Raw genomic sequence first — 49,537 nt, 5'->3', positions numbered from 1 at the left:
CCCGCAATAACCGCCGCCCAATCATCGGGATGCAGTTCATGGCCACCGCCTTCGATGCGGACAAGCTTCGCGCCGGCAACGGCTTCCGCGAGAGCGGCGCCATGCTCGATCGGAAAGATCGGGTCCGCCGTGCCATGGATGACGAGGAGCGGAACCGTCAAATCGTGCAGGTCGCCTTTGCTGCCCTCAGCGCCCCGATCCTCAGCGCCCCGATCTTCAGCGCCCCGATCTTCAGCGCCCCGATCTTCAGCGCCCCGATCTTCAGCGCCCCGATCTTCAGCGCCCCGATCTTCAGCGCCCAGATCTTCAGCGCCCTTGAGCAGGAAATGATTGGTCGCGCTCAACAGGCCGCCGGACCGGTCGTAATCCTGTTCGACGAAACGCCTCGTCCGCTCCTCGTCGAATGGATGCGCGGTGCCGGCGATGACCTGCGCGTCCTTGACGATGAAGTCGACCACCTGGTTACGGTCGGACCAGTCGACGTCAGCCCCTTCGGCCGAATGTTTCTTATAGGCCTCGCTCGTTCCGGGCAGATGCGACGTATCGATCCTGGCCGGCGAGGTGCTGATCGCGGTGAGCGAGAGGACGCGCGACGGATATTTCAGCGCCACAAGCTGCGCGATCATGCCGCCCATCGACATCCCGGCCACATGCGCTTTGCTTATGCCATGGTGATCGAGCACGCGAATGGCATCGTCCACCATGTCGTCGAATGTGTAAGGTGGCTCGCCCGGCGCATATTTGGTCGAGCGGCCGGTGTCGCGATTGTCGTAACGGATCACGAACAGACCCTCGTCGGCCAGTTTCCGGCAAAACGCCTCCGGCCACCAGAGCATCGACGCCATGGCGCCCATGATCAGCAGCAGCGGCGGATGCGCCGGATCGCCAAATGTCTGCGATGCGATGTCGGGTTCCACAGTGTTCGTCATGGTCGCGATCTCCTCCCTGACCAATTGCATTTTGCAATCAGTTGCACAATAATAAGACTGATACGATAATACAACCAGTTTTCCCCTGGAGAATCGCATGCACACCGACCACCGGTCCGGATGCCCGATCAACCTGTCGCTCGAAGTGTTTGGCGACAGGTGGAGCTTGATCATCCTTCGCGACATGATTTTCGGCGGCAAACGTCATTTTCGCGAATTGCTCAACGGTTCGATCGAGGGCATCGCCTCCAACATCCTCGCCGACCGGCTGAAGCGCCTGATGGAACTGGGCATGCTGACCAAGGCCGACGATCCCTCCCACAAGCAGAAAGCGATCTATAGCCTGACCGAAATGGCGATAAGCCTGGTGCCGATCCTGGCGCATCTCGGTGCCTGGGGCCGCGTCTGGCTGCCGGTCAGCGAGGAGCTCTCGATCCGCGCCGAGCTGCTCGAAAAGGGCGGCCCGCCAATGTGGAACAAATTCATGGACGATTTGCGCCACGAGCATCTGGGCACGCCTTCCCTGGCGTCAGGCCCCACGGTCCGCGCGGTCTTGCAGGCCGGATACGAAGCGGTTGTCGCCCGCAAGGCGTCGGAGGCGAGGCACGAACCGGCCGTCTAACCAACTTATTTTCCCAATTGCAGGCCGGCTCTGCTATCAAGGGGGTCGAAATTATAATTAACGGGATTGGAAAAGCCCTTGGTTGAGAATTCTAAGGATACGGCCCGCGCGCGGGCCGATTTGCGTTTCAAGAAGCAGGAAGAGGCAGCCACCGTCCGTCAGAAAGCGATGGCGGAATATGTTGCGGAGAGCGATGCCCGCCAGGCCAAGACCAACAAGCTGAGGGCGCTGCGCCTCGCCAAGGAAGCGGAAGACCTTGCCAATGCTCCGGCTGCCCCGGTTAAGAAGCCGGCTCGCGCCAAGAAAAAGTAGCCGGCCGGCCTGGATCTTCGACAACAGCCTTCATTCGCCGCTTCACGCCAATGCAATGAAGCGCTTTAGGCGCAACACGCTTTAAGCAATTTCAACCGGAGCGGGGATTTTGCATCGCCCGCTCCCGGTCGATGATTGACGCGCTTCAACAGGAGAATGCCATGACCGCACTGACGCTCGCCACCGCCATCAAGATCATCGATGCCGCCTTCGCCAAAGGCGCCGAACTCAAGCTCAAGCCGCTCGGCGTTTCGGTCCTCGATGCCGGCGCCCATCTGGTCGCCTTCCAGCGCCAGGACGGCGCCTCGTTCCTGCGTCCGCAAATGTCGGCTGGCAAAGCCTATGGCGCGCTCGCCATCGGCATGGGCTCGCGCCGTGTCGAAGCCTTCGCCAAGGAACGCCCGCATCTGGTCGCCGGCATCTCGGATGTCTCCGGCGGACGCGTCCTGCCTGTCGTCGGCGGCGTGCTGATTCGTGACAAATCGGGCGCCATCGTCGGCGCTGTCGGCATTTCCGGCGACACGTCGGACAATGACGAGGCAGCGGCTATCGCCGGCATCGAAGCCGCCGGCTTCACCGCCGACCCGGGCTGAGTCTTTAACAAAGCGACCAAGGATGCGTTTGCAGCCTTAGTTCATGTTGATGTCGCGGCTGGCTGACCGCATCGACACCGAGAAGCCGGCCAGCACGTCGATCAGCGCGATGACCGTCAGCGTAAAGAAGACGGAGTGCGCCGCACCTTTCACCAGCAGGAACTCAACCAGGAACGCCACGAAGACGAAGGTCGACAACAAATGGTCCATGATCGAGGCGTTCGTCGTGCGTGTCGCTTTCACCATTTCGATGAAGAAGAAGATCAATCCGATCAGCACCATCAGGTCGCCAAGGGTCATCGAGAAGACGCCGCCCGACATCATGCGAACCGAGAACATTTCGATCGCCCACGGATCGTCGCCACCGCCGAATATTCCCAGAAGCCCGAGATTGTAGAGAACGAAGGGCACGATCAGCAGCGGGATGGCACCGAACATAAGGCGTCTCCGGTTGGACTGCCTTCTGTAGTAGGCGCCCGGCATCCGCCGTCAAGAATTTTCGCATGCGGCCGCGAACACGGACAAAGACGGTGCGAAATAACCATGTCAGCCGGAAGCGGCTACGGCTGCTGGAGACAGCGCCGCGGTGGACATTTGTCTGCGCCCAACGCAAAAAGACCGGCCATTGGCCGGTCCTTTGATAGTCGCAAAAACCGTGGAAAGCGCTTCTCAGCCTTCCTTGGGTGTCAGCACCTGGCGGCCGCGATACATGCCGGTCTTCAGGTCGATATGGTGCGGCCGGCGCATTTCGCCGGAATTCTTGTCCTCGACGTAGGTCGGGGCCTTGAGGGCGTCGGCCGAGCGGCGCATGCCGCGCTTGGACGGAGAGGTTTTTCGTTTCGGAACGGCCATGGATATGCTCCACTAGATGGTCAAAACGCCCCGGCCGCCCTCGTGAAAGGGCCGCGTCAGGGGCCGGAATCTGAGAAAGTGGGGTGCCTATACACGCCTGGTGCCGTTTTGGCCAGCACCGAAGCGAATTTTTTTGCCGCTTACTGGAGGCAGCTGACATAGGCGCCGGACCGGCCCGCGCGCCGCTCGATCAGCGAGGCCAACCGTCTCAGCCCCGGGCCGGGTTTCGCCGGATTGCGGGCGATCGGGTTCGGCAAGGTGACGGCAAGCAGCGCCGCCTGTCGCCGCGACAATTGTTTTGCCGAAACGCCGAAATGATGCTGGGCGGCCGCCTCGATGCCATAGATGCCCGGCCCCCATTCGGCGATGTTGAGGTAGATCTCCATGATGCGCCGCTTCGACATAACCGCGTCGAAATAGAGGGCCAGCGGCAGTTCGACGACCTTGCGCACCGAACCCAGCGGCCGCGACCAGAGATAGAGGTTCTTCACCGTCTGCATGGTGATGGTCGAGGCGCCACGCGTCATCTCGCCCGACAGCGCATCGTCGACGACGCCCCTCAATTCGCCAAGATCGATGCCGCGGTGGAAACAGAACTGCCCGTCTTCCGACATGATGACCGAATTCGCCAGAACCGGCGCCACGTCGTCGATCGAAACCCAGCGCCGGTCATAGCCGGAAAACGTCGCCAGATCCTTCAGCATCAGCGTCGACACCGGATGCACGAACCAAGGCAGATAGAGGAAGGTCAGCACCGCCGGGATCAGCGCCAGCACAAGGACCACGGCAATGCCGCGCCGGGCCCAGCGTTTGAGACCGATGCGGTTGCCGCGTTTCGGTCTACCCGCCATGTCCAACCCTTCGGTTTCGAGATCGACGATCGGTTCCGCCAAGCCGTCCAACCCCCGCTACTCCCTGCCCCGGCATAATGGCGCTTGGCTTCTTGCGCAACGTCTGAGTGTCGGCTACCGGTCCCGGCCATGACGAAAGACGATCAAATGCCGTTCGAGACAGCACTTATCGCACGCGCTGGTCCGCTCGAGGCGCTGCTCAGGCAGCTTCTCGACGAACGCCCGCTTTCGGGCGAGATCGCGCGGCCTGGACAGTTGATGGCGGCGATGCGCCACGGCGTGTTGAACGGCGGCAAGCGCCTGCGGCCCTTCCTGGTCCTGGAGAGTGCCGCGCTGTTTTCCGCCGACGGTGAGGCAGCACTGCGCGTGGCGGCCGCGCTCGAATGCGTGCATTGTTATTCGTTGATCCATGACGATCTGCCGGCCATGGACGATGACGATTTGCGCCGCGGCCAGCCGACCGTGCACAAGGCCTTCGACGATGCGACCGCCATCCTCGCCGGCGACGGCTTGCTGACGCTTGCCTTCGACGTCATTGCCGATGAGGCGACAGCGCTGCCGGCGGAGCGCAGGGCAGCTCTGGTGCTGGCGCTGGCCCGTGCCGCAGGGGCCGGCGGCATGGTTGGCGGCCAGACGCTCGACCTCGAAGCCGAGCGGATCAGGCCGGACGAGACCGGCATCATCCGGCTGCAGGCGATGAAGACCGGCGCACTGATCCGCTTCGCCTGCGAGGCGGGCGCGATCATTGCCGGCGCGCCACCGGCCGACCGCGAAAGATTGGCCGAGTTCGGTTCGGCGATCGGACTGGCCTTTCAGCTTGCCGATGACCTGCTCGACCTGACGGCGGACGCCAGCCAGATGGGCAAGGCCACCGGCAAGGACGCGGCCGCCGGCAAGGCGACGCTGGTGGCGCTGCACGGCGCCGACTGGGCACGGGACCAGCTCAACGGGCTGGTCGACCAGGCGCATGCGCTGCTCGATCCCTATGGCGAAGACGCCGCACTTCTAAAGCAGGCGGCCAAATTCGTGGCGAACCGCAACAACTGATGCTGCTCCCGCTAGAGCCGCCAACTTATTGCAGTTGCTCGGAAATCCACCCAATAATAGTCAGCCAAACGCCCACGCGCTGAATTGACCTCCCTCGAAGGCGAACATAGATTCCGCGTCATCCGATCGGCGGGGGGCGCCTTCCGGAATTGGGCTAGCCAAAGCCGCGCGTCCGACGCACGGTTCTGGCGAAGCTTTGCCAGGGCGTTCGCTCAGGACGGATCGGCCCTGCACTCAGCCGCTATAACTGAAATCTTTGCTGGATGCGACGGGCACAATCCGGCGGAGTAAGGACGCTGGTGTCGACTTCGAGATCGTAGTCGATACCCTTATGCACGCGGTCATACTGCCAGCGCGCCAGTCCCGCCAAGCGGTCGGCACGCTGGATTTCGCGGGCCTCGAGAACATCGAGCGGAGCGAAAATACCTACCAGGTGAAGATCGAATTTCGACAACAGCTGTAGATACTCCGGCATCTCGCCGTCGCACAGCACATCGTCGACGATGAGGTTGTTGCCTTGTTCAGCCATCGCGGCGATGGCGTGCCGCATGCCGCGCAAGGTTCGCGCACCGATTGGGCCTGTCTTGACGGCGACAACCGGCGGCCTGCCTTCTTCGCCAACCGCTTCATAGGCGAAACCGGCGGCATGATCCTGTAGCGCTTCGGGCAGCATCTCGATGAACACGTCCTTCTGGACATGCAGGAAGGGCTCGACAGTCATCGTCTGCAACGCTTTGGCTATCGAGCTTTTGCCGGCGCTGCCGGCGCCGTTGAGAAGGACGATCCTGGCGGTCATGTTTTCCAGCGCTTTTCAGATCCGGCGAGGACGCCGGAACCCTAACGGTTTCGCACGACAATGCAGGCGCCGCCCACGCTTTGCAGTTTCTGGCAGATATTGTCGGCCTTGGCTTTGGTGTCGGCGCCGATCCGCACCGCATAGATGCCGCGTCTGCCGATCGGGGTCCGCACCCGGCTGACCACCGGATTGCTGCCACCGAGCAAGGCCGGAAACCGGCGCTTCACGCTGCTCCATTGGCTGAGCGCGGTGGCACGGCGGAAATTGCCGGCCACCTGCACACCCCACGGCTTGACGTTGATCCTTGCCATGGCCACGGTTCTGGACATGATCACCGGCAGCTTGCGGCAGGCGACCGCGAAGTTCGCCTTCTTGTCGAGCGGCCGGACGATGCCGGCATAGCCGGTGTCGGTGAACCTGTCGGCCGGCTCGCCCATGACGTCCAGAACATAGCTTTCGGTTTCCATCGGCAGGAAGCCGCCGGATTTCAGCCAGCGCGACACCCGGGTTTCGCCGGCATTGTAGGCGGCGGCGGCGAGACCCAGATTGCCGAAGCCGGTTTTCAATTCGGCGAGATATTTCGCCGAGGCCGGGATGGCCTGGTCGATATCGAAGGAATTGGCGAGACCGCGCATCTTGGCGGTACCCGGCATGAACTGGGCGATGCCTTCGGCGCCGACCGGGCTGACCGCGTTGGGATCGAAACGGCTTTCCTTCCAGATCAGCCTGGCAAAGAAATCCTTGGACAGGCCGTTCTGGTTTGCATGGGCCTCGATCAGGTTGCAGACCCGGTCGATCAGGCGCTGTTTGGTGGGGCGCGGCGGATCGGCGTGGGCGGCTGTCGCCAAGCCCAGCCCAGCAAGCAAGACCAGCGTCGCCCGGGGGAAGTGCACCACCTACTCCGCCGCGGCCTTGCCGTGTTGCCCGAACCGGTTCTCGATGTAGTCGGCGACCATCTTTTCGAAGTCGGCGGCTATTGACGGCCCGCGCAGCGTCGCCGCCTTCTTGCCATCGACGAACACCGGCGCCGTCGGCGTCTCACCCGTGCCGGGCAGCGAAATGCCGATATCGGCATGCTTGGATTCGCCGGGGCCGTTGACGATGCAGCCCATGACCGCAACCTTGAGGTTCTCGACGCCGGGATATTTTTCCCGCCACACCGGCATGTTCTTCCTGAGATCGGCCTGGATGTTCTGGGCGAGTTCCTGGAACACGGTCGAAGTCGTGCGGCCGCAGCCGGGACAGGCGGCGACGATCGGCACGAATTGCCGGAAGCCCATGGTCTGCAGCAGTTCCTGCGACACCTGCACTTCGCGCGTGCGGTCGCCATTCGGTTCCGGCGTCAGCGAGATGCGGATTGTGTCGCCAATGCCCTGCTGCAGCAGGATGCCCATCGCGGCGGACGAGGCGACGATGCCTTTCGAGCCCATGCCGGCCTCGGTCAGGCCGAGATGCAGCGCATGGTTTGAGCGGGTCGCAAGCTCGGTATAGACGGCGATCAGGTCCTGCACGCCGCTGACCTTGGCCGACAGGATGATCTTGTCGCGGCCAAGGCCAATCTCCTCCGCCATTTCGGCCGAGAGAATGGCCGACTGCACGATCGCCTCGCGCGTCACTTCCTGCGCGGTCAGCGGAAAGCCCTGGGCCTGGTTGTCGTCCATCAGCCGGGTCAACAGTTCCTGGTCGAGCGAGCCCCAGTTGACGCCGATGCGCACCGGCTTGTCGTATTTGATCGCCATCTCGACGATCGCCGCAAACTGCCGGTCCTTCTTGTCCTTGAAGCCGACATTGCCGGGGTTGATGCGGTATTTCGCCAACGCTTCCGCACAGGCCGGATGGTCGGCGAGCAGCTTGTGGCCGATATAGTGGAAATCGCCGACCAGCGGCACGTTGATGCCCAGGCGGGCAAGCCGGTCGCGAATAAAAGGCACCGCGGCGGCGCTCTCGTCCCGGTCGACGGTGATGCGCACGATCTCGGAGCCGGCGCGATGCAGCGCGGCAACCTGAGCGACCGTCTGGTCGACATCGGCGGTATCGGTGTTGGTCATCGACTGCACGACGACAGGGGCACCTCCGCCGACCATCACGCCGCCGACATCGACGCCGACCGACGTGCGGCGCGCAAAGGGAGAGGAAAAATATCCGGTCATGCCGGGTGCCTTTTATTTCTGGAGCGACGTGCGTCCACTTGGACGCACAAAGTACGCTCCAACACTTTTAATCTGCGCATCGTGCTTTCCGAAAACCGGACCCGGTTTTCGGGCCGATGCGCTAAGGTCCGGGCATGAGGTGGAGGAGCAAAGATGGCTTGTCAATGGCGACAGGCAGGCAGACCTAGCAAATCCATAACAGGAAGATGGCGGCAAACACCTTCGATGTCGCCAATGACAGGGAGCCATGATGTTCAGAGGCTAAAACAAAACACTCCCGGCGGCACGCAGCCATCGGAAAGATGGTCGTGCGCCGAAAGCGGCGCAGCTATTCCTGAAAAAGCGTCAGTGCGTCGTCGGCTTCGCCCTCAGTTTTTCAATCTCGTCCTTGATTGCCAACTTGCGCCGCTTGAGATTCACGATTTCGAGGTCGTCAACCGATGGATGGTTCATCGCATCGTCGATTTCGCGCTCGATGTCGCCGTGTTTCCGCTGCAACTCATCAAGATGGGATGCAAGAGACATGATTGGTTCTCCCTTTCATGGTTTCCTCGATTGCAGCCGTCAAGGCGCGTCCACCGCAGGCTCGCATCTGTGACGGCACAATGACAGTCTGCCACCATCACGCGCCGATGTCGAATGCTGCGTGGTAGCATTCCACGACAATGTGAAATGTGGTAAGGGCTGCGCGCCGGTGGCAAAATATGCCGCCCCCGCCCAAATCAAGCCCATTTTGGGCGTTGCAGACGTGCAGACGGTAGATAATGTCCGAACAGGAACAGGCTGATATCCGCCTCGAATATTCACGGCTGAAGCAGGAGCACGCCGATTTCGACGCCGCCATCAACGCGATGATCGCCATGAGCTGCGACCCGCTGCAGATCCAGCGCATGAAGAAGAAGAAGCTCTTCCTGAAGGACAGGCTGATGGCGCTGGAAGACCGGATCATTCCCGACATCATTGCGTGAGCGAACGCCGCCGGCTTTCAGCAAAGCTGCATATGCAATAGCCCCTGCACCCCGGAGGAGCAAAAACTCAACCCGGGATCGACAGGCTGGCCGCACGCCCGCGCAGCAAGGCAATGAGCTCGCCGGTCTTTGCTTCGGATGTATCTATCGGCACCACCAGGCACATCGTCGCCTCCACCTTGCCGGGCGCCGAGAAGACCGGTGCGGCCAGGCATTTCGTGTAGGCATCGACCAGCCCTGACGTGACGCAATGGCCGGTCGCCTTGGCGGTAGCGATGTCGGCTATGAAATCGTCGAGCCGCAATCTGCGGCCGTCCGGCAGGAGGAGGTCGTCTTCGGACACCATGTCTTCGATCGCTGCCCTTTCGAAACCGGCCAGCAGCAGGCGGCCGGAGGCGGTCCAGGGAAGCGGGATCTGCAAGCCGGTGGCCGAGCTGATCCGGAACGGCCTGGTGCCCGGACTGGAATGGACGATGGTATAGCGGCCGCTTTGCAGCATGCACAATTCAGAGGTCTCGCCGGTCTCGCGCGACAGATTGTCGACTTCCTGGCGGCCTCTCCTGAGCAGGTCGTTGCCCCTGACATAGTCCATTCCGTAGAGGTAGAGCTTCTTGCCGAAATAGACCCGGTTGCCGTCGCCGGCCATTTCCAGCAGGCCCGCATCGACGAGTTCGCGCACCAGCGTGTAGGTCGTCGAACGGGGCGCATTCACGCCCTTGGCGAGGTCGCCGATGCCGACCGCGCGCTGGGTCGTGTGCAGGAACTCAAGGATATGGAGCACCCGGTTGAGACCCTTCTCGCGAGAGCCCGAAGTCCTGTCCTCGTCGGGACCGATGTCCAGCCGAGCCGCCAAGGCATTGCCGTCTTGCATTGTTGATTCCCGATGTTAGTATCTGTCTTGTACAGGATACATGTGTCTTTTGTAAGAGACAAATTGCATTGACGCATGTGCCGGCAAAGGGGAACACAACACGAAAAAGGAGGTCGCCGTGAACGATACATCCAAGAGGCGTGATTTTCTGAAACTGGGCATGGCGGGGCTGGCAACGGCCGGCGTGATGAGCGCAGCCACAGCGGTCGATGTCCAGAAGGCCGCGGCTCAGGCCACATCCGACAGCCTGCTGCGCACCGTTCTCGATCGCGGCAAGCTGATCGTCGGCACCGGCAGCACCAACGCTCCCTGGCACTTCGAAAACGATGCCGGCGAACTCGTCGGTATGGACATCACCATGGGGCGCATTCTTGCCAAGGGTCTCTTCGACGATCCGACCAAGGTGGAATTCGTCATGCAGGACCCGGCACAGCGCATTCCCAACGTTACCACCAACAAGGTCGACATCACCATCCAGTTCATGACCATGACCGCCCAGCGCTCGCAGCTCATCAACTTCTCCAGACCCTATTATGTTGAAGGTGTGGCGTTGCTGACCCTGCCGACCGCAGAGAACAAGACCTTCGACAAGCTGCTTGCCGGTGGTTCGGCAACACGGATTTCCATCCTGCAGAACGTCGATGCCGAGCAAAATGTGCACATCGTCCTGCCGGAGTCGCAGGTGATGCAGATCGACACCCAGGCAAACGTGCTGCAGGCGCTGGAGTCGAAGCGTGTCGACGCGGCCGCGGTCGATCTGTCGACGGTGCGCTGGCTCGCCTCGCGCAATCCGGACAAATATTTCGATGCCGGCAAGAGCTGGTTCTCGATGCTCTACGGTGCGGCGCTGCGGCAAGGCGATCCCGACTGGCTGGCCTTCGTCAACACAAGCTTCGCGACGGCAATGTTCGGCCACGAGACGGCGCTCTATGACGCCGCCTTCAAGGATTACTTCGGGTTGGAGCCGCCGGCGCGCCATCCCGGCTTTCCGGTCATCTGATAACAGCTGGCGGAAGGGCGGACAATCGGCGCCTTTCCGTCTCTTTCTCCTCGATGGCCCTTGGCACTGAGGCGGACGCATGGGCTATGCCCTCAATTTCAACCTGATCTGGCGGCATTTCGACAAGCTCTGGGGCGGGCTGCTGCTCAGCCTCGAACTCGCCGTGATCTCGATCGCCATCGGCATCGTCATCGGGCTCGTTCTGGCGGTCTGGTACGTTTCGGCCGGGCGCGTGGTGCGAACCGTCATCGCCGCCTATGTCGAGTTCATCCGCAACGTGCCGCTGATCCTGCTTGTCTATCTGGTCTTCTACGGCCTGCCGACCGTGGTCGACATCGCCTACTCGGCGCAGACCTCGTTCATCGCCACGCTGTCGCTCTATAGCGGCGCCTATCTCGTCGAGGTGTTTCGCTCGGGGCTGGAAGCCGTTCCGAGCGGCCAGATCGACGCCGGCAAGGCGATCGGCCTGACGCCCTGGCAAAGGCTTGTCCATGTTCGGCTGCCGACCATGCTTCGCATCACGCTGCCGGCGCTCTCCAATACCTTCCTGTCGCTGTTCAAGGACACCTCGGTCGCCTCGGTCATCTCGGTGCCCGAACTCACCTACGGCGCCCAATGGATCAATTTCAACACCTTCCGTATCGTCGAGGTCTACCTCGTGGTGACGGCCATGTATCTGGTGACGGGATATGTGCTGCTTTTCGCGCTTCGGCTTGTCGAGCGCCGGTTCAGGGCGGCACGCTAGATGCTCGGCCAGATTCTCTACGCCTTGCCCTTCCTCGCCCAGGGTTTCGCCCTGACGCTCTGGGTGTCGCTGCTGGTCGTGGTGCTGTCGCTCATCGCCGGGGTATTGATGGGCGTCGGGCTTATCTACGGTCCGGCTCCGCTGCGCTGGGCGGTGCGCATCTTCAGCGACACCATCCGCGGCATTCCGATCCTGGTGCTCATCTTCTTCGTCTATTACGGCCTGCCCGCCGTCGGCGTCCATTTGCAGTCCTTCTGGGCGGCCGTGCTGGCGCTCACCCTGTTCAAGACGGCTCAGGTCGTGGAGTATCTCAGGGGCGCGGTCGCTTCCATCCCGAAAGGGCAGTCCGAAGCGGCGATGGCGATCGGCCTGACGTTTCGCCAGCGCCTGGCCTATGTCATCTTCCCCCAGGCGTTCAGGCGCTTCCTGCCGCCATGGATCAATGGCGTCACCGATGCGGTGAAGGGCAGCGCCCTGGTCTCGCTGCTCGGCATCACCGACCTGATGCAGGCCATCAACCAGGTCATCGGCCGCACCTATGAGGCAATGCCGCTCTACATCCTCGGCGCGCTCGTCTACTTCGCGGTCAACTACGCCCTTTCGCTCGCCAGCCGGCGGCTGGAACGGCGTTTCTCCTTCATCCGGGAATAGCAAGATGTCCGCAAACGCCAATGCCCCGCTGCTCGATGTACGCGATGTCTCCAAGGCCTTCGGAACCGTCGAGGTGCTGCGTGCCGTCAGCCTCGAGGTGAAGCGCGGCGAGGTGGTGTCGGTCATCGGGCCGTCCGGCAGCGGCAAGACCACGCTGCTGCGCTGCGTCAACTTCCTTGAAAGCTATGACAGCGGTTCCATCCGCATCGACGGCAAGGAGGTCGGCTACCGCGAGGCCGGAGCCCGCCAGCGCCGCAGCGAGCGCGATCTGGCGGCGATGCGCGCCGAGACCGGCATGGTGTTCCAGAGCTTCAACCTGTTCCCGCATCTGACGGCGGCCGGCAACATCATGCTCGGCCTGCGCAAGGTGCGTGGCAAGAGCGAAGCCGAAGCCCGCAAGATCGCCGAGCACTGGCTTGGCCGGGTCGGCCTCGCCCACAAGGCCGATAGCCTGCCGGCCGAGCTTTCCGGCGGCCAGCAGCAGCGTGTCGGCATCGCCCGCGCCGTGGCGATGGAGCCGAAGATCCTGCTTCTCGACGAGATAACCTCCGCGCTCGACCCGGAACTCGTCGGCGAAGTGCTTGAGGTCGTGCGCAGCCTGGCCGAGGACGGCATGACGATGCTGATGGTCACGCATGAGATGGCCTTTGCGCGCGATGCCTCCAGCCGAATCGTCTTCATGGCGGATGGCAGCGTCAGCGCTGCCGGGCCGCCGGCCGAGATCCTGGGGACGGAGATCGACAATGAACGCCTTCGCAACTTCCTGGCGCGGTTCCGCGCCTCGCATTTCTGACACCGGGCAGCGAAAGCTGTCGCAAGGAGCTTTTTATGACGCCTTACATCCGGCTCGCCGAACTGGGCCTGACGCTGCCCGAGCCGCCGACACCCATCGCCAACTTCGTCACCCATGCCGAGAGCGGACGGCTCATCTTCCTCTCCGGCCAGGGACCGTTGCGCGCCGATGGCACGTTCTACACCGGCAAGGTCGGCGAGGATGTCACGGTGGAGGAGGCCTATGCGCATGCCCGTCTCACCGGCTTGAACCTGCTCGCCGTCATGCACGCAGCCGCTGGCGACCTCGGCCGCATCGTGCGCATCGTCAAGCTGCTTGGCTTCGTCAATGCGATCCCCACTTTCAGCGACCACCCGAAAGTGGTGAACGGCTGTTCCGATCTTTTCGCCGATGTCTTCGACAGCATCGGCGGGCATGCCCGCTCGGCGATCGGCGTCGGCTCCTTGCCGGGCAATATCACGGTCGAAATCGAGGCGGTCGTCGAGATCGCCGCCTGACTTCTCACCCATGGATATGCGAACGATGAAAACCTATTCCGCAAACGGCTCCAACACGACGATCCGCGAACGGCTCGGCCTTCGCCCAATCATCAATGTGTCCGGTACGATGACGGCGCTCGGCGCTTCGATCATTGTCCCGGAAGCGATCAGCGCGATGGCGGAAATCGCCTCGCAATGGGTTGAGATGGACGATCTGCAACGCGCCGCAAGCACGGTCGTCGCGCGCCTCACTGGCGGCGAGGCCGGCTTCATCACCGCCTGCTGCGCCAGTGGCATCACCATGGCGATTGCCGGCGCCATGACCGGCACCAATTTGCTCGCGATCGAGCGGCTGCCGGACGACACGGAAGGGCTGAAGTCGGAAGTCATTGTCCAGCTCGGCCATATCGTCAATTACGGCGCGCCGATCGACCAGTCGATCCGGCTTGCCGGAGCAAAAACCATCCCGGCCGGCACGGTCAGTGTCACGCAGGATTATCATGTCCGCGACGCGATCCGGGACCGCACGGCAGCCGGCCTCTACGTCGTTGCCCACCACACGGTGCAATACGGCATGCTGTCGCTGGAGGAATTCTGCGAGATCTGCCACGCCAAGGATGTTCCGGTGATCGTCGACGCCGCCTCGGAATATGATCTGCGCGGCTTCCTCGCTCGCGGCGCCGATATCGTCATCTATAGCGGCCACAAATTCCTCTCGGGGCCGACCAGCGGCATCGTCACGGGGCGCAAGGATCTGGTGCGGGCCGCCTATCTCCAGAACCGTGGCGTCGCCCGCGCCATGAAGGTCGGCAAGGAAAGCATCGCCGGCACCATGGCGGCACTCGAAGCCTGGGAAAAGCGTGACCATGCCGGCATCCGGCAGCGGGAGGAAGCCGCACTCAACCTGTGGAAGGCCGCCTTGCAAGGCATTGCCGGAATTGGCGCCGAGATCATCCCCGATCCGACCGCCAACCCGCTCGATCGCCTGCAGGTCTTCGTCCGTCCGGAAAGCCGCTTCAGCGCCGCCGGCCTCGCCTCGGCGCTGGCGGCGGGCTCACCTCCGATCATCGTGCGCAACCACGAGGTTGAACGCGGCCACTTCTTCCTCGACCCCTGCAACCTTCATCCCGGCGAGGCGGAGATCGTCGCCGAGCGCCTGCGGGCAGTGTTGACCGCGTCGGAGCGACCTGCGGACGCCTTGAAAGAGGCTCGCAAAGTGTCGTCCGGCGCCTTGCGCTGGCCGGATTAACAAGCCGGCCGAACGGCGAGCGTGTCACTGCCTCGGTCGGCTCGCATCTGCGTTGCTCGCGCGGGATGCATCGGCTATGGACCGGCAGCCAATGCCGGCACAGGAGCCCGATCATGACAGACAAGACCATCCTCAAATTCGGCGCCGTCGACAACGCCGAGGCCGGCGACCTCGCGGGATGGGTCGTCGTCGAGGGCAAGCCGACCATGAAAACCGCCGTCCAGCATATTACGGCCGACGGCAAGGTCATGTCCGGAACGTGGCAGGCGACGCCCGGAACCTATCACGCCACTTACAGCGACTATGAATTCGTGCACATGATCGCGGGCCGCATCGTCATCACGCCGGACGGCGGCGCCCCAGTCGAAGTCGGCCCCGGCGATGCTTTCGTGGTGGAAGCCGATTTCAAGGGAACGTGGAAGATCATCGAGCCGGTGACGAAGCATTTCGTCGTCAGGGTCGACTGATCGGCCGCAGCACGACCTTTGTCGTGACCGCCAGGGCTTGTTCCTTGCGGCTCTCCCCGAATTCCGCTAATGCGCGCCTTTGTCGCCGGGGAGCAGAAGCTTGAACGATCAACGTGCCGACGTCGCCATCATCATGGGCAGCCAGTCCGACTGGGCGACGATGCGCCACGCCGCCGAAACGCTGGCGGCGCTGGGCATCCCGCACAAGCGGCTGATCGTCTCTGCGCACCGCACCCCCGACCGGCTCTATGATTTCGCCAAGGGCGCCAAGGCGGCCGGTTTTCGGGTGATCATCGCCGGCGCCGGCGGTGCAGCACACCTGCCCGGCATGACGGCGGCGATGACGCCGCTTCCGGTTTTTGGCGTGCCGGTGGAATCGAAGGCGCTGTCCGGACAGGACTCGCTGCTCTCCATCGTGCAGATGCCGGCCGGCATTCCGGTTGGCACGCTCGCCATCGGCAAGGCGGGCGCCACCAATGCCGCCCTTTTGGCCGCTGCCGTGCTGGCACTGAACGATGAAAAACTCGCTGCCCGGCTGGATAGCTGGCGCGCCGCCCAGACCGCCAAGGTCGCATCTGAACCCACGGACGCGCCGTGAGCCTGCCCGCGGGATCGACCATCGGCATCATCGGCGGCGGCCAACTCGGCCGTATGCTGGCGATGGCAGCGGCCCGCCTCGGCTACCGCACGGTCGTGCTGGAACCGCAAGCCGATTGCCCGGCGGCCCAACTCGCCAACCGGCAGATCGTTGCCGCCTATGACGATACGGCAGCACTTGCCGAACTGGCGGCGGCCAGCGCCGTAGTCACCTATGAGTTCGAGAATGTGCCGGTCGTGGCCGCCAACGCGCTTGCCGCCGCGGTGCCGGTCTATCCACCGGCTCGCGCCCTGGAAGTGTCGCAGGACCGGGTGGCGGAGAAGAAATTCCTCAACGGCATCGGCATCCGAACCGCCGATTTCCGTCCCGTTGACACGGACGAGGAACTGACGGCGGCGCTGAGAGAATTCGACGGCAGCGGCATTTTGAAGACGCGGCGCATGGGCTATGACGGCAAGGGCCAGCGCGTCTTCCGCAACATGGAAACGGGCGGCTTCGCCGGCACCTGCGAGGCAATGGGCAATGTGCCGCTGATCCTGGAATCCTTCGTCGCCTTCGAGCGCGAGATCTCGGTGATCGCCGCACGTGGGCTGGACGGTTCGCTCGCCGCCTACGATCCGGCCGAGAACGTCCATCGCGACGGCATCCTGCATACGTCCACCCTGCCGGCCGCGATCACATCCCAAACAGCAGCGGCGGCGCAGGCGGCGGCGGCAAGGATACTCGCGGCGCTGGACTATGTCGGCGTCATCGGCGTCGAGTTCTTTGTCCTTGCCGACGGTTCATTGCTGGCCAACGAGATCGCGCCACGCGTCCACAATTCCGGCCATTGGACGGAAGCCGCCTGCATCGTCTCGCAATTCGAGCAGCATATCCGCGCCGTCGCCGGCCTGCCGCTCGGAAATCCTGGCCGGCATTTCGATTGCGTCATGGAGAATTTGATCGGCGACGATGTCTTGCGCGTTCCGGCTTTGCTCGCCGAGCCCGATCTGATGCTGCATCTCTACGGCAAGGCCGAGGCGCGGCCGGGCCGCAAGATGGGCCATTTCACGCGGACCAGCCGCCGCGGCTGACAGCTTTATTGCACGTCGCCGCCCTCGTCCTCGTCAGGGCTGGCGTAGCCCGCAAGGCGCCGATGGCGAATATTTGATGGCACGAGCCATTCGCATGCCTTATGAAGCATGCTTGCGGTTGACATGGGCAAGGCTCCTCGTTTAAGAGCCACGCACAAGTCTTGAGGCGCGTCTTCTGGCGCGCCTTTATAATTCGGCCCGGGACCGGGCCTACACCAACGGGCAAGACCATGAAGATCAAGAATTCGCTCAAGGCGCTGAAGGCGCGTCATCGCGACAACCAGCTGGTTCGCCGCAAAGGCCGCATCTACATCATCAACAAGACCGCTCCGCGCTACAAGGCGCGCCAAGGCTGAGCCTTGTAGCGCGGCCTTGCGCCGCGCGCATATGATGTTACCGCATCGACCCGAAAATCGGAATCGATTTTCGGAAAGTACGATGCGGAGAATTCAAAGTGTTAGAGCGTCCTTTACGCGTCCAAAAGGACGCGTGGCGCTCTAATACCGGCATATCGGCCCTTTCACGCTAAATTCAGTTTGACGATCCGCCGTCCGGGACTAAATTCCGGCGATGCGGATTCTTTTTGCATTTCTCGCGACCCTTTTTCTTTTCGGTTCGATCTCGCTTCCGGCTCAAGCGGAAGACCCGGCCACTCCTCCGGTTGTCACGACCAAAGAGGCAAGGCTCGACCAGCTGTTTGTCGACCTGAAGCGCGAACGCAACGAAAAGGCCGCCGAGCGTATTGCCGGCCGCATCTGGAGCGAATGGTCCCAGTCCGGCAGCGCCTCCATCGACCTGATGATGCAATGGTCGCAAAAGGCCATCGAAAACCAGAAGTTCGACGTGGCGCTCGATTTCCTCGATCAGGTGGTGACCTTGCAGCCGACCTATGCCGAAGGCTGGAACCGGCGCGCCACCGCGCACTTCATGATGAAGAATTTTGGGAAATCGATGTCGGACATCGACCATACGCTACGGCTCGAGCCACGCCATTTCGGCGCGCTTTCCGGCCTGGCGCAGATCATGGCCGCGACCGGCCACAAGCAGTCGGCGCTGGAAGCCTGGCAGCGCGTGCTCACCATCTATCCGATGATGCGCAGCGCCCAGGACCAGGTCGGCACGCTGTCGGAGGAACTTGCCGGCGAAGGCATTTGACACCAGTAGGGGAGTAAGGGAGTAGGGCAGTAAGGCAGTATGTAAGTGGTGTGGATTGCACCGTTGGAACACATACCCCTTCTGCCCTACTGCCCTACTGCCCTACTGCCCTACTGCCCTATTGCCCTACTGCCCTACTGCCCTACTCCTGAACTAATTTCGCTCCGGTCCGTATCTGCCCTCATGAACCTGATCTATGCCGCGCTCGCCTTCCTCATGGCGCTTGTGTTCACCCTTGCCGGTGTCACCCGCGCCGGATCATGGCTGATTGAGCGCCGCAATCCGCCGATCGGCGATTTCGCCGATATCGACGGCGCCCGCATCCATTATGTCCATGTTCCAGCACCCGCCAACGCCAAGCTGCCACCGGTGGTCTTCATCCATGGCGCCAGCGCCAATCTCAGGGATCAGATGCTGCCGCTCAGGCCATTGCTTGAAGGCCGCGCCGAGATGCTCTTCCTCGACCGCCCGGGTTTCGGCTGGTCGGCGCGGGGTCCTGGCAACAACGAGACCCCGGAGGCGCAGGCCAACACCATCGCGGTGCTGATGAACCGTCTCGGCATCAAGCAGGCCATCATCGTCGGTCACTCCTTCGGTGGCGCGATAACCACCGCCTTCGCGCGCGGGCATTCCGACAAGACGCTCGGCCTTGTCTTCATTTCGCCCGCCACCCATCCCTGGTCGGGCGGGGCGACCGCCTGGTATTACAATCTGACGGTCATTCCGGTGCTTGGCTGGCTGTTCTCGGAAACGCTGAGCTATCCGGCGGGAACGCTGCGGATGGCCGACTCCACCGCCTGCGTATTCGCACCCAACAAAGTGCCGGACAACTATGTCGCCACGACTTCGATCCCGCTGGTGCTGCGGCCGAGCGCCTTCCGCGCCAATGCCGTTGATGTCGCGGGACTCTATCGCTACGTGCTCGGCGCCGCGCCGCACTACGGCGACATCAAGGCGTCGACGGTAGTCATCTCGGGCGACCGCGACAAGGTGGTCTATGCAACGATCCATTCGGTCGGCCTTGAGCGTGACATACAAGGCGCCGAGCTGGTCTGGGTGCACAATCTCGGCCACAAGCCCGACTGGATCGCAGCCGATCTCGTCATCGGTGCGATCGAAAAAGTCGCGGGCAAGGACGTGGACCTTCAGGCAATGGCGAAGGCCGTGGAAGCACGGATTGCTAGCGACACTTACGGCGCCGGCAAATGCGCCGACCTCAAGGTGCCGGAGGCCGAGCTCGCGCCGATCTAATCGAGCCCAGCGCGACTTACCGGCTGGCCTGCGCGTCCGACCCGATATAGGCGATGCGCAGCATGTTGGTGGAGCCTGGCGTCCGCAGCGGCACGCCGGCCGTTATGATGACGCGGTCGCCCGGCTTGCCGAACCCTTCGTCCAGAGCGATGCGGCAGGCGCGGTCGACCATGTCGTCGAGGTCGATGGCGTCCGGCGAGACAACGCAATGCGTGCCCCACAGCAGCGACAGCCGCCGCGCCGTGTTGAGGATCGGCGACAGCGCTATGATCGGCACTTGCGGGCGCTCGCGCGCGGCGCGCAGGCCGGTGGTGCCGGACGCCGTGTAGGTGATGATCGCCGACAGTTTGAGCGTCTCGGCGATTTCGCGGGCGGCGAGCGAAATGGCGTCGGCGCCGGTCGCTTCCGGCTCCGAGCGCTGCGCGTTGATGATGCCGGCATAAGTCGGATCGGTTTCGACCTTGGTGGCGATCCGGTCCATCATCGCCACTGCCTCGACCGGATAGGCGCCGGCGGCGGACTCGGCCGACAGCATGATGGCGTCGGCGCCTTCGAACACGGCGATCGAGACATCGGATACTTCGGCGCGTGTCGGCACCGGTGCGGTGATCATCGATTCCAGCATCTGCGTGGCGACCACCACCGGCTTGCCGGCGCGGCGCGCGGCGCGGGTGATCTGCTTCTGGATGCCGGGCACCGCCTCGAGCGGCATCTCGACGCCGAGATCGCCGCGAGCGACCATCAGCGCGTCCGAAAGGTCGATGATCTCGGCCAGCCGGGCGACGGCTTGCGGCTTTTCGATCTTGGCCATGATCAGCGCCCGGCCGCGCGCGATCTTGCGCGCTTCCGCCAGATCCTCCGGCCGCTGCACGAATGACAGCGCCACCCAGTCGACGCTCTCGGCCAGCACCGCGTCGAGGTCCTTGCGGTCCTTTTCGGTCAGCGCCCCGACCGGCAGGTCGGTATCGGGCAGGCTGACGCCCTTCTTGTCGGAAATGGTGGTGCCGGCAACGACCGTGCAGACGATCGCCTTGCCGTTGCTCTCCACAGCCTTGAGCTCGAGCTTGCCGTCGTCGATCAAAAGACGGTCGCCGGCCTCGACCGAGCTCAGGATTTCCGGATGCGGCAGATAGACCCTTGAAGAGGTACCGGGCTCGGGATTGTCGTCGAGCGTGAAGCTTTGGCCAGGCTTCAGCACCTCCTTGCCATTGGCGAATTTGCCGACGCGCAGCTTCGGCCCTTGCAGGTCGGCGAGAATGCCGATCGGCCGGCCGACCGCTTTCTCGACGCTGCGGATGCGGCCGACAAGCGTGCGCATCAGCTCATGGTCGGTGTGGCTCATATTGATGCGGAACACGTCGGCGCCGGCTTCGAAGAGCTTCTTCAGCATCTCCTCGGAAGAGGAGGCCGGACCGATGGTGGCGAGGATCTTGACCTTGCGGCTGCGTCTCATTGACTGTTCGTTCCCGGGGCGGCTGGAGCGCCTTCCGTTGCGGACTCGTCGGTGAGCTGGACCATCCAGCTTGCCTGCTCGCCCGTGTCATATTCCTGGAATCCGGCGCGCTGGAAGCCCCGGGCGACGCAGTCGGTAACGCCGGCGATCTTGAACTCTTTTTCGGCCACGCACATGTTGATCGGGCCATCCCAGCGTCCACCGCGCTCGGCGTCTTCTGCATAAAGATAGTAAAACCTTGATGACAGCGGCCCTTCGATCAGCGTCTTGCAGCTCGATCCTTCGATGTGCCACCAGCCCTCGGTGATCCAGCCGGCCTTGGCGCGGTAGCCGATGCCGACGCCGACCAGGTTCTGCGTGGCGTTGCAGACGCGGAAATCGGCGCGCGCTGGCGAGGCGGCAACCATCGCCGACAGGCCGATTGCAAGGGAGAGGAGCGGCATGGCCAAGGCATAGCGCACGCGCGGCCTGCCGGCGGAACCCATCCTGAAACCCCTCAAGAACCACATTTGCATCTCTCAACGCCCCTTTTCGGAAAAGTCCGGGCGCATGTCAACGCGCCCTTTTGCCCAATTCCAATCGATTTAGAAACGCCCTGGCGCAGGGTCCGCCGTCTTCTTCCAGATTTCCGCAGAAACCTTGGCCAAACAACGGCATTGCGCGGGCGTCCTCTTCGTGGAATGACGATACCACCCTCCCCGGAAGCCAGCGAACAGACCATTTCCCGCCAATGACCCGATCCACAGTTTTCGCGCCTTTCGACATCGTCGAGGGCGACCGCAAGCGAGGCATCGTGCTTTTGGCCGACCACGCCCGCCGCGACCTGCCGCAAGAGTATGGCAGCCTCGGCCTGCCGGCGGCGGAGTTCGACCGCCATATCGCCTATGATATCGGCGTCGAGACGGTGACGCGCGAACTGGCGGCCCTGCTCGGTGCGCCGGCGGTGCTCGCCAATTTTTCGCGGCTGCTGATCGATCCCAATCGCGGCGAGGACGACCCGACGCTGATCCGCCAGCTTTATGACGGCACCGTTGTGCCGGGAAACTATCCTATGGCCTGGGAAGAGCGCGAAAGGCGGCTCGACCGCTTCTACCGGCCCTATCACGACGCGGTCGGCGCCATGATCGCCTCGGTGGCGCAGACTTCCACACATGCGCCTTTCATTTTCTCGGTGCATTCCTTCACCCCGGTCATGCAGGGCTTTGTGCGCCCGTGGCATGTCGGCATCTTGTGGGACCACGACGACCGGGTGGCACGGCCGCTGATCGACATGCTGGCGGCCGACAAGGATCTCGTCGTCGGCGACAACGAGCCCTATGACGGCGCTTTGCGCGGCGACACCATGTTCAGGCATGCCATCGTCAACGGCTTCGCCCATGCGCTGATCGAGATCCGCCAGGACGTGATCGCCGATAGCAAGGGTGCGCTCGCATGGGCCGAACGGCTGGCACCGATCATTGACGCGATCGACCGCCGTCCCGATATACATCAGGTGAAAATGTTCGGCTCGCGCACCGGGCCGCTGTGACCGAAGCTCAAGGAGGCCGACAAGCCATGACCGAACTCAGCGACGAGCAAAGACGCGATTTCGAGGCCGCCGCCTTCCGCCGGCTGGTCGCGCACCTGCGCGAGCGCGGCGACGTCCAGAACATCGACCTGATGAACCTCGCCGGCTTCTGCCGCAACTGCCTGTCCAACTGGTATCGCGAGGCCGCCGAGGCCGAGGGCGTCGATCTCAGCAAGGACCAGTCGCGCGAGATCATTTACGGCATGCCCTATGCCGAATGGCAGGCGCTCAACCAAACCGTGGCCTCCGACGCCAAGAAGGCGGAATTCGAGGCAAGACGCCCCAGGGATCACTAGCATCGGTTGCTGCCTGGCAGCGGACCCTACATTGGCGATGCAAGAAACTCTGCCAGAGCTTCAGTCAGGCGGTCGAGTTCCACCTTCGATCCGATGGTGATCCGGATGAAGTCGGACACTCGCGCGCCGGAGAAATGCCGGACGAGTACAGCGCGCTCACGGAGTGCCGCCGAGAGGGCTTGGCCGGTGTGGCTCGGGTGGCGGACGAAGACGAAGTTAGCGCTGGACGGCAGGACATCGAACCCAAGCTGGATCAGAGCCGCGGTCAGGCTCTCCCGATTTCCGATGATGATCGACCGCTTCTGTTGGAAGTAAGCCTCGTCCTGTATGGCGGCGATGGCACCCGCCTGGGCTGGCCGCCCGAGCGGGTAGGAGTTGAAGCTGTCCTTTACCCGAGTCAGGCCTTCGATCAGCACCTGGTCGCCGATCGCGTAGCCAACGCGAAGGCCGGCGAGCGCGCGGGATTTCGACAGGGTCTGGACCACGAGGAGATTGGGATGGTCGCGGATCAGGGGTATGGCGCTGTCCGCGCCGAAGTCGACGTAAGCCTCATCGATCACCACAGGCGCATCGGCTCGCTCGCTCACGAGATGTTCGACCTCCGCGCGAGACAGGGCGATCCCCGTGGGTGCGTTTGGATTGGCGATAATGATGGAGCCGCCCCGATCGAGATAGTCGGCGATGCAGACGCGCATCTCGCCGTCGAGTGGAACCGTCTCGTGGTCAATGCCCAATAGCCGGCAGTAGACGGGATAAAAGCTGTAGGTGACATCGGGAAAGAGCACAGGCTTGGGCTGCTTCAGCAATCCCGCGAAGGCGTGGGCGAGCACTTCGTCCGAACCGTTGCCGACGAAGACCTGCTCGGGCGCAACACCGTGGTATTCGGCCAACACCTCTCGAAGGTGTGTGGATTGCGGGTCCGGGTAGAGGCGGAGCGTGTCGGCGGCAGCCAACCGAACGGCTTCGATCGCCATTGGAGACGGTCCAAACGGGCTTTCATTGGTGTTCAGCTTCACCAGGCCTGGAATCCGAGGCTGTTCGCCAGGCACGTATGGCGACAGACCTCGGGCAAGCTCCGACCAATAACGGCTCACGAATTCCTCTCTCGCAGTACATTTCCACACAGTGATGAGGGTTCAGACTCCTGTGGTCAAGATCGCTCCGGTAGCCTTCAAGTGGCCATCGAGATAGCCATTTCCTGCCGGGTGGCTTTCGCAATCTGCGACAACTCTCGCGCCTCGCCTTTGCGACCTGACAAAGTTCCGTACCAAGGGTAGGCCGCGGGGGGGGCATGATGGCGCCTCCCGGCTCGGCCCTGGCCCAAATTCTTGCCGCCCGCTAGCGCTTGACTGCAAATTGAATCGATCTAATTTACCCCGCGAGGCCATTTTCAGACCGGATTCTACGCAATGCACGCGCAAAAAATCATGCAGACCGCCATTCGCGGGCGATGGGCCGTGGCGGCCATCTTCCTCGCCAACGGCTTCCTGACCGGTAGCTGGGCGCCGCAGATTCCGGTGTTCCTGACCCGGCTCGACATCTCCAAGTTCACGCTCGGTCTGCTGATCCTGTTGTTCGGTGCCGGCGCCGTCGCGGCCATGACCTGGTGCGGCCACCTGATCTCCAGGCATGGTTCGCGCACCGTGCTGCGCTGGTTTGGCCTGTGCGGCAGCTTCGGCCTGCTGGCGGTGGCGCTGGCCCCCAACGTGCCGCTGGCGGCCATCGCCATGTTCATCTTCGGCGGTTCGATCGGCGGCATGGACGTCGCCATGAACGCCAATGCGGTGGTGGTGGAACGGCGGCTGTCGCGCGCCATCATGTCGTCATCGCACGGCTTCTGGAGCCTTGGCGGTTTCGCCGGCGGCGCTCTCGGTGGTTTCGCCATCCAGAACTATGGTCATCTCGCCCATGCAACGGTCGTCACCGCTCTGGCATTCGCTGCGGTTGCCGCGGCGGTGCGCTACCTGATCGCCGAGGACAAGCCGGCTCGAGGAGCGGTCTCCGAACATCGCAAATTCACGCTGCCTGGAAATCCGCTCGTCTATCTGATCGGGCTGATGGCGCTGCTGACGATGATCTCCGAAGGCGCGGTCCTGGATTGGGCGGCGCTCTATCTGCAGCAGGAACTCGGCGCCGACCTTGCCATCGCCGGCCTGGCTTACGCCGCCTTTTCCGGCATCATGGCCGTCATGCGTTTCTTTGGCGACGGCGTGCGCAACCGCTTCGGTGCGGTGATGACGCTGCGCATCTCGGCCCTTGCAGCCGCCGCCGGCATGCTGGTGGCCGGGCTGGCGCCCTCGCCCTTCGTTGCTATCGCGGCTTTTGCCTTTTGCGGCCTCGGCATCGCCAACATGGTGCCAATCCTGTTTTCGGCCGGCGGCAACCAGGAAGGCATGTCGTCAGGCACCGGCATGAGCGTCGTCACCACCATGGGTTACTCAGGCATTCTGGTGGCGCCATCGGCAATCGGCTTCGTCGCCGAGCATTCGAGCTTCGGCCCGATCTTCGTCGCGCTGTCCGGGCTGCTGGTCATCGTGCTGCTGATGGCCGGGCTTGCTCACCGAGCCGAATTCGCTCCGGAGCCGGCACCGGCCGAATAACGCTTGACTTCCTCGTAGAGGAAATCCGCCACCCGGCGGATGCGCACGCTGGTGCGCACGTCCAATTGGCGGCCGCTCCCTCGCCTGCCTGAGCTTCAGTTCAGATCCTGCCCATCAACAGCAGCACCAACAGTACGATCAGCAGGACGCCGACGATGCCGGAAGGACCGTAACCCCAGGCGCGCGAATGCGGCCATGCCGGCACCGCACCGATCAGGATGAGGATCAGAATGATGATGAGAATGGTGCTCAGCGGCATGAGAATCCCTCGCCATGAAATGCAGATGTGACGAGACAATGCAAAAGGCCGCCTGGTTGTTCCCGGGCGGCCTTTTTATGCGGCTAATCAAAAGTCAGCTATTCGGCCGCTTTCGGGAAGGCGATTGCCGGCTCGGAGTCCGAATCTTGTCCTGGTGCCGCTTCGGTCGAAACCTCGCCCTTGCCACGCCGGAACAGCCGGCTGAACCAGCCGCGCCGTGCGCCGGACTTGACCTTGGCGCGGGTGAACACCATCAGCATCGACGGCGTCACCACCAGCGTCAGCACTGTGGCGAAGGACAGGCCGAAGACGATCGCCGAGGACAGCGAAATCCACCATTGCGTCGACGGCGCGTTGATCGTCGTCTCGTGGCGGAAGATGTCGAGGCCGAGGCCGAAGGCGATCGGCAGCACGCCGAGGATCGCCGAGACCGCCGTCAGCACCACTGGGCGGGCGCGTTCGCGGCAGGTCTGCAGCACCGCCTCGACCTTGTCCCAACCTTCCTCGCGCAGCCGGTCGTAGGTGTCGATCAGCACGATGTTGTTGTTCACCACCACGCCGGCCAGCGCGATGACGCCGATGCCCGACATGACGATGCCGAATGCCTCGCCCGTCAGCAGAAGCCCGAGGAACACGCCGATCGTCGCCATGACCACGCAGGACAGCACCAGCCAGACGCTGGTGAATTTGTTGAACTGCGCCAGAAGCACGAGGAAGATCAGGAAGATCGCCGCGCCGAAAGCCTTGCTGAGGAAGGCGCTGGCTTCGGCGCTGTCCTCGTTCGAGCCGGCGAGCTTCCAGCCTATGCCGCTGCCGAGATCCATATCGGCGACGGCCTTGGTGACCTCTTGCTGCACGGCCGCGACCTGGGCGCCGGCGGCCACATTGGCCTGCACCACCACGGTGCGCGCGCCGTCAATGCGGTTGAGGATGCCGACGGTCGGCTCGGGCTTGCGCACGACGAAGTTCGAGATCGGCACCGATCCTTGCGAGGTCTGCACCCTGAGTTCGTCAAGCGTCGACAGCGTGCGGCGGTCCTCGGGCAGGCGCAGCCTGATGTCGACGGCGTCGTCCGCCCCGGCGGGCCGGTATTCGGAGAGCTTCAGCCCGTTCGTCACCAATTGCACCACGGTGCCGACCGAGGTCGGGCTGATACCGTATTGGGCCGCCTTGGCGCGATCGACCTCGAGCGCCCAGTCGACGCCGGGCGGCGGCAGGCCGTCGGAAATGTCGATGACACCGGGCACCTTGCCAATGCGCGCTGCAACCGCACGGGCCTTGTCGTCGAGCCCTTTCGGGTCGACGGCCGAGAGCCTGATCTGGATCGGCTTGCCGGTCGGCGGGCCGGCCTCGGGCACGCGGACCTCGACATCGACACCCGGAATGCCGGCCATGACGCCGCGCAGTTCGTCGAGGATCTGGTTCGCTGATTTGCGCTCGCGCCAATCGACGAACTCGTACTGGATAACGCCGACCACGTCCTCCGGTACATCCTGGCCGCCGCCTTGCGTCTTGCCGACACGGGTATAGACCGATTTCACGCCCGGCCAGCCGAGCAGCCGGTTCTCCGCGGTCTTTGTCGCGGCATCCATTTCGGCAAGCGAGAGATTGCCGCGGGCATGCACGTAGAGCAGGCCGTAGTCGGGCTCGACATTCGGGAAGAACTCGACGCCGGCGCCATATTTCGAATAGGCAAAGCCGACGCCGACCAGAAGGCCGACGGTGAGGACAAGCACGGTGACGGGAAAGCGCACCGCCTGCTTGACCACCGCCATGTACCAGCCGTCGCGATTGTCGTCCTCGTGACGCGGCGGCGCCTTGGCGAACAGGGCGCCAAGCGTCGGCGCGAAAACCAGCGCATAGAGCATCGACGCCGACAGCGTGACGATCAGCGTGATCGGCATGTATTTCATGAAGTCGCCGATGATGCCCGGCCAGAACAGCAGCGGCGAGAAGGCGGCGATACGCGTCATCGTCGCGGCGATGACCGGGCCGGCCATGCGCTTGGCGGCAAGCGCGAAGGCTTCTTCCTTCGGCATGCCTTCGCTCATGCGCCGTTCGGCGAATTCGGTGACGATGATGGCGTCGTCGACCAGCATGCCGACAGCCAGGATGAGGCTGAACAGCACGATCATGTTGATCGTGTAGCCCATCATCGCGAGCAGCAGGATGCCGATCAGGAAGGACGACGGGATAGCGAGGCCAATCAGGACCGACGCGCGGCCCGACAGCGCATAGAGAATGACGATGAACACCAGGATCACGGCGATCATGACGTGGTTCTGCAGATCGCTAAGCAGCTGGTTGACGAAGACCGACTTGTCCTGCGTGTAGGTGACGTGCATGCCTTCCGGCATGCTCTTGATGAAAGTATCGGACACCGCCCTCACCTGGGCGATCATATCGATCAAATTGGAGCCGATACGCTTCTTCACTTCGATGGCGATCGCCGGCTTGCCGTCGAGGCGGGTCACCGTTTCTGCGTCCTTGAAGGTGGAACGGATGGTGGCGATGTCCTTGGCCTGCACCACGGCATTGGGCGTGGCGACGACCGGAAGTGCCGCCACATCCTCGGGCGTCTCGATCAGCGACGGCACCTTGACGGCGTATTTGCCCTCGGAGCCTTCGATGTTGCCGGCGGCGACAAGGCTGTTGGAGGCGCCGACAGCGCCGATCAGCTGGTCGAGCTGCAGCCCGTAGGAAGACAGTTTCATCGGATCGATGACGACTTCGACGAGGTCGTCACGCGCACCTTGCAGCGCGCCTTCCAGCACGCCGGGCACTTCCTCGATGCGGTCGCGCAGTTCGCGCGCCGCAGCCGTCAGCACGCGTTCGGGCAATTCTCCCGACAACGTTACGACGAGAACGGGAAACTCGGAGATGTTGACTTCGGTGACCACAGGCTCCTCGGCCGCCTGCGGCAGGTCGGCCTTGCCGTCCTGCACCTTGCTGCGCGTGTCCTGCAGCGCCGTCGCCAGATCCGTCTGCGGTTGGAATTCGACCAGCACGTAACCACCGCCCTGGAAGGCGGCCGAGCGCATCTCCTTGAGGCCCTTCAGGCTTTTCAGCTTGGCTTCCATCGGCCGCAGCAGCAGGCGTTCCGAATCCTCCGGCGAGATGCCCTGATAGATCAGGCTGACATACATCATCGGAATCGGAACGTCGGGTTCCGCTTCCTTCGGTGTCGATTGATAGGCGACCGCACCCGCAAGGATGAGGAAGGCCAGCACTGAAATGGTCAAGCGGGCATTCTGGATTGCGAGTCTGACGATATCCATGACTACTGCGTCCCGACCGTCGCTTCGCCCAAGAGCTTCTGGATGGTCGCCTGGTCGGCCTCGACCGGCTTGACCACTTCGCCTTCCTTCACCAGTTCCTGGCCGGCGACGATGATGCGCGCGTCGGCCGGGATGCCGCCGAGCACCAGGCCGGTCGGCGTGTCGTCGACCAGGTCGATCGGGAAGAACACGACCTTGTCGTCCTTGTCGACGGCGCGGATGCCGAGATCGCCCTTGTCGCCGAGCGTCACCACCGAGCGCGGCAGCATCACGGCGTCGGTCGGCTGGGCGCTGAGCGCGATTTCGGCGGTCATGCCGGCCGGCACGGAGCCGTCGCCATTGGGGATGGCGACCTCGACCCGGAAGGTGCGGGTTGCCGAAGACGCATCCCGGCTGATGTAGCGCACCGTGCCCTTGACGGTCTGACCACTGACCAGACGCACATTGGCTTCGTCGCCAAGCTTGAGATAGCCGAGATCGCGTTCGCTGACTTCGCCGCGGGCGATCACCGGATCGAGCTTCAGGATGGTCGCCACCTCGCCGCCCTGCATCACGGAACTGCCAAGCTCCACCGGCACCCGGTCGATGACGCCGTCGAAGGGAGCCCTCACCTCATTGCGATCAAGCTGGGCTTGCATGGCTTCCAGCATCGACTGCGCCAAGGTCAGGGTGGAGCGGGCGTTGTCGAGCTGCAGCTTGGGCAGGTTGCCGGTTTTCGCCAGCCGCGTGGCCGCATCGAGTTCGGCCTGACGCTGCGCGACAAGCTGCTTGGCATTGCTGAGCGCCGAAAGCTTTTCCTCGGTGGCAAGCATCAGCACGAGATCGCCCGTCTTGACGTGCTGGCCTTGCTTGACCGGCAGCTTGTCGATGATGCCGTCGACCCGGGTCGCCAGGACCGCCCGCTTGTCGGCTTCGGTCAGTCCGGAGATGCGGATGGCGCGCGCATAGGTGCGCCGCGGCGGGGTTATGATCGCGACAGTGCGCAACGGCGCCTTGGGCTGTTCCGCCTCAGTGGGCTTGGGCTTGTCGGTGTCAGCCGCCTTGGGCTGCTCGACTTCGCCTGCCTTGGGCTTGCCGTCGGCGGCTGCGCTGCCGACGGACGAGAACTCTCCCGTCGCCATCCAGGCAGCGAAACCGATAAGCACAATAATGGCTGCAAGCTTGTGAAACCTGATCTTCGGCATCGTCGTTTTCCAGTGCGCGGGTTTTGGCCAGACCGTGTCTACTAAGAACTACCGCGTCTTCTAAACTCGGACGCGCTGCCGATATGGGTGCGCGCAAGGCCGTGTTCAAATTGCCGTGATCGGCGAGACGCGCTTCTACATCAAAGTTGCACCGTAATATAGTCAGAAAGTTGATGGACTATTGCAGTGTCGGACACGGCGCACCCGCCGCCATCCAGCTCTCGATCGCTTGATAGGTTTCCCCCGCCGAGCCTGGCGCCGGCTCTTCCCGGCACCCAGCCCCAGCCCACTAACCTGTCGTTGCGGACATGCAGCGCGACATCCCCGAGGCTGCGGCCGCCATTGCGGGCGGGATCCTTGATCCGGGCACAGATTTGCGCCGAGGACTGTCCGAACCAGGCCATCTCGACCGGCGCCAAATGCCACTTCTCGGCGCCGGGAGGCCCATGCAGCGCATTGGAATTGCTGGAGAAAGGCAGGCCGTGCAACGCAAGCCCGGATTGCCGAAACCCGAACCGTCGGCGCCGCGCTGGACATTGAAGGCATGAACGCGCGTTCCGCCATAATGCGCGCCGGACCAGCGCGGCCGATCGTCCGCGACATGGCAGCCGGCGCAGCGCGGATGCGAGAACACCGCCTGGATCTTGTCCCGTTCGGCCAGCCCCTTGGCCGCGTCGGCCATCGCGGACGGCTTTGCCTCGTCTTCTTGTGCGCTTGCGAAAGGAGCTGCCGCAAACAGCATGGCAGCAGCCGTCAGCATGGTGGCAAAGAATTTCATGCGAAGGCCACCTCCTTCGACAAGGGCAGCGTCCGGATGCGCTTGCCGGTCAGCGCAAAGACGGCATTGGCGAGCGCCGGCGCGGCCGGCGGTGTGCCGACTTCGCCGACGCCCCCCATTTTGTGGAAATTTTCCAGTATGGCGACTTCGAAGGCCGGGCACTGGAAGATGCGCATGGCGTCAAAGTCGTGAAAATTCGACTGTTCGACCATGCCGTCGGCGAAGGTGATTTCCTGACCCATCGCCGCCGACAGGCCGTAGATGGCTGCGGAGATGAGTTGTGCCTCGACGATGCCGGGATCGAGCGCGGTGCCGACATCGGCGGCAATCCACACTTTCTCGATGCGGATGCCGGCCGGCATGTCGGCGACCTGGACGATCTCGCCGACCCAGCTGCCGAAGGAGAGCGTAAACGCCATGCCCCTGGCCTTGCCGGCGGGCAGCGCCTCGCCCCATTTCGCCATCTCGGCGACCTTCTCGACCACCTTCACCGCAGAGGGATAGGCGGCCATCAGCGTCTTGCGCAGTACGACCGGGTCGGTTTTCCCCGCGACGGCGATCTCGTCGAGAAAGCCTTCATGGAAGAAGCCGTTGATCGAGCTGCCGACCGACCGCCAGGAGCCGACGGGGATGGTCACGGGGGCCGCTATGCCGGCCACCCTGTAATCCGGGATCGTATAGGGTTGGTTGTAGGCGCCGTCGACGATGGACTTGTCGGTGCCGAGTGCCGGTATCGAGGGAAACAGCCGGCGCAAGGTGCTGGCGATCATCGACGGCGAGGAGATCTTCATGTCGACGGCGACCGGCAGGCCGTCATCGCCGAGCCGCGCCTGGAACCTGCCGACGGCAGCCGGGCGGTAGGCGTCGTGGCGCATGTCCTCCTCGCGCGTCCAAATTACCTTGATCGGACGCCCGCCTGTTTCCTTCGCCATCAGCGCGGCGTACAGCGCGTAATCGACCTCGACGCGCCGGCCGAAGCCGCCGCCGAGGAAGGTGGTGTGGACATTGACCCTGTTCTGTTCGATGCCGACCAGATTGGCGCAAAGCTGCCGCACCAGCGTCGGCGCCTGATTGCCGCACCAGATGTCGAGCACGCCGCCCTTCAGCCGCGCCGTGGCGTTCATCGGCTCCATCGTCGCATGCGCCAGATATGGCACGGCATAGTCGGCCTCGACGACCCTTTCGCGCGGTGCATCGGCAAAGGCGGTATCGACGTCGCCATCGTCGCGCATCGCTGAGCCCTTGGCGCCGAGCGCCTGCTTCAGCGCATCGGAAATGGCGGCGCTGTCCAGCGGGTATTCGGGATCGGCCCATTCGGCCTCGATCGCTTCTGCCGCCTTGAACGCCGCCCAGGTGTTTTCCGCGATGACGCCGAAGCCGTGGCCATAATTCGTTTCGATCGGCACGATCTTGACCACGCCAGGCATCTTTTCGGCCTTTGACAGATCGGCCTTGACCGGCTTTGCCCAGAAGCGCGGGCTCATCTTGACCGTGCCGAACAACATGTCCGGCAGCGTCACGTCGATGCCGAAGATCGGTGCGCCGGTGACCTTGGCCAGCATGTCGATACGCTTCTGCGGCTTTCCCAGCAATTTCCAGTCGTCTCTGTCCTTGAGCCTGATATCTGAGGGCGGCGGCGTCGCGGCAGCGCTTGCAGCAACATCGCCATAGGCCAGCGATTTGCCCGACGCCTTGTGCAGGATCCTGCCATTGGCCGTTTCCAGATTGCCGGCAGCGACGCCGAGCCTTTGCGCGGCCGCCGCAATCAGCATCTGGCGCGCGGCAGCACCCGCCTGCCGCATCTTGTCGAAACCATCGCGTGTCGAGGCCGAGCCACCAGTGGCCTGCAGCGCAAGGAATTTTCCGGCGACGCCCATGCCGGCACGCACCGCTTCAGCGGTCATGCTCTCGTCGAAGAAGGCGAAGGGGCCGCCCTCCTCCAGGATCGCTGAATTGTAGTAGGCATAGGAAGCCGGGCCATGCTCGACCTTGATCTGGTCCAGGCCGACATCGAGCTCTTCGGCGACCATGGCGGCGAGCGTCGTCGAGATGCCTTGTCCCATCTCGGCGCGTGGCGCGACGATGGTGATGCTGTTGTCGGCGCCGATCTTCACATAGGGATTGAAGGTTGCCTCACCAGCGGCGAGATCGCCTTCCAGCGGATTGGCAAAGGGTTTGCGGTAATAGTAATAACCGACGGCGACACCGCCGGCGATGGCGGCCGCACCGATGAGAAACGTGCGGCGGGCGATCTTTCCGACGCTGGCCATGATCAGAGCCCCGCCGTCTTGAGAACGGCGGCTTTTTTGATCGCCGCGCGGATCTTCGGATAGGTGCCGCAGCGGCAGAGATTGCCGCCCATCGCATTGTCGATGTCGGCATCGCTCGGGTCGGCGACCTCATCGAGCAGCGCCACAGCGCTCATGATCTGGCCGGCCTGGCAATAGCCGCATTGCGCGACCTGCTCTTCCAGCCAGGCCTGCTGCACCGGATGCAGCTTGCCCTCGATGCCGATGCCTTCGATCGTGGTCACCGCGCCGCTGACCTGACCGACCGGCAATGAGCAGGAACGCACCGGCTGGCCGCCGATATGCACCGTGCAGGCGCCACAGGCGGCGATGCCGCAGCCGAACTTCGGCCCGGTCTTGCCCATGAGATCGCGCAGCGCCCACAACAGCGGCATTTCGGGATCGGCATTGATATCGAACGATTGCCCATCGACGGTGAGGCGCATGGGGATACCCTTCGTTGTCGTCCACTGCCCAAGGCGAAATGGCTAGCTGGCCATTTCCCTCTCATACATCTTGACAAATTTCGTTATTTTGTCAATAGAGGCATGGCAGATAGTGTTGCCCATGATCGAAATCGAAGACTTCGCCAACATCGACCCCAAACGCGCCCGTATCCTCGACGGCGCGATGAAGGTGTTTCTGGCCTATGGCTTTGCCCGCACCACCATGGACGACATTGCGCGCGCCGCCGACATGTCGCGTCCGGCGCTCTACCTTCTGTTCAAGAACAAGACCGACATTTTCCGCGCCATAGCCATGATGCTGCTCGGCCGTTCGATCGAGCAGGCGAAAACGGCGCTTGCCGGCGACGGCGCCTTCGCCGAGCGCATGACGCGCGCCATCGACGGAGCGCTGATCTCGATGATGCGCGCCGTCGTCACCTCTCCGCATGGCGCCGAGCTCCTCGACATGAAGTCGAGTGTGGCCGATCTGGTCGGATGCTGGCGTGGCGACCTTGTCGGGCACGTCGCCGCGGCGATCGAGGACGAGGCCGTCGGAAACGGCGTCGATCTCGCCGCCAAGGGCTTGTCGGCAAAATTGCTGGCCGACATGCTGTTCGACGGGCTGGAGGGCATGAAGACGCGCATCAGCGATCCGGACCAACAGCGGCAGGCGGCGGCCGCACTGATCAGGGTGATCGATCTAGCCTTGCAAAAAAGCTGACGTCCAAACGCCTCAGGCCTGGCGGCGTGCCGTCTCCGGCTTCTTGCGCGCCGCCAGGAATTCCTTGACCCGCCGGCCGGGTGCCGGGCCGCGCACCGGCTTGAAGCCGTCGTCGAGCTCGCCGGAGAGATCGAGCGTCGGCCGTTTGCCGACGGCGTCGTAATTCTCTTCCAGCCAGTCGCTGGCGGCGGTGCGGCCGAGGTCGCGCAGATAGGTCAGGAAGGCCCATTCGGCATTGACCTTGGACGACGCCGACAGGTCCTTGAACGCCTCGTCGGCATCGATGCGGTGCATGCGGATGTCGCGATATTCGCCATGCGGCAGCCGGCCGGCGGCGATCAGTTCCTTGACGAAGGCGATCGAACGGAATTCGCGCAGCAACCCGGCATTGAAGGTGATCTCGTCGATGCGGTTCTGGATTTCGTTGGCGCTCTTCGGCGTCCCTTCGCGCACCACCGGATTGATCTGCACCAAAAGCACATCCTCGGTGGCGGCCGTCTTGAAGAACGGAAACAGCGCCGGATTGCCGCCATAGCCGCCATCCCAATAGGGCACGCCCTTGATCTCGACGGCGCGGAACAGTTGCGGCAGGCAGGCCGATGCCATCACCGTGTCGAGGTCGATCTCGCCATCCGAGAAGACGCGCAATTGCCCGGTCTCGACATTGGTCGCCGAGATGAACAGTTCCATCGACTTGCAGGCGCGCACATTCTTAAAATCGATCTCCTGCTCGATCACGTCGCGCAGCGGGTTGAGGCCGAGCGGGTTGGCGACATAGGGCGAAAACACCCGCGACATCGTGTCGAAGAACAGATAGCCGGGCGTGTTCTCGATCGACCAATTGCCCCAGGCGACGTCCCACGGCATGCGCTGCACCGGGCTGAAGCGGCCCTTCAGCGCCACCGCGCGCCAGAAATCGTCGAGTTTTTGCCGCGCGCCCTCGACCCCGCCGCGCACGAAACCGTCGGCCAGCGCCACCGCGTTCATGGCGCCGGCGCTGGTGCCCGAAACCGCTGCTATATCAAGCCGCCCGTCCTCCAGCAGCCGGTCGAGCACGCCCCAGGAAAAGGCGCCGTGCGAGCCGCCGCCCTGCAGCGCGACATTGATCTTCTTTTTCTCCTCCGCCTTGCCGTTCGTCGTCATGGCGTTGTCCTTGATGTGGCGGCCGGATTTATCGCGCGCGCCCGAACTCACTGGGCGGTCCAGCCGCCGTCGACGGAGATATGTGTGCCGTTGATTTGCGCCGCCGCATCGGAACACAGGAACACAGCGGCTGCGGCAACCTGTTCGACCGTGACGAACTCCTTGGTCGGCTGCTTCTCCAGCATGACCTCGCGGATGACGGTCTCGCGATCCATCTTGTTGGCCTTCATTTGGTCGGGGATCTGCGCCTCGACCAGCGGCGTCAACACATAGCCGGGGCAGATGGCGTTGCAGGTGATTTTTTCACGCGCAAGTTCGAGCGCCACCGTCTTGGTCAGCCCCATAATGCCGTGCTTGGCCGCGACATAGGCCGATTTGAACGGCGAGGCGACCAGCCCGTGTGCCGAGGCGACGTTGACGATCCGGCCGCCGCCGGCCTGTTTCATCAGCGGGATGGCGGCGGCAATGGTGTGGAAGGCCGACGACAAATTGATGGCGATGATCGCATCCCACTTCTCGACCGGGAATTCCTCCACCGGCGCGACATGCTGGATGCCCGCATTGTTGACGAGGATATCGACCGAGCCGAATGTTTTGGCTGCCCTCTCGACCAAGGCCCGGCATTCGGCCGGCTTCGACATGTCCGCCTTGATATAGGCGGTCTTCACCTCGTGGTGTCTGGCGATCGCATCGGCAATCGCATGGTCGTCCGCCGTATCGGAAAAGGAATTGACGACGATGTTGCAGCCTTGCGCCGCGAGCGCTTGGGCAATGGCGAGGCCGATGCCCGAAGTGGATCCGGTGACGATGGCGGTTTTTCTGTTGGGCAAGGCGGAATCCTCAATGCGGCTCTAGCACGAATATATTGCAGTGCAGCATATATGTCTTGTGCGGCGTGAAAACAGCAGCACGATCCGAGCAATGAGATGAAATTTTTGTCACGAAGGAGCGGGGCTCGGCCCGTGCAATGGGCCGAGGAGTGGACCTCAAGCGACCAGCTTCGGCACCGGCCCGATATAGCGTGACTGCGGGCGGATGAGCCGCCCGCTTGTCTGCTGCTCGCGCGCATGGGCGATCCAGCCGGCCACGCGCCCGGCGGCAAAGACGTTGGTGAACGCCTCTTTCGGAAAGCCGGCCGCCTCCAGCAGCAGCGCGGTATAGAATTCGACATTGGTTTGCAGAGAGCGCGACGGTTTGGCAACCCGAAGGACCTCGAGCGCCGTCTGCTCCACTTTTTCGGCGAACGCCAGACGGCGACCGGCTCCGTCTTCACTGCCGAGTTGCCGAACCACGGCTTTCAGCACGTCGGCGCGCGGATCGCGCACGCGGTAGATGCGGTGACCGAACCCCATGATGCGCTCGCCGTGCGCGATTTCGGCGCGCAGCCAGCCGGCCGCATCTCCGCTTGCCTCGATCGCGTCCAGCATCTCGATCACCGGGCCGGGCGCGCCGCCATGCAGCGGGCCCTTGAGCGCGCCGAGCCCGGCCAATACCGAAGACGTCAGGCCGGCCTCCGTCGATGCCACCACCCGGGTCGCGAAGGTCGATGCATTGAGGCCATGGTCGCTCACCGTGACCAGATAGGCGTCGAGGGCTCTGGCCAGTGTCGGCGGCGCGGGAACGCCGGTCAGCATCCGCAGCATGTCAGCGACATGATCGGCCTTCGCCTCCGGTGCAATCGGGCTTTCGCCGCGCCGCAGGCGCAGCAAGGCCGGTGTCAGCACCGCGGGCGCGGCGATCAGCCGAAGTGCATCGATAAGCCTGTCGCCATCCGGCATCATCGCGACGCCGGCTCGCATGCCGCTGTATATGTTGAGCGAGGCGAGAAAGGGCAGCGCGGGTTCTACCTGTTCGAATACCTCGACGCGCGCCCGCCCGATTGCGCGGGCCAGTTGTTTGTCTCCCGGAATACCCTCGAAGAAGCCGTCGAGCAGCAGGCGAACCACCTGGGAATAGGACCAGCGGCCGACCAGTTCCTGCAGCGAATGGCCTCGGATGGTGAGACGGCCGCCAAGACCGTCGACATCGGAGAGCACTGTTTCCGCCGCGACCACGTCGTCGAGCCCGTTTGCCATTGTTGTCTCCTTGACCGATTTCGCATTGCAGATAATGGTGAACGACAAATCCATCAATATTGATCAAGTGAATCAATATTCCGGGACGCCTGGGTGGGACATGTCTGAGTGGCTGACGCGGGAAGAGGCTCTGGAAAGGCTCAAGGTGCGGGCGCAGACGCTCTATGCCTATGTCAGCCGTGGTCGCATCGGCGTCAGGCCGGATCGGCTGGACCCGCGCCGCAGCCAGTATCGCGCCGACGATATCGCGGCGCTGGCGACCCGCCGGGCGCGCGGACGAAGCCCCCAGGCGATCGCCAAAAGCGCCATTGCCTGGGGCGAACCGGCGATATCGACATCGATCTCGACCGTCGAGCATGGCCGCCTGATCTATAGCGGCAAGGATGCGGCAGTGCTTTCCGCCACGGCCACGCTGGAGGAGACGGCAAAGCTGCTCTGGGCCTCCGGCGCTGCCGTATCGTTCGCTTTGCCGGGTTCCAATGACAGCCCTGAAACCGGCCGGGCGGCGGCTTTTGCGAGACTGGCCGCGCTGGCCGCTGAAGGCAGGGCCTCGCTCGGACGCAATCCGGCTTCGCTGCAGGAAGACGGCGCCGGCGCCATCGGCTCTCTGGCCCTGGCGCTGGGTGCGAGGCCGGGCAGCGGCACCGTACACGAAAGGCTGGCGCAGGGCTGGTCCGTCGACGCCGCCGGCGCGGATTTGATCCGCCGGGCGCTGGTCCTGTTGGCCGATCATGAATTGAACGCGTCGACCTTCGCCGCCCGCGTCGCCGCCTCCACCGGCTCGCCGATTGCCGCTTGCCTGCTTGCCGGCCTCGTCACGCTTTCCGGACCGCGCCATGGCGGTGCTGCCGAAGCGCTGATGGGGCTCGTCGAGGATGCGCAGAGGCTGGGGGCGGACGCTGCCATCGGGCGCTGGCTTGGCCATGACAGGCCGCTGCCCGGATTTGGCCATGCGCTCTATCCCGAAGGCGATCCGCGCACCCAGGCGCTGCTTTTCGGCATCGACGTGGACAGCGGGCTCGTGCGGCTGCGCGATGCTGTTTTCGCGGAAACGGGCATGCGCCCCAACGTCGATTTCGCGCTCGCCGCGCTGACGCGCCGCCTGCATCTGCCGGCCGACGCACCGTTTCGCCTGTTCGCACTCGGCCGCAGCATCGGCTGGACCGCGCATGCCGTGGAGCAGATCACAAGCAGCGGCCTGATCAGGCCTCGCGCCCGCTACGAGGGACCCCTGCAGGAGCTTGCTTGAGCATTAAATCTGACGCGCTTAAGCCGCCGGCGATCACGACATGGTGTCGAGCTTGCGCTGCATGGCGGCGATCTGCTCCTTCAACTCCTGAAGGTCGTCCGGCTTTTCCGGCGCATCCTTCCTGGCTGGTTCGGCCGGCGCAGTGCCGGGGCCATTCGTGCCGGCGGGCGGGAAGGGCGTGAACAGGCGCATGGCGTTCTGGAACATCTCCATGTTGCGGCGCGTCTGCTCTTCCAGCGCCTTGATCGGCGTGGTGATCTTCATCATGTCCAGCGGTGACTTGCCGATCGCGCCCTTCATCTGCTCGCGGAACCGTTCCTGTTCCTTTGCGAAGGCGATCATCGACTGTTCGAGGAAGCTCGGCACGATCATCTGCATCTGGTCGCCGTAGAAGGCGATCAGCTGCCGCAGGAACGGGATCGGCAGCATGTTCTGCCCGTCCTTGTTCTCCAGTTCGAAGATGATCTGGGTCAGCACCGGATGCGTGATGTCGTCGCCGGTCTTGGCGTCCTGGACGGTAAACTCCTCGCCCTTCTTGACCATGTCGGCGAGATCCTCGAGCGTCACATAGGTGCTGGTGCCCGTGTTGTAGAGGCGGCGATTGGCATATTTCTTGATGATGATTGGTTCGTCTTTCGCGGCCATCTGCATCCCTCCCCGGACACCGGCGCACTTTGAGTAAGCGGCCGATAACGATTGCGCCTCTTTGAGGATATGCGCAAAAGCGTCACAATTCCAAGTGGTTTGTGCAGTGCGAGATCAATTAATGCTGCATGGCGGGCTAAATATGCTGCGCAGCAACGACGGCCCTATTCCCATAGGCGCGGGCAAACTGCTTGTCGCGCATGGCCGGCATGCCCCATTTCAGGTTTGACTTGAGTTGTGGAACGGGCAAGAAAAGTCCCCAACGACACTCAAAAACACGATCCCCTGAAGTCTGGAGAAGAACATGTCCGCTGCCAACACCATCGTCGTCGCAAGCGCGGCGCGCACGCCCGTCGGTTCCTTCAACGGCGCCTTCGCCAACACGCCGGCCCATGAACTGGGCGCCGTCGCCGTCAAGGAAGCGCTCGCCCGCGCCGGCGTCGACGGCAAGGAGGTCGACGAGGTCATCCTTGGCCAGATCCTGACCGCGGCGCAAGGCCAGAACCCGGCGCGTCAGGCGGCGATGGCGGCCGGCGTGCCACAGGAAGCGACCTCCTGGGGCCTCAACCAGCTCTGCGGCTCGGGCTTGCGCGCCATCGCGCTTGGCATGCAGCAGATCGCTATGGGAGATGCGAAGATAATCGTCGCCGGCGGCCAGGAATCGATGTCGATGGCCCCGCACGCGCAGCACCTGCGCGGCGGTGTCAAGATGGGTGACTTCAAGCTGATCGACACTATGATCAAGGACGGCCTGACCGATGCCTTCTATGGCTACCACATGGGCAACACGGCCGAGAACGTCGCCCGCCAGTGGCAGCTTACCCGCGACGACCAGGACAAGTTCGCCGTCGGCTCGCAAAACAAGGCCGAGGCCGCGCAGAAGGCCGGCAGGTTCAAGGACGAGATCGTCGCCGTCACCATCAAGGGCAAGAAGGGCGACACGATTGTCGACCAGGACGAATACATCCGCCACGGCGCGACCCTCGAAGCCATGACCAAGCTGAAACCCGCCTTCGACAAGGAAGGCACGGTCACCGCCGGCAATGCCTCCGGCATCAATGACGGCGCCGCCGCCGTGGTGCTGATGACCGAAGCCGAAGCCGCAAAGCGCGGCATCACCCCGCTGGTGCGGATCGTTTCCTGGGCCGCCGCCGGCGTCGACCCGCAGATCATGGGCACCGGACCCATTCCCGCCTCGCGCAAGGCGCTGGCCAAGGCCGGCTGGTCGGTCGGCGATCTCGACCTGGTCGAGGCCAACGAGGCCTTTGCCGCGCAGGCCTGCGCCGTCAACAAGGACATGGGCTGGGATCCTTCCATCGTCAACGTCAATGGCGGCGCCATCGCCATCGGCCACCCGGTCGGCGCGTCCGGCGCCCGCGTCTTCAACACGCTGGTCTACGAAATGCGGCGACGCGGTGCAAAGAAGGGCCTCGCCACGCTGTGCATAGGCGGCGGCATGGGCGTCGCCATGTGCGTGGAAACGCTCTAACGATAATGATGACAGGGCGGCGCGAGCCGCCCGCTCTTTCTTCAATGCCCATTCTTTATTCAGTGCATAAAAAGCCCTAAAAAAGGGCGGTATCAAAAAAAGGGGAAACGCATGAACAAGGTTGCAATCGTCACGGGCGGGTCGCGCGGCATCGGCGCGGCCATATCGATCGCGTTGAAGAATGCCGGCTATTCGGTTGCCGCGAACTACGCCGGCAATGACGAGGCGGCGCAGAAATTCAAGGCGGAGACCGGCATCCCCGTCTACAAATGGTCTGTCGCCGACTACGACGCCTGCGCCGCCGGCATCGGGCGGGTCGAGGCCGATCTCGGCCCGGTTTCCGTGCTGGTCAACAATGCCGGCATCACCCGCGACGCCATGTTCCACAAGATGACGCGCGATCAGTGGAAGGAGGTCCTCGACACCAACCTGTCGGGCGTCTTCAACATGACGCATCCGCTGTGGGGCGGCATGCGCGACCGCAAATTCGGCCGCGTCATCACCATCTCCTCTATCAACGGCCAGAAGGGCCAGACCGGCCAGGTCAACTATTCGGCCTCGAAGGCCGGTGATATCGGCTTCACCAAGGCGCTTGCCCAGGAAGGGGCACGGGCCGGCATCACCGTCAATGTCATCTGCCCCGGCTACATCGCCACCGACATGGTCATGGCCGTACCCGAAAAAGTGCGGGAATCGATCATCGCTCAAATCCCTACGGGCCGTCTCGGCGAGCCGCAAGAGATCGCGCGCTGCGTCGTCTTCCTCGCCTCCGAGGACGCCGGCTTCATCACCGGCTCGACCCTCACCGCCAATGGCGGCCAGTACATCACCTGAGGTTTCAAGAAGACCGGGCGAGAATGCCTTGTCCATCGCCGCCCCCAGCGCGACGCCCTGACCCAATCCGGCACGCAAAGGTTAAGGGCGGCTCAGCCGCGTGTGCAAAACCAGCTCCACAACCTGTGGATTCCCGGTGGAAAACCTGTTCACAACACAACATGTTGGGGTGAACAAAACCGGAATACCGAGGTATCTCTGATTCGTCGCCGTTTCGTTCCGGCTTTGACCGGAACGTTAACGGCGAAGCCGGAAACCACCGCCGAAAAAGTTAAGGCGCATTAGGAAACGTCAATAATTTCATAATCTTGGACGTGGCCGGCCGGTCCGCTGCGATCGTTCACCGGCAAAGATTAATGACAGCGTCCTCCCTGCATGAATCGGGCCAATTCACCGATTCAGCATGTGGTGCGTATCACCGGTATAAAATCCAGATGTAGTCGTGAACAAAACCTGAATCCGCGCGAGTCAGTGATTCGTAGCCGATTCGTTCCAGACTCGTTCCACCTGTTAATTCGGGAACAGAATGACGGCGTCCGGATGGAGCCTTCGGCCCGCCGGCGGAACATTCCGCTTTCGCTTCGCGCGCGAAATCCCTATGTGTGCGCTGTGACACGCGCCACCACTGGCGTGCTCCCCGGCAACGAGCGGCAGAAGCGTTATTTCCGAGCCGATGAACATCCAGCCGAAACACACTGAGCCGCTGATCCTGTCGGGCCGCGACGTGACAGCCGTGCTTGGGCCGACCAACACCGGCAAGACCCATCTCGCCATCGAGCGCATGGTGGCGCATGACAGCGGCGTCATCGGCCTGCCGCTCAGGCTGCTCGCCCGCGAGGTCTATACACGCGTCTGCGAGAAGGTCGGCGCCCACAAGGTGGCGCTCATCACCGGCGAGGAGAAGATCCAGCCGGTGGGCGCGAAATACTCGGTCTGCACGGTGGAAGCCATGCCGCGCGAGACCGACGCCGCCTTCGTCGCCATCGACGAGGTCCAGCTTGCCGGCGATCTCGAGCGCGGCCACATCTTCACCGACCGCATCTTGCATCTGCGCGGCCGCCAGGAGACGCTGCTGCTGGGTGCTGCCACCATGCACGGCATCCTCCAGCGCTTGCTGAAGGGCGTGTCGGTGGTGACGCGGCCGCGGCTGTCGCATCTGGCCTATGCCGGCTCGAAGAAGCTGACCCGTCTGCCCAGGCGCACGGCGATCGTCGCCTTCTCCGCCGACGAGGTCTATGCCATCGCCGAACTGATCCGCCGCCAGCAGGGCGGGGCTGCCGTCGTGCTTGGCGCACTCAGCCCCCGCACCCGCAACGCGCAGGTGGCGTTGTTCCAGGCGGGTGATGTCGATTACCTCGTCGCCACCGACGCCATTGGCATGGGGCTCAACCTCGATCTCGACCATGTCGCCTTCGCCCAGAACCGCAAATTCGACGGCTATCAGTACCGCAACCTGACGGCGGCTGAACTCGGCCAGATCGCCGGCCGCGCCGGCCGGCATTTGCGCGACGGCACCTTCGGCGTCACCGGCCAGGTCGATCCGCTGGACGAGGAGCTGATCAAGAAGATCGAAGGCCATGAGTTCGACCCGGTGAAAGTGCTGCAATGGCGCACCGCGCGTTTCGATTTCGCCAGCCTCGATGCGCTGAAGCGCTCGATCGAGACCAACGCGCCGGTCGAGGGCCTGACGCGCGCACTGCCGGCAGTCGACGCGCAGGCGCTGGAGCATCTCTCCCGCGACGAGGAGATAAGGGCGCTCGCCACCGATCCCAGGCGCGTGGCGCTGCTGTGGGAAGCCTGCGCGCTTCCGGACTACCGGAAAATCGCGCCGGCCCAGCATGCCGACCTGATCGCCTCGATCTACATGGACCTTGCCAGGCATGGCCATGTCAATGAAAATTACATGGCCGAACAGGTGCGCCGTGCCGACACGACGGAGGGCGACATCGACACGCTGTCGCACCGGATCGCCCAGATCCGCACCTGGACTTTCGTTTCCAACCGGCCCGGCTGGCTGGCCGATCAGGCACACTGGCAGGAAAAGACGCGCGAAATCGAAGACAGATTGTCGGATGCGCTGCATGAGCGGTTGACGAAACGCTTCGTAGACCGCAGGACTTCCGTCCTCATGCGGCGCCTTAGAGAAAATACCATGCCTGAAGCCGAAATCAGCCCAACCGGAACCGTCCTCGTCGAAGGCCATCATGTCGGCGAATTGCAGGGGTTCCGCTTCACCGCCGACCAGAGCGCCGGCGGCGAGGATGCCAAGGCGGTGCGCACGGCGGCCCAGAAGGCGCTGGCAGCCGAATTCGAGGCGCGGGCCGAACGCTTCGGCGCCTGCGCCAACGGCGATATCGCGCTCGGCTCCGACGGCACGCTGCGCTGGATCGGTGCGCCGATCGGCACGCTGGTCGCCGGCGACGAGGCATTGAAGCCCCGCCTTGTGCTGCTGGCCGACGAGCAGCTCACCGGTCCAGCCCGCGACAAGGTCGCGGCGCGCGCCGAGCGCTTCGTCAATTACCAGATCGAATCCTTGCTGAAGCCGCTGGTCGACCTCAAGAGCGCCGACCAGATCACCGGTATCGGCCGCGGCATCGCCTTCCAACTCGTCGAGCATTTCGGCCTCATCAATCGCCGCGATATAGCCGAGGAGATGAAGTCGCTCGACCAGGAGGGCCGTGCCGCACTGCGCCGGCTCGGCGTGCGCTTCGGTGCCTACCATGTCTTCGTGCCGGCGCTGATCAAGCCGGCGCCGGCCGGACTGGTCACGCTGTTGTGGGCGCTGAAGAACGACGGCAAGGACAAACCCGGCTTCGGCGACGTGGTTCACGCGCTTGCGTCAGGCCGCACCTCGGTGGTCATCGATCCTGCTTTCGACAAGACCTTCTACAAGCTCGCCGGCTACCGCAATCTCGGCCGGCGCGCGGTGCGCGTCGACATCCTTGAGCGGCTGGCCGATTTGATCCGCCCGGCGACCAACTGGAAGCCGGGTCTGGGACTGCGCCCCGACGGCGCCTATGACGGCCAGTCCTTCATGGTGACGCCACCAATGATGTCGATCCTCGGCGCCACCGCCGACGATATGGAAGAGATTCTGAAAGGCCTGGGCTACCGCGCCGAACCGAAGCCGGCGGCCGAGGTGAAGGCACGGCTCGAAGCGCAGGACAATGCCGCGCGCGAGGCTGCCGCGGCAAGGCTGGAAGAGGCCGCACGCACTGAGCAGGCCAAGGCGGCGGAAGCCGTGGCAACGCAAGCAGCCGCGGAGGCTGCGGCCGAAGGTTCTGAGCCGGCTGCCGCTGCTGAAGCCACCGTCGACGGCTCGGTGGAACCTGTCGCCGAAGTGGCAGCCGAGACGGCAGCCGAGTCCACTACGAAAGAACAAACCGAAGCTGCACCCGAAATCACGCAAGAGGTTTCGCTCGCAGCGGAGACGGTCGCTGACATCGCTCCTGCCGAAAGCGCTGACGCCCTCACCTCCCCCTCGATGGGGGAGGTCGCGGCGCGAAGCGACGCGGGTGGGGGTGACGGCGCCGACAATGCAGGTAGGCCTGACAGCGCCGACGCTCTCCCCACCCCGGCGCTGCGCGCCGACCCTCCCCACGAGGGGGAGGGTGAAGCCAGCGAGCCCGCGGTGGAAGCCGAGGAGCCGAAACCGATCCTGCTGTGGCGTCAGGGCCGCTTCGACCAGCGCCCCCGTCACCGCCACCACGACAATCGCGCTCGCCCGCGCAACGGACAGGCCGCGCAGGGCCGAAGCGATGCGCCGGCAGGCGCCGAAGGCGCGCCCCGGCCGCCCAATGAAGGTCGACGCGACCAGCGCGACGGCGCCGGCAAGCCGCGCTTCGACCGCTCGAAGTTCAAGCCCAAGCCGCAAGGTGAGGGTACGGAACGGCGCGATGGCAAGCCGCAAGGCGAGCGTCCCGACCGCCGCGACAACAGGCCCGACTGGAAGGGCGGCAGGCAGGACGGCAAGGGCGGCGCGCCAGGCGGCAAGCCCGCCTTCCAGGCAAAGCCGCGTGAGGAACGCCCGGCGCGCTTCGATCCGGACTCGCCCTTCGCCAAGCTCGCCGCGCTGCGCGACCAGCTGAAGAAATAGCTCAGTCCGGTCCGATGGTTGCTGAAGGCCGCCAGCGCATCGACAAATGGCTGTTCTTTTCGCGTGCGGTGAAATCGCGTTCGCTGGCGGCCAGGCTGGTGGTGGCCGGACGCGTCCGCATCAATCGCGACAAAGCAGCGCAGGCCTCCGATATGGTCAGGCCGGGCGACGTTCTCACCATCACGCTCGAGCGGCGCATCTTCATCTGGAAGGTACTTGCCACGGGAGCCCGGCGCGGTCCCGCCGAGGAGGCGCGCATGCTTTATGAGGACATGTCGCCGCCGCCGCCGCCGAAGGGCGAAGCCATTCCCGACGCAATTCCAGCACTGCGCGAAGCCGGCAGCGGCCGCCCGACCAAGAAGCAACGCCGGGAAACCGACCGGCTGTTGGGCGAGGACTGAGGCAATCGCCAATCTCCACCAGGGCAAGCGTCTGGAATTCCATTCCGGAAACACCGATATCGGTGGGAATGGCCGCCCTTGCCAGCGGCAGGCAAAGGCGTTACCTCACCAAAAAAGTACCGCATCGGCCGAAAATCGGAATCGATTTTCGGAAGCACGATGCGTAGATTCAAAGTGTTAGAGCGTACTTTGTGCGTCCAATAGGACGCACGTCGCTCTAACAAAATGGGACTTCCCGGAGCCGACCGATGACCTATGTCGTGACCGACAATTGCATTAAATGCAAATACATGGACTGCATCGAGGTCTGTCCGGTCGACTGTTTCTACGAGGGCGAGAACATGCTCGTCATCCATCCCGACGAGTGCATCGACTGCGGTGTCTGCGAACCGGAATGCCCGGCGGATGCGATCAAGCCGGACACCGAGCCGGGCCTCGACAAATGGCTGCAGATCAATACCGAATATGCCGAAAAATGGCCCAATATCACAGCCAAGAAGGAGCCTCCGGCAGACGCCAAAACCTTCGATGGCGAGGCCGGAAAGTTCGAGAAATATTTCTCCGCCGAGCCCGGCGAAGGCGACTGATAGTACGCCAGCTTGGCTGGCATGACGCTGCGTAACAGCCATTATGCATTAACTGCCTTGACAGGCAGCGGTTGTGCTTTGCCTTCGCGCGTGCAGCAAAACCTTGATTCTTCCGACTTTTTGTGCTACATGAGCGAAACATGCCGGTGACACAACGTCGATTTATGGCGCCAACGCCCCAAATCACTGAAAGGTGAATTTCTCAATCCGGACCAGAGCAATCTGGGGCAGGCGGTCGCAATTATGCGGTTTGCCGGTCCCCGCTTTTCCGGATGGGTTCATCTGTTGTGCGGCTAACGGTCGGTAGCCCGACCGCACGAGTTCAGCCGGCGCCGCCATGCCGGCACCACAACAAGGAGTTCACGGCGTAATGGCAACGATCACACCGCAGAAGAAGTCCACCGCAGCACGTCACGGTTTCAAGACCGGCGAGTACATTGTCTATCCGGCGCATGGCGTTGGCCAGATCGTCTCGATCGACGAGCAGGAAGTTGCGGGCCACAAGCTGGAGCTGTTCGTCATCGATTTCCAGAAAGACAAGATGCGCCTGAAGGTCCCGGTCGCCAAGGCGACCTCCATCGGCATGCGCAAGCTGTCGGAAGAGGATTATGTCGAGCGCGCGCTGAAGGTCGTTCAGGGCCGCGCCCGCGTCAAGCGCACCATGTGGTCGCGCCGCGCCCAGGAATATGATGCCAAGATCAATTCCGGCGACCTGATCTCGATCTCGGAAGTGGTGCGCGACCTCTACCGCGCCGACAACCAGCCGGAGCAATCCTATTCCGAACGCCAGCTCTATGAGGCGGCGCTCGACCGGATGGCGCGCGAGATCGCCGCCGTCAACCGCATGTCGGAAACCGAAGCGGTGCGCCTCATCGAGGTGAACCTCAACAAGGGTCCCAAGCGCGGCGCCAAGGCCGACAACGAGGAAGCCGAGCAGGAAGAAGCTGCCTGAGCTTTTTCGCCTTTGAGTTCTGAAAAACCCGGCCTCGCGCCGGGTTTTTTTGTTTGAGGGAGAGGCCGCATGTCAAACGGCGTTGAAGATTGACCCCTTGTCGGCGTGCAATATTGACCCCCTAAGGTCGGTGAGCTGATCCGATCCGTCGAGGCTGCTCGGGGTTGCGCACCTGGGCGGTTCAGCGGGTTGGGGTTCAGGCGCGACGAAATCACGAAGCCGCTCGGTGAGGTCTGCCGAAAGGAAGAGCTGTTCGGGGTCGGAGACAGGTGACGAAACGACTCGGGAGATAAAGCCCTTCGACGGCCCGGGCGTGATGGACATCGCGCACGGAGACGATCGAAGCCGTTCGCGCGACGCATTCATGAGTTGCGCGAGGATTCGGTCCGCGTGATCGACGGAACGACAGGCGATTTCGAGCCGCAGAAGAAACGGGTGCCCGTCATCGTCGTGCCGAACGAGAAGCGCCACCGGCTCCGTTTCGACCGTGAAGAGAAAGAGGCCGTTCGTGGGATACGACAACGGCGCCGCGTGATCATCGGCGAGGCGCTCGAACTCGATCGGCCCGGCCCACCATTCGTCGGCACCCGGGGCGAGTAATTCCGCCAGTGACACCCGTTTACTTCCCTGCCTACCGTACACTCCGAACGAACATGCGGTATCGGGCTGGGAAGATAGTTGCTCCACCGCCGATTGAATACCCGCGCCGAGCACGAGGAGCTCTTGCGATTTCAGGGCGCAAAGCGGTAACCGGCCGAGGCTTAGGTGTTCCGAAAGTCGGGTGGGAAGATTGGTCATGTTTGGGCCCCTCGTGTCTCACCACGCGAGGAGGCAAGAGATGTGCCGGTATCACCTGCTCCCGACCCACTGCCGGATCTCGTCAGCCAATTGCTCGAGAACGCCCATCGTCCCGGCGGGGAGCGGGTCCGGAAACCGTTGCTCGGGATACGCGAGCGTTCCCCCCAGATGGACCGGCTGGACGCAGGGCATCTCGTGCTGTTCGAAAAACTTGATCATGTTGTCCGCGCACAGGCGCACACTCGGATCGTCCGCGGGATCGGTGGCGCCGTTGACGATGACCGCTCCGAGTTTTCCTTTGAGCTGTTGTCCGTCGCGCCACAGGGGATCCGATCTGTCGAGCAAGACGACGCCCAGGGCCGGCGGCATTCCGAAGCAGGTGGGAGTAGCCATCAGAATCACGTCCGACTCTTTCATGAGTGACAGAACACGATCGATCCCGTCGCCGTGGTATCCGAACGTTTGATAACACTGCTCGCACCCGAGACAGTCGATACGCTCATCGGCCAGACGCACCTGTTCCACGACCTTCACCCGCCGATCTCTCTCGAGCGAGCGAAGAACCTCGCCGAGCATCCGCGCTGAGTTACTGGACGCGCGTGGGCTACAGTCTATTCCAATGATGGTCGTCGCTTTGTCCAAGTGAGGATCCCTAGTAAGGCGTGACAGCTCGATGCCGAATGGGCGAAGTTTTGAGTATCCCCACCGATGGCTTCAAAGTCGACGATACTCGCTCTTTACCTTTGATTTTCCGATCACAATATTAACCCCCTAAGGTCGGTGAGCTGATCCGATCGGTCGAGGCTGCTCGGGGTTGCGCACCTGGGCGGTTCAACGGGTTGGGGTTCAGGCGCGGTTCTTGAAGCGCCAGCTCTCGTTGCCGGTCTCGACGATATCGCAGTGGTGAGTGAGCCGGTCGAGGAGCGCGGTGGTCATCTTGGTGTCC

Annotated in this window: 52 protein-coding genes and 1 pseudogene; 28 read left to right on the top strand and 25 right to left on the bottom strand. The window is 63.4% G+C overall.

The window, feature by feature from the left end; translation table 11 throughout:
• Positions 1–929 (bottom strand): alpha/beta fold hydrolase (locus MESS2_RS09000; RefSeq protein WP_051069069.1); only part of this gene is annotated, 929 nt, incomplete at its 3' end.
• A 97-nt stretch (positions 930–1,026) separates the two neighbouring features.
• Here MESS2_RS09000 and MESS2_RS08995 point away from each other — a divergent pair.
• The 3 genes from MESS2_RS08995 to MESS2_RS08985 all read left to right on the top strand — a co-directional run bounded on the left by MESS2_RS08995 (position 1,027) and on the right by MESS2_RS08985 (position 2,456).
• Positions 1,027–1,551, top strand: a complete 525-nt coding sequence (locus tag MESS2_RS08995) for a winged helix-turn-helix transcriptional regulator (RefSeq protein ID WP_008873871.1) — start codon at positions 1,027–1,029, stop codon at positions 1,549–1,551.
• A 78-nt stretch (positions 1,552–1,629) separates the two neighbouring features.
• Positions 1,630–1,863, top strand: a complete 234-nt coding sequence (locus MESS2_RS08990) for a hypothetical protein (RefSeq protein WP_008873870.1) — start codon at positions 1,630–1,632, stop codon at positions 1,861–1,863.
• Between the two features lie 161 nt (positions 1,864–2,024).
• The gene (locus tag MESS2_RS08985) at positions 2,025–2,456 is read left to right on the top strand and encodes a GlcG/HbpS family heme-binding protein (protein ID WP_008873869.1); all 432 of its coding nucleotides are present in this window, start codon (positions 2,025–2,027) and stop codon (positions 2,454–2,456) included.
• A 36-nt stretch (positions 2,457–2,492) separates the two neighbouring features.
• Here MESS2_RS08985 and MESS2_RS08980 read toward each other — a convergent pair whose 3' ends face one another.
• From MESS2_RS08980 to MESS2_RS08970, 3 genes are all read right to left on the bottom strand, one after another.
• Complete coding sequence (locus MESS2_RS08980) at positions 2,493–2,894, bottom strand: hypothetical protein (protein ID WP_008873868.1); 402 nt, start codon at positions 2,892–2,894, stop codon at positions 2,493–2,495.
• A 231-nt stretch (positions 2,895–3,125) separates the two neighbouring features.
• Positions 3,126–3,308 carry a 50S ribosomal protein L32 gene (rpmF, locus tag MESS2_RS08975; protein WP_008873867.1) on the bottom strand — a complete coding sequence of 61 codons (183 nt, stop codon included), beginning with the start codon at positions 3,306–3,308 and terminating at the stop codon, positions 3,126–3,128.
• 140 nt (positions 3,309–3,448) lie between these two features.
• Complete coding sequence (locus MESS2_RS08970) at positions 3,449–4,210, bottom strand: biosynthetic peptidoglycan transglycosylase (protein WP_008873866.1); 762 nt, start codon at positions 4,208–4,210, stop codon at positions 3,449–3,451.
• 78 nt (positions 4,211–4,288) lie between these two features.
• Between MESS2_RS08970 and MESS2_RS08965 the strand changes: the two genes are divergently transcribed.
• Positions 4,289–5,206, top strand: a complete 918-nt coding sequence (locus MESS2_RS08965; RefSeq protein WP_040592548.1) for a polyprenyl synthetase family protein — start codon at positions 4,289–4,291, stop codon at positions 5,204–5,206.
• A gap of 241 nt (positions 5,207–5,447) precedes the next feature.
• On the opposite strand, the gene MESS2_RS08960 is transcribed toward MESS2_RS08965, so the two are convergent.
• From MESS2_RS08960 to MESS2_RS08945, 4 genes are all read right to left on the bottom strand, one after another.
• Entirely contained in the window at positions 5,448–6,002 is a 555-nt protein-coding gene (locus MESS2_RS08960; RefSeq protein WP_008873864.1) for a chloramphenicol phosphotransferase CPT family protein, read from the bottom strand.
• 41 nt (positions 6,003–6,043) lie between these two features.
• Complete coding sequence (locus MESS2_RS08955) at positions 6,044–6,895, bottom strand: transglycosylase SLT domain-containing protein (protein WP_008873863.1); 852 nt, start codon at positions 6,893–6,895, stop codon at positions 6,044–6,046.
• A 3-nt stretch (positions 6,896–6,898) separates the two neighbouring features.
• Positions 6,899–8,152: a flavodoxin-dependent (E)-4-hydroxy-3-methylbut-2-enyl-diphosphate synthase gene (ispG, locus tag MESS2_RS08950; RefSeq protein WP_008873862.1), complete on the bottom strand. Its 1,254-nt coding sequence runs from the start codon at positions 8,150–8,152 to the stop codon at positions 6,899–6,901.
• Positions 8,153–8,497: 345 nt separating this feature from the next.
• Complete coding sequence (locus tag MESS2_RS08945) at positions 8,498–8,677, bottom strand: YdcH family protein (RefSeq protein ID WP_008873861.1); 180 nt, start codon at positions 8,675–8,677, stop codon at positions 8,498–8,500.
• 239 nt (positions 8,678–8,916) lie between these two features.
• Between MESS2_RS08945 and MESS2_RS08940 the strand changes: the two genes are divergently transcribed.
• On the top strand, positions 8,917–9,120 hold the full coding sequence (locus MESS2_RS08940) for a YdcH family protein (RefSeq protein ID WP_006327868.1): 204 nt from the start codon (positions 8,917–8,919) through the stop codon (positions 9,118–9,120).
• 67 nt (positions 9,121–9,187) lie between these two features.
• On the opposite strand, the gene MESS2_RS08935 is transcribed toward MESS2_RS08940, so the two are convergent.
• Entirely contained in the window at positions 9,188–9,991 is an 804-nt protein-coding gene (locus MESS2_RS08935; RefSeq protein ID WP_008873860.1) for an IclR family transcriptional regulator, read from the bottom strand.
• 118 nt (positions 9,992–10,109) lie between these two features.
• On the opposite strand from MESS2_RS08935, the gene MESS2_RS08930 reads away from it, so the two are divergent.
• From MESS2_RS08930 to MESS2_RS08875, 12 genes are all read left to right on the top strand, one after another.
• A complete protein-coding gene (locus tag MESS2_RS08930; RefSeq protein ID WP_008873859.1) occupies positions 10,110–10,991 on the top strand; it encodes a transporter substrate-binding domain-containing protein in 882 nt (293 codons plus the stop codon).
• A gap of 79 nt (positions 10,992–11,070) precedes the next feature.
• Positions 11,071–11,736 carry an amino acid ABC transporter permease gene (locus MESS2_RS08925; protein ID WP_008873858.1) on the top strand — a complete coding sequence of 222 codons (666 nt, stop codon included), beginning with the start codon at positions 11,071–11,073 and terminating at the stop codon, positions 11,734–11,736.
• Positions 11,737–12,387 carry an amino acid ABC transporter permease gene (locus MESS2_RS08920; RefSeq protein WP_008873857.1) on the top strand — a complete coding sequence of 217 codons (651 nt, stop codon included), beginning with the start codon at positions 11,737–11,739 and terminating at the stop codon, positions 12,385–12,387.
• Between the two features lie 4 nt (positions 12,388–12,391).
• Positions 12,392–13,180, top strand: a complete 789-nt coding sequence (locus MESS2_RS08915) for an amino acid ABC transporter ATP-binding protein (protein WP_008873856.1) — start codon at positions 12,392–12,394, stop codon at positions 13,178–13,180.
• A 35-nt stretch (positions 13,181–13,215) separates the two neighbouring features.
• Positions 13,216–13,677 carry a RidA family protein gene (locus tag MESS2_RS08910; RefSeq protein WP_008873855.1) on the top strand — a complete coding sequence of 154 codons (462 nt, stop codon included), beginning with the start codon at positions 13,216–13,218 and terminating at the stop codon, positions 13,675–13,677.
• 25 nt (positions 13,678–13,702) lie between these two features.
• Entirely contained in the window at positions 13,703–14,908 is a 1,206-nt protein-coding gene (locus MESS2_RS08905) for an aminotransferase class V-fold PLP-dependent enzyme (protein WP_008873854.1), read from the top strand.
• 113 nt (positions 14,909–15,021) lie between these two features.
• On the top strand, positions 15,022–15,375 hold the full coding sequence (locus tag MESS2_RS08900; protein ID WP_008873853.1) for a cupin domain-containing protein: 354 nt from the start codon (positions 15,022–15,024) through the stop codon (positions 15,373–15,375).
• Positions 15,376–15,475: 100 nt separating this feature from the next.
• Positions 15,476–15,973 (top strand): 5-(carboxyamino)imidazole ribonucleotide mutase, encoded by a 498-nt coding sequence (purE, locus tag MESS2_RS08895; RefSeq protein ID WP_008873852.1) that lies wholly within the window; start codon positions 15,476–15,478, stop codon positions 15,971–15,973.
• The gene (locus MESS2_RS08890) at positions 15,970–17,046 is read left to right on the top strand and encodes a 5-(carboxyamino)imidazole ribonucleotide synthase (RefSeq protein ID WP_008873851.1); all 1,077 of its coding nucleotides are present in this window, start codon (positions 15,970–15,972) and stop codon (positions 17,044–17,046) included. Before purE ends, MESS2_RS08890 begins: the two co-directional genes overlap by 4 nt.
• 230 nt (positions 17,047–17,276) lie before the next feature.
• A complete protein-coding gene (ykgO, locus tag MESS2_RS08885) occupies positions 17,277–17,402 on the top strand; it encodes a type B 50S ribosomal protein L36 (protein WP_006203764.1) in 126 nt (41 codons plus the stop codon).
• Between the two features lie 214 nt (positions 17,403–17,616).
• A complete protein-coding gene (locus MESS2_RS08880; protein WP_008873850.1) occupies positions 17,617–18,201 on the top strand; it encodes a tetratricopeptide repeat protein in 585 nt (194 codons plus the stop codon).
• A 183-nt stretch (positions 18,202–18,384) separates the two neighbouring features.
• Complete coding sequence (locus tag MESS2_RS08875; protein WP_008873849.1) at positions 18,385–19,452, top strand: alpha/beta fold hydrolase; 1,068 nt, start codon at positions 18,385–18,387, stop codon at positions 19,450–19,452.
• Between the two features lie 16 nt (positions 19,453–19,468).
• Here the strand turns inward: MESS2_RS08875 and pyk are convergent, their stop codons facing one another.
• Both pyk and MESS2_RS08865 read right to left on the bottom strand, forming a co-directional pair.
• Positions 19,469–20,905: a pyruvate kinase gene (gene pyk, locus MESS2_RS08870; RefSeq protein ID WP_008873848.1), complete on the bottom strand. Its 1,437-nt coding sequence runs from the start codon at positions 20,903–20,905 to the stop codon at positions 19,469–19,471.
• On the bottom strand, positions 20,902–21,348 hold the full coding sequence (locus MESS2_RS08865) for a DUF1036 domain-containing protein (protein ID WP_425277747.1): 447 nt from the start codon (positions 21,346–21,348) through the stop codon (positions 20,902–20,904). Before MESS2_RS08865 ends, pyk begins: the two co-directional genes overlap by 4 nt.
• A gap of 287 nt (positions 21,349–21,635) precedes the next feature.
• Between MESS2_RS08865 and MESS2_RS08860 the strand changes: the two genes are divergently transcribed.
• A complete protein-coding gene (locus MESS2_RS08860; protein ID WP_008873846.1) occupies positions 21,636–22,433 on the top strand; it encodes an N-formylglutamate amidohydrolase in 798 nt (265 codons plus the stop codon).
• Between the two features lie 26 nt (positions 22,434–22,459).
• Positions 22,460–22,768 (top strand): DUF1244 domain-containing protein, encoded by a 309-nt coding sequence (locus MESS2_RS08855; protein WP_008873845.1) that lies wholly within the window; start codon positions 22,460–22,462, stop codon positions 22,766–22,768.
• 26 nt (positions 22,769–22,794) lie between these two features.
• Here the strand turns inward: MESS2_RS08855 and hisC are convergent, their stop codons facing one another.
• Positions 22,795–23,862, bottom strand: a complete 1,068-nt coding sequence (gene hisC, locus MESS2_RS08850) for a histidinol-phosphate transaminase (RefSeq protein ID WP_008873844.1) — start codon at positions 23,860–23,862, stop codon at positions 22,795–22,797.
• Positions 23,863–24,177: 315 nt separating this feature from the next.
• Between hisC and MESS2_RS08845 the strand changes: the two genes are divergently transcribed.
• On the top strand, positions 24,178–25,368 hold the full coding sequence (locus tag MESS2_RS08845) for an MFS transporter (RefSeq protein ID WP_040592540.1): 1,191 nt from the start codon (positions 24,178–24,180) through the stop codon (positions 25,366–25,368).
• Here the strand turns inward: MESS2_RS08845 and MESS2_RS33940 are convergent.
• The 6 genes and pseudogenes from MESS2_RS33940 to MESS2_RS08815 all read right to left on the bottom strand — a co-directional run.
• Positions 25,326–25,430: pseudogene (locus tag MESS2_RS33940) on the bottom strand (LysR family transcriptional regulator); the annotation flags it as partial. The gene MESS2_RS08845 and the pseudogene MESS2_RS33940 sit on opposite strands and share 43 nt — an antisense overlap.
• A 38-nt stretch (positions 25,431–25,468) precedes the next feature.
• Positions 25,469–25,627, bottom strand: coding sequence for a DUF3309 family protein (locus MESS2_RS30790; RefSeq protein WP_008873842.1), 159 nt, complete (start codon positions 25,625–25,627; stop codon positions 25,469–25,471).
• A 98-nt stretch (positions 25,628–25,725) separates the two neighbouring features.
• On the bottom strand, positions 25,726–28,905 hold the full coding sequence (locus MESS2_RS08835; RefSeq protein WP_008873841.1) for an efflux RND transporter permease subunit: 3,180 nt from the start codon (positions 28,903–28,905) through the stop codon (positions 25,726–25,728).
• A gap of 2 nt (positions 28,906–28,907) precedes the next feature.
• Positions 28,908–30,089, bottom strand: coding sequence for an efflux RND transporter periplasmic adaptor subunit (locus MESS2_RS08830; RefSeq protein WP_008873840.1), 1,182 nt, complete (start codon positions 30,087–30,089; stop codon positions 28,908–28,910).
• A 774-nt stretch (positions 30,090–30,863) separates the two neighbouring features.
• Positions 30,864–33,137 carry a xanthine dehydrogenase family protein molybdopterin-binding subunit gene (locus MESS2_RS08820; RefSeq protein WP_008873837.1) on the bottom strand — a complete coding sequence of 758 codons (2,274 nt, stop codon included), beginning with the start codon at positions 33,135–33,137 and terminating at the stop codon, positions 30,864–30,866.
• Positions 33,138–33,139: 2 nt separating this feature from the next.
• Positions 33,140–33,601, bottom strand: coding sequence for a (2Fe-2S)-binding protein (locus tag MESS2_RS08815; protein ID WP_008873836.1), 462 nt, complete (start codon positions 33,599–33,601; stop codon positions 33,140–33,142).
• A gap of 121 nt (positions 33,602–33,722) precedes the next feature.
• Here MESS2_RS08815 and MESS2_RS08810 point away from each other — a divergent pair, with 121 nt between their 5' ends.
• Positions 33,723–34,322, top strand: coding sequence for a TetR/AcrR family transcriptional regulator (locus MESS2_RS08810; protein WP_008873835.1), 600 nt, complete (start codon positions 33,723–33,725; stop codon positions 34,320–34,322).
• A gap of 12 nt (positions 34,323–34,334) precedes the next feature.
• On the opposite strand, the gene MESS2_RS08805 is transcribed toward MESS2_RS08810, so the two are convergent.
• The 3 genes from MESS2_RS08805 to MESS2_RS08795 all read right to left on the bottom strand — a co-directional run bounded on the left by MESS2_RS08805 (position 34,335) and on the right by MESS2_RS08795 (position 37,540).
• Complete coding sequence (locus tag MESS2_RS08805; RefSeq protein WP_040592550.1) at positions 34,335–35,465, bottom strand: patatin-like phospholipase family protein; 1,131 nt, start codon at positions 35,463–35,465, stop codon at positions 34,335–34,337.
• 47 nt (positions 35,466–35,512) lie between these two features.
• On the bottom strand, positions 35,513–36,295 hold the full coding sequence (locus tag MESS2_RS08800) for a 3-hydroxybutyrate dehydrogenase (protein WP_008873833.1): 783 nt from the start codon (positions 36,293–36,295) through the stop codon (positions 35,513–35,515).
• Between the two features lie 156 nt (positions 36,296–36,451).
• The gene (locus tag MESS2_RS08795; RefSeq protein WP_008873832.1) at positions 36,452–37,540 is read right to left on the bottom strand and encodes a citrate synthase/methylcitrate synthase; all 1,089 of its coding nucleotides are present in this window, start codon (positions 37,538–37,540) and stop codon (positions 36,452–36,454) included.
• Between the two features lie 100 nt (positions 37,541–37,640).
• Between MESS2_RS08795 and MESS2_RS08790 the strand changes: the two genes are divergently transcribed.
• Entirely contained in the window at positions 37,641–38,789 is a 1,149-nt protein-coding gene (locus MESS2_RS08790; protein ID WP_008873831.1) for a citrate synthase, read from the top strand.
• Positions 38,790–38,822: 33 nt separating this feature from the next.
• Here the strand turns inward: MESS2_RS08790 and phaR are convergent, their stop codons facing one another.
• Positions 38,823–39,434 carry a polyhydroxyalkanoate synthesis repressor PhaR gene (gene phaR / locus MESS2_RS08785; protein ID WP_008873830.1) on the bottom strand — a complete coding sequence of 204 codons (612 nt, stop codon included), beginning with the start codon at positions 39,432–39,434 and terminating at the stop codon, positions 38,823–38,825.
• A gap of 304 nt (positions 39,435–39,738) precedes the next feature.
• Between phaR and MESS2_RS08780 the strand changes: the two genes are divergently transcribed.
• The 6 genes from MESS2_RS08780 (at position 39,739) to MESS2_RS08755 (ending at position 47,793) form a co-directional block, all read left to right on the top strand.
• Positions 39,739–40,923 carry an acetyl-CoA C-acetyltransferase gene (locus MESS2_RS08780; RefSeq protein WP_008873828.1) on the top strand — a complete coding sequence of 395 codons (1,185 nt, stop codon included), beginning with the start codon at positions 39,739–39,741 and terminating at the stop codon, positions 40,921–40,923.
• 111 nt (positions 40,924–41,034) lie between these two features.
• Complete coding sequence (gene phbB / locus MESS2_RS08775) at positions 41,035–41,757, top strand: acetoacetyl-CoA reductase (RefSeq protein ID WP_008873827.1); 723 nt, start codon at positions 41,035–41,037, stop codon at positions 41,755–41,757.
• Between the two features lie 673 nt (positions 41,758–42,430).
• Positions 42,431–45,853: a helicase-related protein gene (locus MESS2_RS08770; protein WP_008873825.1), complete on the top strand. Its 3,423-nt coding sequence runs from the start codon at positions 42,431–42,433 to the stop codon at positions 45,851–45,853.
• Positions 45,854–45,867: 14 nt separating this feature from the next.
• Complete coding sequence (locus tag MESS2_RS08765; RefSeq protein ID WP_008873824.1) at positions 45,868–46,254, top strand: RNA-binding S4 domain-containing protein; 387 nt, start codon at positions 45,868–45,870, stop codon at positions 46,252–46,254.
• Between the two features lie 248 nt (positions 46,255–46,502).
• Positions 46,503–46,841 (top strand): ferredoxin FdxA, encoded by a 339-nt coding sequence (gene fdxA / locus MESS2_RS08760; RefSeq protein WP_008873823.1) that lies wholly within the window; start codon positions 46,503–46,505, stop codon positions 46,839–46,841.
• A 370-nt stretch (positions 46,842–47,211) separates the two neighbouring features.
• Positions 47,212–47,793, top strand: a complete 582-nt coding sequence (locus MESS2_RS08755; protein WP_006327799.1) for a CarD family transcriptional regulator — start codon at positions 47,212–47,214, stop codon at positions 47,791–47,793.
• 72 nt (positions 47,794–47,865) lie between these two features.
• Here the strand turns inward: MESS2_RS08755 and MESS2_RS08750 are convergent, their stop codons facing one another.
• The 3 genes from MESS2_RS08750 to MESS2_RS32200 form a co-directional block, all read right to left on the bottom strand.
• A complete protein-coding gene (locus MESS2_RS08750; RefSeq protein ID WP_083918443.1) occupies positions 47,866–48,591 on the bottom strand; it encodes a hypothetical protein in 726 nt (241 codons plus the stop codon).
• A 51-nt stretch (positions 48,592–48,642) separates the two neighbouring features.
• Positions 48,643–49,233, bottom strand: a complete 591-nt coding sequence (locus MESS2_RS08745; protein WP_006334414.1) for a flavodoxin family protein — start codon at positions 49,231–49,233, stop codon at positions 48,643–48,645.
• 204 nt (positions 49,234–49,437) lie between these two features.
• A partial coding sequence (locus tag MESS2_RS32200) for an ATP-binding protein (RefSeq protein ID WP_244439915.1) occupies positions 49,438–49,537 on the bottom strand: 100 nt, incomplete at its 5' end.

This window comes from Mesorhizobium metallidurans STM 2683, from assembly GCF_000350085.1.
GTDB lineage: Bacteria > Pseudomonadota > Alphaproteobacteria > Rhizobiales > Rhizobiaceae > Mesorhizobium > Mesorhizobium metallidurans.
Note: the sequence above shows the minus strand (reverse complement) of the source record. Positions and strands in the feature narration are given on the sequence as shown.

Excerpts from the sequence above, each read along its gene's own strand:
- MESS2_RS08995 (WP_008873871.1), top strand. The coding sequence starts at position 1,027 with ATGCACACCGACCACCGGTCCGGATGCCCGATCAACCTGTCGCTCGAA.
- MESS2_RS08985 (WP_008873869.1), top strand. The coding sequence starts at position 2,025 with ATGACCGCACTGACGCTCGCCACCGCCATCAAGATCATCGATGCCGCC.
- MESS2_RS08980 (WP_008873868.1), bottom strand. The coding sequence starts at position 2,894 with ATGTTCGGTGCCATCCCGCTGCTGATCGTGCCCTTCGTTCTCTACAAT.
- rpmF (WP_008873867.1), bottom strand. The coding sequence starts at position 3,308 with ATGGCCGTTCCGAAACGAAAAACCTCTCCGTCCAAGCGCGGCATGCGC.
- MESS2_RS08965 (WP_040592548.1), top strand. The coding sequence starts at position 4,289 with ATGACGAAAGACGATCAAATGCCGTTCGAGACAGCACTTATCGCACGC.
- MESS2_RS08960 (WP_008873864.1), bottom strand. The coding sequence starts at position 6,002 with ATGACCGCCAGGATCGTCCTTCTCAACGGCGCCGGCAGCGCCGGCAAA.
- ispG (WP_008873862.1), bottom strand. The coding sequence starts at position 8,152 with ATGACCGGATATTTTTCCTCTCCCTTTGCGCGCCGCACGTCGGTCGGC.
- MESS2_RS08945 (WP_008873861.1), bottom strand. The coding sequence starts at position 8,677 with ATGTCTCTTGCATCCCATCTTGATGAGTTGCAGCGGAAACACGGCGAC.
- MESS2_RS08940 (WP_006327868.1), top strand. The coding sequence starts at position 8,917 with ATGTCCGAACAGGAACAGGCTGATATCCGCCTCGAATATTCACGGCTG.
- MESS2_RS08935 (WP_008873860.1), bottom strand. The coding sequence starts at position 9,991 with ATGCAAGACGGCAATGCCTTGGCGGCTCGGCTGGACATCGGTCCCGAC.
- MESS2_RS08925 (WP_008873858.1), top strand. The coding sequence starts at position 11,071 with ATGGGCTATGCCCTCAATTTCAACCTGATCTGGCGGCATTTCGACAAG.
- MESS2_RS08920 (WP_008873857.1), top strand. The coding sequence starts at position 11,737 with ATGCTCGGCCAGATTCTCTACGCCTTGCCCTTCCTCGCCCAGGGTTTC.
- MESS2_RS08915 (WP_008873856.1), top strand. The coding sequence starts at position 12,392 with ATGTCCGCAAACGCCAATGCCCCGCTGCTCGATGTACGCGATGTCTCC.
- MESS2_RS08910 (WP_008873855.1), top strand. The coding sequence starts at position 13,216 with ATGACGCCTTACATCCGGCTCGCCGAACTGGGCCTGACGCTGCCCGAG.
- MESS2_RS08905 (WP_008873854.1), top strand. The coding sequence starts at position 13,703 with ATGAAAACCTATTCCGCAAACGGCTCCAACACGACGATCCGCGAACGG.
- MESS2_RS08900 (WP_008873853.1), top strand. The coding sequence starts at position 15,022 with ATGACAGACAAGACCATCCTCAAATTCGGCGCCGTCGACAACGCCGAG.
- ykgO (WP_006203764.1), top strand. The coding sequence starts at position 17,277 with ATGAAGATCAAGAATTCGCTCAAGGCGCTGAAGGCGCGTCATCGCGAC.
- MESS2_RS08880 (WP_008873850.1), top strand. The coding sequence starts at position 17,617 with ATGCGGATTCTTTTTGCATTTCTCGCGACCCTTTTTCTTTTCGGTTCG.
- MESS2_RS08875 (WP_008873849.1), top strand. The coding sequence starts at position 18,385 with ATGAACCTGATCTATGCCGCGCTCGCCTTCCTCATGGCGCTTGTGTTC.
- pyk (WP_008873848.1), bottom strand. The coding sequence starts at position 20,905 with ATGAGACGCAGCCGCAAGGTCAAGATCCTCGCCACCATCGGTCCGGCC.
- MESS2_RS08865 (WP_425277747.1), bottom strand. The coding sequence starts at position 21,348 with ATGCCGCTCCTCTCCCTTGCAATCGGCCTGTCGGCGATGGTTGCCGCC.
- MESS2_RS08860 (WP_008873846.1), top strand. The coding sequence starts at position 21,636 with ATGACCCGATCCACAGTTTTCGCGCCTTTCGACATCGTCGAGGGCGAC.
- MESS2_RS08855 (WP_008873845.1), top strand. The coding sequence starts at position 22,460 with ATGACCGAACTCAGCGACGAGCAAAGACGCGATTTCGAGGCCGCCGCC.
- MESS2_RS08845 (WP_040592540.1), top strand. The coding sequence starts at position 24,178 with ATGCACGCGCAAAAAATCATGCAGACCGCCATTCGCGGGCGATGGGCC.
- MESS2_RS30790 (WP_008873842.1), bottom strand. The coding sequence starts at position 25,627 with ATGCCGCTGAGCACCATTCTCATCATCATTCTGATCCTCATCCTGATC.
- MESS2_RS08835 (WP_008873841.1), bottom strand. The coding sequence starts at position 28,905 with ATGGATATCGTCAGACTCGCAATCCAGAATGCCCGCTTGACCATTTCA.
- MESS2_RS08830 (WP_008873840.1), bottom strand. The coding sequence starts at position 30,089 with ATGCCGAAGATCAGGTTTCACAAGCTTGCAGCCATTATTGTGCTTATC.
- MESS2_RS08820 (WP_008873837.1), bottom strand. The coding sequence starts at position 33,137 with ATGGCCAGCGTCGGAAAGATCGCCCGCCGCACGTTTCTCATCGGTGCG.
- MESS2_RS08815 (WP_008873836.1), bottom strand. The coding sequence starts at position 33,601 with ATGCGCCTCACCGTCGATGGGCAATCGTTCGATATCAATGCCGATCCC.
- MESS2_RS08810 (WP_008873835.1), top strand. The coding sequence starts at position 33,723 with ATGATCGAAATCGAAGACTTCGCCAACATCGACCCCAAACGCGCCCGT.
- MESS2_RS08805 (WP_040592550.1), bottom strand. The coding sequence starts at position 35,465 with ATGACGACGAACGGCAAGGCGGAGGAGAAAAAGAAGATCAATGTCGCG.
- MESS2_RS08795 (WP_008873832.1), bottom strand. The coding sequence starts at position 37,540 with ATGGCAAACGGGCTCGACGACGTGGTCGCGGCGGAAACAGTGCTCTCC.
- MESS2_RS08790 (WP_008873831.1), top strand. The coding sequence starts at position 37,641 with ATGTCTGAGTGGCTGACGCGGGAAGAGGCTCTGGAAAGGCTCAAGGTG.
- phaR (WP_008873830.1), bottom strand. The coding sequence starts at position 39,434 with ATGGCCGCGAAAGACGAACCAATCATCATCAAGAAATATGCCAATCGC.
- MESS2_RS08780 (WP_008873828.1), top strand. The coding sequence starts at position 39,739 with ATGTCCGCTGCCAACACCATCGTCGTCGCAAGCGCGGCGCGCACGCCC.
- phbB (WP_008873827.1), top strand. The coding sequence starts at position 41,035 with ATGAACAAGGTTGCAATCGTCACGGGCGGGTCGCGCGGCATCGGCGCG.
- MESS2_RS08770 (WP_008873825.1), top strand. The coding sequence starts at position 42,431 with ATGAACATCCAGCCGAAACACACTGAGCCGCTGATCCTGTCGGGCCGC.
- MESS2_RS08765 (WP_008873824.1), top strand. The coding sequence starts at position 45,868 with ATGGTTGCTGAAGGCCGCCAGCGCATCGACAAATGGCTGTTCTTTTCG.
- fdxA (WP_008873823.1), top strand. The coding sequence starts at position 46,503 with ATGACCTATGTCGTGACCGACAATTGCATTAAATGCAAATACATGGAC.
- MESS2_RS08755 (WP_006327799.1), top strand. The coding sequence starts at position 47,212 with ATGGCAACGATCACACCGCAGAAGAAGTCCACCGCAGCACGTCACGGT.
- MESS2_RS08750 (WP_083918443.1), bottom strand. The coding sequence starts at position 48,591 with ATGACCAATCTTCCCACCCGACTTTCGGAACACCTAAGCCTCGGCCGG.